Genomic DNA, 56225 nt, shown 5'->3' on the forward strand with positions numbered 1-56225 from the left:
TCGAAGGGGGCGCCGTGTGACGGCTCGGCGGGACGACAAGTGGGACACCGAGTATCTCGACAATCCCGATGAGGCGGTCGAGGCGTGGGAAGACGAAGAAACTGCTGAGGCTGTTTCGTGACCCCTGGGAAGCTAGCGTCACTTGCGACGTACGCCGGTGATTGGCTTGGCAGCGGTGGGCCTTCCGGGCCCATCCCATTCGACCCGAAGGCCGCTGTCACAGCAGGTAAGGCTGTTTACGTTGTCTGCGGTTGGTCGGGCCGAGTTCTCTACGTCGGCTCCACCACTATTGGCATCGCCACGCGGTTTGCCCGGCATGCCAAGGATGTGAGGAAGACGCTCGACTGGACCACCGCGTACGTCATTCCGCTCAAGGACGACACTCCGCTCCGGGACGTCCGTCGAATCGAGGGCCGCGTCGGTCTGGCTACAGGGCCGGAACGCAACAAGGCGCTGCCTCGCATCACCGTAGCTCGCTGAGGCTTGCTGTCTTCTCCCCGGTGCATCACAGGGGAGAAGACAGCAAAACTGCTTAGGCACGTCGGCGGTCTCAGCGCGCCGGCCGACCTGTATGTCTTGGGCTCAGCGGGCTCGGGATATCCCCAGGCAGGTTCGCGGCGCGTTTGGTTCGGGTTGTCGGCAACCGAAAAAATGGTTCAGCTGTGCTGGCTTTTCCCGGTTCCTCCGAGCTTCTTGGTGATCTCTGCGAGCGTAGAACGGCTTCCTCTGGCGGCCGAAGTCGATCCGCAGGGCGGCCGGGCAGAGCTCGCCGAGGTGTACGGAGACCTGCGCAAAGTCCGGCGCGGGCTCGAAGCCGAGGGAGTGGGTGTAGGCCACACCACCGTGCACGATGCTCTGCGCCTGCTCCAGGCCGATCCGCAGCAGCGGGTGGCCGAACGCCCGGCAGTAGTCGCGTACGTAGGCGTCCAGTGATCCTTCGCCCATCACCTGTGGGCCGACGGGGTCCTTGACGCCGAGGCAGTAGACGTCGAGCAGGAACCCGCAGAGGGTGACCGGGCTGGCACGCTCCTGTCGGGCGATCAGGACCTGGGTGAAACCGGCAACCTCGCCGCCCTCGGCGTCGGCACGCGCCAGGGTCTGGCCGCAGGCGGCTGCGGTGAGTAAAGGGCTATGCAAGCGGCACGTCACTTAGTACGTCGAAGCGAAGGGCCTCCTGCGGAACCGCCTGGCCGGTAACCAGCAGGTCGCGTACCTGATCGCGAACAGACACAGGGAGCCATTCGACCAGCTCCCGGGCCTTGGTCTCTGAGGTGGGACGAGCTGGGCGCGGGGGTTGGCTGACGAGCAGGGTCCAGAGCCGTTCGGCCGGCCCTGCCGGAATACCTGCACGCTCCGCCGTGGCGCAGGCCGTAGCGGCGATCTGGAGACCTGCGGCGTCCAGGTCGCCGAGGTAATCCAGACGTATGACAGGGAAGGGCAACGTCGCAAGAGACTCCAGGGGCGCGGTGTTGTGGCCCTGAACCCAGGCAACGGCGGCCCAGGGTGGGACAGCGCAGGCACGCAGGACGCGGAGGAGCGTGCGGAAGGTGGCGTGGTTCTCGACGCAGACGACGGCGCCGGGTTGGCCGATCTCCGAGGTGACCGGTTCCCAGACGAGAGGGGTCGGCAGCCGTTCGCAGCGCAGCAGCTCGAACGTCAGCCGGCCGGGCGCCCATAGGGTGCTTCCCCCACGAGGAGGGTTGGCGTCGAATGCCTTCTCGGCACGGAGGAGTTCGTAGGCGCGTTCGGCGACGGAGACGACCGGAACCTGCCCGCCGTCGGTACGCCGGAGCCAGTCGTTGACGGCCAGGAGGAGCTGTCGCTGTGTCGTGGAGAGAGGGAGCGTGGCTGCCCAGCCAGCAAGTTCGCTGCGGAGGGGTACGCCGACGGGCTGCAGCTTGTCGGCGGGTCGGGCTGTCCCCAGCAGGGTTATGGCTTTGGGTAGGACCGTTCGTCCCCGGCGTACGGTCGTGGTCCGGCTCGCTGACCACAGCCCTTCCTGCTCCCCGCGTTTGATCGTGTCGTGGACGACTTCCGGCAGCGCGGACGCCTCGATCCCAGGGTTCTGCGCGCCGATCACGGCGGCGATGTCGTCGGCGTGGCGGCGGCCACCGCGCCCGTCAGGGTCAAGGGCGGCGACCAACACGGACAAGTCAACAGAGCTCATTCTCCGAGCACCGCCCTGACGTCGTGCTGGACGAGGAGCAGGTCGATCAATTCGCGGGAGCCGTCGTCCACAACCACGACCTTCTCGCCCGAGGACGGGCGTGAGCGCCGGCCGAGCATGATGGTGCGGTCGAACATCGACAGTGCCCCTTTGTCTTTGGGCGCGGCGGTGAACAGCAGTTGCAGGCCGAGCTGGTCGGCGGCGCGTCGCATCGTCCGGACGAACTGGTCCGCAGATGCCTGGCCGAACGGGTTGTCCAGCCACAGCCAGCCGACCGAGGTGGTGTCTGAGAGGGCGCGGACTCTCGTCATCGTTGCGTACAGGAGGACTCCTGCGGTCACCCGCTGCCCACCGGAGAAGTTCTTGAGTTCGGCGACGTCGACACGGTCGAGGGATAGGTCGATGTGCGGTTTGAGCAGGCGCATCCTGAAAGGCGCGTCAACCAGAGCCCGGGCGGCGGCGAACAGCAGGGACTGCGCGTCCGACCGGCCGGCGCCGGGTGTCAGGAGGGAGTGGACGACGCGGGCGACCCGGTCGATGGCTACGGATTCGTCGGCCGGTACCTTTTCGTGCTCGATGACGACGAAACGCCGCTGGGACCACTCGCCCAAGCCGTCCGGCAGTCGAGATTGGTTCTGGTAGGCGCGGAGCCGGTTGAGCGCCCGCGATGCCTGTACGTGCAGCATGATGGCGCTGGTGTGGACGTCGCTGTCGTGGCGGTCGAGGTCGTCCCGCAGTGAAACAGCTCGTTGTTCCAGTTCTCCCGCGATGCGTTCGGCCTCCGCGGGTAGCTGCTCGTCGCCGCGCAGCCGTGAGATCAAGTCGGTGACGCGGGAATCCTCCGCAGCTTCGACCTTGCGTGCCTGCGGGCTGTTGGCGTGCGCGCGGACTGTGCCGGCCTCCCTCTGCCGGGTCTGCTCGCTGTCCGCGAGGTGCTTCCGTGACTCGCGGACGCGTTCGGAAACGCCTGCGATCCGGGTGGTGAGTGCGGCGATGTCATCTGCACGGCGGCCGGTCAGCGCCGGGTCGGCGAGGTAGCGCAGCGCGCTCACGCTTGCCTCGACCAGCTGTGCTGACTGTCGGGCGGCCGTCGCGGTGGTCTCCACATTCCGGGCGAGCTGTTCCTCGGAGCGCTGAGTGAGCAGCGACTGGGCCGCCAGTTCGTCGAGTTGGTCGGCGAACCCATTGGCTTCGTCGGCCTCGGCGACCAGGTCGGCCGACGGGAACCCCTCGATGTCCGGGGAAGACCGGTCTGCCCGGTCCTCGGCCTGACGCAGGTGTTCCCGCTTGGCCGTTTCTGCGGCCTGCCATGCCTTCGCGTACTCCTCGCGTGCTTCCGCCTCGCGATCCTCGGCCTGGCGGGTCGCCGTGCCGAGCGCAACAGGATGCCGCGCGCCATCGGTGCCAGCGAGCCGCTTGGCCAGACGCCGCAATTCGATGTCGGCGTCCAGTTTCGCGTCCAGGTCCGCGAGGTGTTGCCTGGTGTCGGTGATCCGCTGGCGCAGTTCCGGGTCGACCGCTGTGTCTTCCAGGGCTGACGTGACGCTCTTCAGGCGCGCTCGGATGGTGGGCGCGTCATCCGTGGGGACAAGGCCGTCGGTGGTGGCAGACAGTCCTGCTCTGCGTAGTTCGTCGGCCGCGTCGTCGCGGCGGCGTGCGTGGGCGCGTACAAGGTCACGTGCCCGTTCGACGTCGATGGCCAGGTCCGGTATCTCCTCGCCGAGTTGGCCGACGCGGCGGCGGTGCTCGCCTTCGGCCGTGCGCAGGCCCGGCAGCTTCCCACGGGCACTGGAGAGGGCGTCGGCAGCACTGATCACCGGGATGAGGAGTCGCCGCATCTCGGTCGCGCGGTCGATGTGTTCTTGCGCGGCACCTCGTGCGGCCTGGTGCTCCTGCTTGAACTGGGCAAGGTCCTGGAGGACGTCCGCCGTGGCCTGTTCATCGCTTCGGGCTGCTTCCATCCGTTCCTGAGCTGACCTGATCTGCTCCTGGACAGCGGTACGTGGGTCCTCGGGGAGGTCCTTCCAGAACTGAGTCAGGGCCGCGAGGGCGCTGCGGGCGTCGGTGGCACGCTGACCGGCTTCCTGAAGGCGCAGAGTCGCTGTGGTCAGCGCGTTCTCGGCGGCGGCGAGCATGTCACGCGCCGCCGCCCGGTCGTAGGTACCCGGGTGCGGGAGCAGGACTCGCGCGAGTGTTCCGTCATCGTGGTCGGCCGTACTCGGTGATACGGCCGCCTCGGGGTCAAGGACGGCACCGACCCAGACTGCCGTGTCGGTGTCGAGATCACCGATGGCGTCGAGGGCGCGATCGAAGTGGTCAGGGTGGGAGACCACCACGCCGGACGCGATGTCGGGACGCGCCGTCGCGAAGGACACGGAGGCTTGAGAGGTCATCGTGTCCGCCAGCCAGCGCCATCCCGGCCAGGCCGGCACGTCGGCGTCCTGGCAGCGCCGGACGGCCTCCTCGACCAGGGCAGAGGCCGGAAGCAGACCGTCGGCACCGACCGCGTCGAGGGTGCGCCGAGCCTCATCGGCCGCAACTCGTGCCTCGGCGGCGTCTCTGTCGGCTGCCTCGGCGCGTTGGCTCAGCGCGTCCGTGAGTCCGGCGCGGGCGGTCCACAGCTCGATGCTGTCACCGACGGCGTCCCGGACGCGTTCGTCACCCTCCAGAGCGCGGACCCTGTCGTTCACCTGCCGTAGGTGACGCTCTCCGCTCTCCACGTCGTGCCGAGCGGCAACGACCGCGTTCTGGGCCTTCGACTTGGCCTTCCGCTGGGTATCAGCCTGCCTGTCGACGGCTTTGAGCGCTTCGTCAGCCGCCTCGCGGCTCCTCAGTGCTGAAGCGGCTTTCTCCGCCCACTCGGCTTCCACCAATGCCGGATCGGTACCTTCGCGGATCAGATCGGTGGTGACTGCCTCGGAGAGGATTCGTTCGGAATCGGTGATCTGTTCACCGACGTGCCGGACCTGCTCGGCGGCTGTCGCCTGTGCCGCCACGGCCTTGCGCTGTTCGTCCTGGGCCGTCGCAAGGGCAGAGGTGGCCCGTCCCCGTTGTTCCTCGGCAGCACGGAGGTCAGCGGCGGCGCAGTCGCGGTGGTCGGTGAGGAGGCGGGCGAGGGCGTGCTGATGCTGCTGTTCCTCCTTCCGTAGATCCGCGTTGTGCTTCTCGGCAGCCTCAAGGCGGGCCGTAAACCCGACCAGCTGAGTTCTGGCCGTGTTGGCGTCGAGTACGTCCTGGACGAGCCGCCAGGCAGCCAGTTCGTGGACTGCCTGGTCACGGTCCGCGCGCCGCTCGTCGGCGAGGGTTGCGGCGGCGTTGGCCCTGAGTTCGGCTGCCCTCAGCCGCATGCGCAACCGGTGTGCCTGTGCCCTGCGCGCTGTTGCGCCCGCCTCCCGGCGCAGGCGTTCGTGCTCCTCGTGCTTCTCGTCGGCGCTGGCCTCCTCGGAGGCCAGCGCCGCCAGGGTCGCCTCGGAGTCGGCCACCACAGCTGCGGCGTTCGCCTCGGCGGTAGCAGCCGCTCGCCGGTGCGCGGCAACCTGATCATGGACGATCGCGAGGCGCAGCAACGGTTCGGTGAGGCTTTCCCACAGGGCAAGTTCGTCGGACCATTGGGGACGGGAGGCGGCATTCGACCGCAGGACTTCGATACTTTTCCCGATCTGCTCGACGGTCGTGGTCGGCGTGGTCGCGCCGATGAGCCACCGTACGCAGGCGTCTGAGTCAGGAAACCGCATCACGTGGTCGACGCCACCTTCGGAGGCGTTCATCTCGGCCTGGAACCGCAACTGCTCCACATCGATTCCGGCGGCGGCCAGCCAATCGCCCCAGGCCCGTTGGTGGTCCGACGGGCGATGCGGCGGGAGCGCACCGCCCTTGGGCAGCAACTCACGCACCGCCTCCACGAACTGCGCGTGAGTTGCACGTCGGCCGACGTTGGTACGGAACGGCAGGTCCTCGATGGTTGGACCCGAGCCGTACGTCACCCATCCGTAGAAATCTCGCTGAAGTCTGCGTGGGTTGTCGAGGTCCTGAGTACCGCCGTCTGTCCAGTCGGCGACCATCCCCATGACAATGCGCTGGAGTTCGCCGTCCACTACTCGGGTGGCCTGCTCGACCACGTGACAGACATCGCCCGAGCGCACCAGCTTCGCCAGGGACCGGTCGGAGTCACCGCGGATGAAGTCCCGCGTGTGCGGCAGGTAGAGCCCGAATCGCAGGGCCGTGATGGTCGTCTTTCCCGTGCCGTTGTCGGCCCACAGCGCGGCATGCCCGGTCGGCTCGAAGGGATCGGACCAGTTGATGCTGAGCCCCTCCAGCCGTGATTCGGGGAAGCCCGCGCCGGCCAGGTAGGTGCGCTCCAGGCGCCAGCCCGTCTGCATCACTCGCCACTCTCCTCGGAGGACTCGCCGTCTCTGGTGTGGGCAGACTGACTACGGCCGTCCTGCCGGTGTCCTTCCGACACCGCGGAACCGATGATCGTCTGCCACACGAGGGGGCCTCCCGCGGTCGCGACGTGGGCGCGGAAGCGGTCCGTGGAGCGCCACACCCTCAGCTCAGCACGCGGAGGAGGAACCGTCCTGTCGACCCCGACCAGCCCGAAAGAAGCGAGCATCAGCAGCACGTCCTCGCACATCCGGACTGTGCAGTCCCGCTTGAGACGGCCGCTTGACGTCAGGGCGACCTGCTTGCGGTTGGTGGCGTACTCGCGCCATGCGTCTCCGAGCCCGCCATCGAGCGTGATCTCTTCCGCCTCGATAGCCGCAGCGTGTTCGCGTACTAGGCGGTCCACATCCAGAGCGGTGACCCGTCGCGTTCCTGGCTCCCGCACCGCACGAGCGGTCGGATAACACCAGGCCGTCGCACCACTGAGGGCCAGCCCGTACACCAGCCGATCAGCCGTACCCCGGATACGTAGCCACTGGCTGGTATCCGTTACCGCCAGCGGCGAGGTGGGTTCAGCGATCAGTACGAGCCCGGCTGAGCGATCGGCGGTCAGCACGCGCAGACCAAGGCCGTCGGCCGTCGCGTCGAATGCGGTGCGCAGATCCGGGTCGGTATGGAAGCGGTCCAGTAGTCGGCTGTACACGTCATGGCGGGCCGGGGACATGGTGGGGTCGAGGCCGTACCTGAGAAGAAGGCCGACATCCCGTGCGTCGTCACGAGCCGTCATCTTCGTCCCCTTTCCGGCATACGAGCAGATCGGGAACGTCCAGGTCGGCGAGGGCTCCACGTACGCCGTCGTCCACCGCCCACCAGTCGTCGGTGGCATCGGGGCGACCGTCGGGGCGCCAGAGCATCATTGCGTCGAGGGCGAGCAGGAGTCGTAGCCTGCGGCGGGCGGTGTCACGTGAACCTCCTACGACGGCGACGAGCCCGTCGACGACAGCGGACGCCCCATCAGCGGCGAACAGCCTGTCGGCATCGGCCAGCAAGTCGGTCAGCCGCGCCTTGGCGCCAGGCATGATCCGATAGGTCCGCAGCACGTGGGCCACGTCGTGGAACTGCTCCGGGAACTGCTCGTACACTCCCCCAGCGTCTTCGAGTGGCTCCTCCGCGATGGGCGCCGCCTCCGGTTCCGGCACCTGCTTCGGCGGCATAGCAAGCCTGTCCGCGAGCGTCGCGACGTCCAACAGCACCCCTGGAGCAGGTGGAGACAACTCGGCGCCGCGAGGTAATGGCACGCCGCTCAGCAGTGCCGTCAGCACGTCGGTTGTCGGGTGGATCTCACTCGCCGGCACAGCGCTGAACGCCTGCGCGGCCTGGGCCTCACGCCAGCGCGGAGCGGCCCCGATCACGTCGGTCTGCAGCACGGCCAGGGTTTCCACTGCGTCACCGAGCCGCGACGCAGCCACGGACAACTGCCGGACCGCCACCGAGTCCTGCTCGTCGGACGCGTCCGCCCGCAGATTCTCCAGGTGCCGCAGCAATGTGCCGTCGACGTTGATACGCCGCTCCAGATGCGCGGCAGCCGCCACGATCTCGGGCCGCAGGACCCGTAGATAGTCCACGCGGGTCACGTCACGCTCGGCCTCGGCGATCATGCGCCGGACGTTCGCCGCGTAGGTTCGCGACAGCGTCAGGGCGTCCTCCGCCGAGTCGATCGCGGCGTCCAGACGCCCGCTCTCGGCCTGTGCCCTCATGACCGCGATCACCGCCTCGTGCTCGTCCTCCAACGACCGGTTGGTCGCGATGAGAAGCAGGGTTACGGCGGTGTTGTCGGCGTTGACATGCAGCGTGTGACCGTCGGCGGCCAGGGTCTCGTACAGGACGCGTACCTGCAGGGGCACCGGCTGCCAGCCGGAGTCGGGATCCGCGTACTCGACGGTGAAGTACGGGGTCGGCTCGTCGTGGCGCAGGAGATGGTCGAGGAGATGCCGGGCGACGTATGCGTGTTCCTCAGCCGGGCGGTGCGGAGCCATGCTCCCGGCGACGCGGGACATGTCGGCGAGCACCTCGTCACGAGGGGCGCCGAGATTTCCCTCCAGTCCGGAGGACAGTGCGATTGTGTCCACGCACGACTGGATCAAGGCGACGAAATCGTACGCCTCCCATTGCACGCTCGACGAGTTCCTCGCCCGGTTCAGATGCACGTCGAATATCGGCGACAGGTGCGCAAGCGTTCGACGGCGACGGGCGGCAGTGCTCGTCAGCGGAGAACTGGTGCTCTTCACGCGCACCTCCTCAGCCGGTTGGGCTGCAGCCGTCGGCTCCTGATGCAAAAGAGTATGTCCAGTCGACGAAGCCACGACCCTCCCGACGCTGGGGGACTCAGCCTGGCAGGTGCAGATCACACGAGAAGAGCTTTTCCAACTATATGCGGCACTGTGCGCCTTACCCCCAAAGACTGGCTTTGTTCAATTTCCCGGCGAAAGGAAGCACCGTGGCACTCAAATCAGATCGCACGGTCACGAACAGCGCCCGAGTCTGCGAGAACCAGTCCGGTACCAGTGCGCCGCACCCGTTGGCCCCGACGTCAGCGCAGGCAGTGTTCCCGCTGCGGGCGCATGACGCATGGGCTCTGCCGGTCGAGGTCCTGAAGGACGCCCTGGGCGCGACATTCTCCGAGAAGGAGCTGATCGACGACCACCAGGCGTGGCTCGTCGCCCTTCGCGGCAGGATCATGGTCATCACGGTCCCCGGACTGTCCGAGGAGGCGAAGAAGCACCGCATCCGGCGGCTCTTTTCCGAGCACATCAGTCACGGCTGGGCCGCCATCACAGTGAACTCGGAGGAAGGGGTGACCTTCGCCGAGACCTTCCTGGAGGAAGTCGACCCGGCCGACGGCCCGACAGACGGTCCACCCGACGTGCGCACGAAACAGAGTAAGGACGTACGCGACCTCTACGAAGGCTCCACCTACGCGCCGCTGCATGGCTGGCGCAGCGACGAGGAGGTGATCGCGGCACTGCGCACGCTGATCACCGATGCGCTCTCCGGCACAGCCGAGGACATACCGGAGGAGGTCTACCCGCTTCCCGACGGCGTGGGGGCCGCAGTCACGATCGGCTACGACGACCAGGGAGCACCGCACCCCATGGTCTGGGTCCGCACGGACATCCCCAGCGGGCTGCGAGCGGACCTGTGGGGGTACTGCGTTGCTCTGTCCGTCAGCTTCGACCGCGCGGACATCGAACCCGACGAGGAAGGGATCTTCTACGTGGGGATGGAGCGCTCGCCGGTGAGCGGCCCGGGTGTGGCACTGCTCGCGGCAGTGACTGTGCAACGCATGGGTCGGCGCCCTGAAGACTGCGCCTTCTCCCTCCTCGCGCCCCCCGCTCAGACAGAGGAGGCACTGCCGCTGGCTGCGTGACAGGGGAGAACGTCGCCCGTCAACCAGAGAGACGGCCCGCCTGAGTCCAGGCCGCGCTGTCCCTGCCTCGTCTGCCAAAGCCCCCTGGATCCCGTCCCGTCACCGGGTACAGGGGGTGCACGTGTGGGTCTGCGGCCCGGCACTGTGACGGTTCATCTCAGGCCCGACCTTTGTGAACGGAGGGGTTACCGAAGCGTGGTGCCCTCCTACAGGCGGCCTCTGCGGCTTGCGTGACGTGGATGGAGGACGTGTCCAGAGGGGGGAGCCAACCAGTTCGTGCGTCGCAGGTGGCTCTTTCCTGCCTCAGCGGTTGGGCGTAGCGCCGGCGGCGGGCGAGGTCCACGCCGATGACGGAGGTCGTACGCGAGCGCCATGCCGACCAAAGGGGTCCCGCCCAGCGACTCGCCCATCCGCACGGTCGACTTCCACGGTGCCGGCGCCCGGACGCCATACAGGCGCTGGCGCGGAGGGCCAGTCGGGAGGGTCTGGACGTAGAGCCTGGAGAGCCTCCACCCCCATCCCGTGGTTCACGCCGCCACAGACGCAGTCGCACGGCGTTTCAGGGGTGGCCAAGGCGCAGCTTGGCGAGCCGCAGAAGGGCGTATCGCCGTCGTCTGGGTGCTGCTGACAGAGAGCCGACCAGCACGGAATCCGCAGGTACCAGTCGAGGCACCCGACCGCACCGGTCAGCTCGCGATCGAGAACCGCCAACATGACGGGAATGGCGTCTTCCAGCATGCTGACGGTGCACCAGTAGGACACCGGCGGTGCGTTGCCGACGACCGATTCTCGGTAGCCGGAGGCGAAGGTACGCGCCATGGCGTGGTCACTGACGGCGCAGAGATCCGTACTCAGTCCGAAGGGGCGGACGTCGCCGATCGCCCATGAGTCGTCGGTGAGATGAGCCCACCGACTGCCGGTGGGGTGGCACTCGAAAATGCCGCCGCGGATCTCCTCCCACTCGCGGACCATGCCGATCAGGACGGTCTTCGTCTCACGTCCGTCCGCAAGCCGTCTCTGCTCAGTGGGTGCCTTGGCCAGGGTGCGGTTGATTGCGTCTTCGGCCTGCTGGGCGTTCTGCGAGCTGGAGCCTGCCTTGCGGCGCGACGAAACCAAGCAACACCTCTCACAACGGTGTACACGATGGTGGGCAACAGATGTCATTCTCTCCCCGCCCGCTGCTGGGAAACCAGGTGCTGACGCAGAAGGCTCGGATGGTGTCCCGCAGTGCCTCGGAGCGTGAGGGCCCAATTAGGGTGCGCGATATGCAGCGTCTCCTCGTTCTCTTCGACCTCGACAACACCCTCGTGGACCGATGGGGAACGATCGCCGACTGGGCCGCCGAGTTTGTCGCTCGGCACGGTCTGGAGGACGAGGAGCAGGCGCACATCCTGGACACAACGGCTCACCAGCTGGTCTCGGCCGCAAAATACTTCGCGGCCCTCCGCAGGATTTCCCGCTCGAGCTCGAGTTCCTTCACCCGCGCCCGCAGCTGCCGGTTCTCCTTCTCCATTGCGGTGGCCTCGCCCGCCCTGGGCCGGGCCGCCTGCTCGGCGTCCCGCACCCACGTGCGGAGCGTCTCGTGGTTGACACCCAGGTCCTTGGCCACCGACGCATACGTCCCACCCGGACTGGCGTGGTACAGCGCGACGGCGTCCGCCCGGAACTCAAGCGAGTACTTCGACGTCCCCAAGGGGAACTCCTGTTCTTCGGATCCTCACGATCCAATGATCAGGGTGTCCACGATCAGGGGGAACGCCCAGAGGTGCGCAGGCCAGTCGCCTTGACCGTCCCCGGTCTCCGCACGCTTGGAAGTGACTGATCAGGAGAGACAACTGACCGGATTTGCTCAAGTTGTCGCGGCGCGTAGCGGCTGATCGCAGACCGAAAGAGCTGCTTCGCCGTCGCGCTGAACCGTCTAACCTGCGGAGCATGATTCGTGCGGTGGTGTTCGATGTCGGTGAGTGTCTTATTGACGAAACCCGGGAGTACGGGACGTGGGCGGACTGGCTGGGGGTGCCAAGGCACACTTTCGCGGCAATGTTCGGCGCGGTCATCGCGCAGGGGCGCGACTACCGCGAGACGTTCCAGGAGTTCCGGCCCGGGTTTGACCTGGCCGAGGAGCGGGAGAAGCGCGCGGCGGCCGGGAAACCTGAGTGGTTCGGCGAGGACGACCTCTACCCGGATGTGCGGCCGACATTGGCGACGCTGCGAGAGTCTGGCCTCTGGGTGGGCATCGCGGGGAATCAGACGGTACGGGCCGGCGGTCTGCTGCGTGGGCTGGACCTGCCCTCCGATCTGATCGCAACCAGCGATGACTGGGGGGCGTCGAAGCCGGACGTCGCGTTCTTCCAGCGAGTCATCGAGGCAACACCGGCCGAGCCGAACGAGATCCTTTACGTCGGTGACCGGCTCGACAATGACATTCGCCCAGCCGTGCATGCAGGGCTTCTGACTGCCCTGATCCGACGCGGCCCCTGGGGCACGATCCAGCAGCGCGACCCGGACGCCGATGCGATCACGACGATGCGCATCGACTCGCTGGCAGAGCTGCCGGAGAAGATCGCCAAGTTCAACGCTGAAGGGCGCTGACCGTCGCACCCCAGTCGTAGAGACGGTCATCGAGGTCTCGCACGCACTGCTCGTTCTGCCAGGGGGCGAGCGTGCGGCGGACCTCGCGGACGCGGTCCATCCCTGTGGCGTACCAAGTGATCGCCAGCTGGTCGAGAGCTTGGATGGCGTAGTGGCACGCCCCCTGCGGCCTTCCGTCGGCGGCTTCGACCGCAGCGAGGTCGCCAAGGACGACGGTGCGCTGCTTGTCCGACTCGGGCGGCAGGCCGTCGAGTACATCATGGAGTGTCTGCCGGGCTTGAGGCAGGTGGCCGGCCTTCAGCTGCGTGTTGCCTTTGAACGCGGCCAGGCGGATGGGGCTGAACCAGTCCAGCCACTCAGGAGTGGCGTGCTCGGAGCCTGTGGAGAGCGTGTCCTCGGCGCGACGGATCAAGCGCAGCGCTGCGTGAGGATCTCCGCAGCGGGTCTCGCATTCCGCCTCGACCGCATCCAGCCACGCCCAGAACTCGGCTGACGCCTCTCCTCGGCGGGCGTAGGTACGGGCGGCCATCATGCGCTCGACCGCTGCCTCTCGGTCGTCTGCCCAGCCCGGGATGAAGGCCATGTGCGCGAGGATGGCCGCTCCGAACAGTGGATCGTCCGCTTCGCTTGCCGCTTGCAGAGCCCGCAGGAGGGTCTCCGATGCCTGCTCCGGCCGTCGCAGGTCGAAGAACTCGATCCGGCCAGCCAGCAGATAGGACTCGGCCAGTGCGGCCGCGAGGGTCTGACGGGCTGGGTTCGCCGTCTCGGGGAGGAGGGCGCAGCCGAGACGAGCGTGCTCCAGGACCGCTGGGTGCAGCACGGCAGGGGCGACAGACCAGTACAAGCGCCGATGCGAGCGTGTGATAGCCCCGAAGTCCCTGCCGATAGTCGCCGGTTGGGTTATGGCTTCCCCTTGGGCGGGGACGGGCGCCAGCCGTGCTCCGGACAGAGAGACACGTGGGGTGTTGAGGCTCGGTGTACTGGGCTGCGCCCGTGCGTTCCCCCATGGCGGTGTGAATCCGAGGTCTTCCATGCTCTGCCCCAAGAGGTGGGTCAGGACGCGGTGAACATCGGGTTGCGGCCAAGGAGGTGTAGCGGACTCCCAGCGTCGGACCTGCCGGACGCCGACGGCCAGACTTCTGATTCCCAGTTTTGGTGCTGCCTTTGTGATGGCGTCGGCCAGGGCTTGCTGGGAGTTGTATCCAGCTGCCAGCCGGGCGGCTTTGAGTCTGGTGTTGCCTGCGGGACGGGACATGGATCTCCTCCGGAGCGGGCTCTCTTCAGAGAGTGCCATGCGATGTCCTCGTAGCGGCGAGAAATCATCCACTGGGCATCAAGTAGGCCCTGTCTAAGTCCTCTTGATGACCTGTCAGAGTCCTCGAATAGGACCTGCGGGGTCAGCATGATGTCACCACGTCACTACGGAGAGATGTCCCGGTCGCAGTGCTTGGCCATCGAACCGCGAAGCGCCGCCCCGCCCCAACTCCACGGGTGGGGCAGCATCCGGCGAACTCCGGTGGACGTGAAGGGTTGTCCCAGCACATCCAGCATGCAGAGAGGATCAGCCATGCCTCAAGCCAGGCGAGAGAAGAAGGACCACTTGATCTACGCGGACGTCGTGGACTCCAAGTCCAAGGCCGGCGTGTGGATGGGCGAGCGCGCCTCCTTCCAGGAGAAGCAGGGCCGCATCATCGAGGCGCTCAAGGAGCAGACCGATTGGGTCGAGCTGAAGGGAGCGATGATGGTCATCAGCACCGATCCGGCCGGCGTCACGGTCATCGCGCCGAACCCGACGCTGCCCGGTGTGATCGTCCTCGCTGACGGTGGTTCGCCGGCCACTTCCGCGAAGCTCCAGGCCGCCACTGAGGAGAAGGTCCGCGCGGTCATGGGCGAGCTCGGGATCGCCGAAGAAGAAGCGACGGCCTGACGACCGTGGCCGTCCCCCGGATGCTGTGGGGGAAATACTTCCAGTACGAACGGGATGGGGAAGCGGTTCTCCTCGATCCAGTCGCGCTGGGCAGTGTGTTCATCGACTCCGGCGAGGTCCACGACCTCGCCGGGGTCCCCCCGACCGCGACTCATGAAGCCCTCTCTGGGCTCGGCTTCACCCCCGGCGGCCCCATGACCGACCGGCGCGAAGCGCTCCATGACCGTCTTCAATTTCTTGGCCTGGACGCCGCGCCCGGCCGCATCAGCGGTCTGCGTGTGGTCCTTACAGACCGCTGCAACATGGCCTGCACGTACTGCTTCGTCGATACGAACTCCGGCAAGCCGGACATGACAAAGGAGGAACTCTCGGAGGGGCTGGAGTTCCTGTTCGAGCAGAACGCCGGGCAGGAAGAGGTGTCCATCCAGTGGTTCGGTGGCGAGCCCACCATCCGCTTCGACCTCATGCGATACGGCGATCAGCTCGCCGACACCCTCGCCGACCGCTACGACGTGGCCAGGGTAAGGCGCACGGTTGTCACCAATGGTGCTCGCCTGACCGACGAGGCTCTCGATCACTTCGTCGCGTACGAGTACGGAGTCGGCATCTCCATCGACGGTCCTCCGGGCGTCAACTCGGCGAACCGGCTACTGCTCGGCGGACAGCCCGCGGACGACCGGATTCGCCGTAACGTCGCCAGGCTCGTCGAGTCGGATGGGCTGCATGTGGGCTGCAACCTCACCCCGACGGCGGCGAATATCGGCCGTCTCGCCGAGGCCGTTCGGTGGATCATCGACGACCTCGGGCTGAAGTTCATCTACGTCAACACGCCCATCCCGACCGCGGGCCGGTGGCAGGTCAACGGCGCCGACCTGGCCTGCGAGCTGTATGAGGCCCGCGTGGCCGCACTGGGGCGGGGCGGGATGCTGTTCTCCGTCCTGGATCGCGCCTTCCAAGCCCTCGACACCCGCCGGCCGATGCTGTTCGACCACATGCAGGGCGACCGCAGTCTGAACGCCGCTCTGCTGCCCGGCGGCCGGGTCAGCCTGTGCGACATCAACTTCACCGAGCCATCGTTCCTGCACACCCTCGACGAGCTGCGCGCCGATCCGGGCCTTCTGGCCGGGGTGGCGAAGAAGGTCGCCCCGATCCCCGAGTGCGGGAACTGCCCTGCGCTCGCCATCTGCGGTGGGCCGTCCCGCAACGAGCAGGCCCTCATCGGCGGCAACACTCCAGATCCCGAGATGTGCGCGTTCTACACGAGCACCGTGGAGATCGCGGTGTGGGACAACACGGGGGTGCAATGAACGCCCATGTCCGTACCGCGCTGGTGTCCACGGCCGGGCACTGCAAGGTGGCCTGCGGATTCTGCTTCCGGGCCGACCGCGCTCACGGCTTCCTGGACACCGCGACCTACGCCCGCCTCCTGTCGCGGCTGAAGGAGGCGGGGGTGGAGGGGGTGTGCCTGACTGGCGGCGAACCGACCCACCACCCGCGGCTCCGGCAACTCATACGGCTGGCCCACCAGTTCGGCATTTCGGTGTCGATGGTGACCTCGGCCCGCACCGTCGGAGAGGTCGTCACCCTCTCCGAGGTGGCGCATCTGCTGGCCAACGTGACCGTCTCTGCCGACTCGCAAGGCGCGATGCTGCTGGGCCGCACCACCCGCACCGCCACCTCGGGCCTCGACACGCTGCGCGCCATCAGCGCAGAGACGGAGATCCTTCACGTCACCTGCTGGGACCTGCGCGACGGCGAGTGTCAGGAACTGGCCGGCCTCGTGTCCGAGGCCGGGGTGGAAGTTCAGTTCAGCCCCGTCGTCCTCGACGAGCGCGCCCTGCGTCGCGAGGGCAAGTCGGTCCAGGACTACCTGGTGCAGCACCACCTCGACGCCGATCGGCTGGACCGGTACTTCAACCTGTCCGACCGATACCGCGCCTACCTCGGCGAGGTTAAGGACCTGCAGTTCCCCCCAGATGGGGGAGAGCGGTGGCCATGCCGTTCGGCGACCGCGTACGTATCCGCAGACGGCTCCATACGGCGCTGTCCCTACGGCCAGGCGTCGGTCAGCGTCCACGCTCCCCGGGCCGCGATCAGACATTTCCTGACCGCCCCGGCACAGGACCGGGTAACCCCGGACTGCGCTGCCATTTGCCGCCCCGCCACCGGGTCCGACGACCGCAGTGCTTCGTGCGCCGCGCCGGCATGAAGCGGCCCAACGCACACGACTCCATGGACAGATCTATGACGATCACGACGCCCGACGACTTTATCCATCGGTGGCGGCAGACGCCGAACTTCCCGCTGGAGGTCCCCTTCGACTACACGTTCCTGCCCGCCATCGACGTCCTCGATCACCTGCGTAGGGATGAGGAGGTCCGGTTCACGCTCCTCGGGGACGACAACTGGCAGGTGCGCATGGATCGCACCGCTGCCTTCCGCACCGCGCCGATCGAGGAGATCGTCGCCTGGCCGTTCCGGCTGGTGCACTTCAACCTCAGCCGCTTCTACGACGACGTGCTGCAAGGCTTCCAGGAGGAGGTCGTGATCCCCTGGCGCACTCAGCTCGCTGCCCAAGGTTTCACCTGGCAGCGCCTGGCGCCCATCCTGTTCCTGTCCACGGGGGGCGCCGCCTCGACATACCACAACGACAACTCGCACGGCATGGTCTGGCAGGTTCACGGCGTCAAAACCTTCCACAGCTACCTGGATCCCGACAAGCACCTGCCGGCTGACGCGGCGGTCATCGGCGAGACCACAGGCGAGGACCCACCCGCGCATGATGCGGCCGACCGCCAGTCCGTCACCATGCGACCGGGAGACCAGCTCTGGAGCCACGCGCTGACACCCCACTGGGTCACCACCGAGTCGCCGCTCGCCATGAGTGTCACGCTCTCCCACGGCGGCCTCTGCCATCAGGGCCGGTTCTCCGAGCGGGAGCTGGCGCTGCGGGCCTACTGGGACAAGAACCCTGGCGAGGCATGGACGCATGATCTGCGCAATGTCCGCTACTGAGACTGCGTCCCACGACACGAGGCACTCGCCCGTGTCGTGGGACGCAACCCACGGCCAGTTACGGGGTGAGCCGGTTCGGTCCGCGGAAGAGGAAGGTCGCCTCGCGAATCGAGTCCAGACCGAGCATCACCATCAGCACACGCCCCAGTCCCATGCCGAGTCCCCCGTGCGGCGGGCACCCGTACCGGAAAGCGTTCAGGTAGTCCTGCAGCGGCTCGGGACTCATGCCCTTCTCGGCGGCCTGCTTCAGCAGCACGTCGTACCGGTGCTCACGCTGGGCGCCTGTGGTGACCTCCAGCCCCTTCCACAGCAGGTCAAAGCTCAAGGTCACGCTCGGGTCGTCGGCCGGCCGCATGTGGTAGAAGGGCCGGATACTCACCGGGTAGTGCGTGATGAACACGAACTCGTGCCCGGTGGCCTCCTTGATGTGAGCCGAGATGCTCCGCTCGCCCTCCGGGTCCAGGTCCTCCTTGACTCCCTCCGGGTCCCAGCCGCCCTTGCGCAGGATCTCGTGCGCCTCGGCCATGGTGACGCGGGGGAAGGGCATGGTGGGAACGGTGACCTCGACGCCGAAGTGCTCGGCGATCGCCTCACCGTGCGCGTCAGCAACCTTGGCGATCGCGTGGACGAGCATCTGCTCCTCGAACGCCATCACGTCCTCGACCCCGTCGATCCAGGCAAGCTCCACGTCGACGCCGGTGAACTCGGTGGCGTGCCGGGAGGTGAACGACGGCTCGGCACGGAAGACCGGCCCGATCTCGAAGACCTTGTCGATGCCGGCCGAGATCGCCATCTGCTTGTAGAACTGCGGCGACTGCGCCAGATAGGCGCTGCGGTCGAAGTATCCGAGCTTGAAGACCTCCGCGCCGGACTCCGAGGCGGTGCCCATGAGCTTGGGGGTGTGCATCTCGGTGGCGCCCTGCGCGTAGGCGTACTCGCGCATCCCCTGCTCCAGGGTGGTCTGCACAGCGAACATCAGCTGGGTGGCGGGACGGCGGCGTACGTCCAGGAATCGCCAGTCCAGTCGCTGTTCCAGGCCGGTGTGCTCGTCGATCGGCAGCGGTGTGGCGGCCACGTTCAAGACCTCGACCCTCTCGGGGACGATCTCCAGGCCACCGAGCTTCACCTGGGCGGCGTCGACGACCCGGCCGGTGACGCGGACGGCGGACTCAGTGGTGAGGGCTTCGAGCTGGGCTTCCAGGGGCCCATCGTCGCGCTTATGGGTGACCTGCACCATGCCGGTCCTGTCGCGCACGATGACGAACTGCATCTTGCTCTGCAGGCGGAGGGTGTTCACCCATCCGCAGACGGAGACGGTACGGCCGACGTGCTCTCGCAGGTCGGAGACGTGTACGCGGCTGTGGATCATTTCGGTCCTCCGTAGGACGTCGTCATGATCCCTTGGGAGTGCGGGCGAGAAGGGCAACTCGCGGTACCACCGCACTTTCGCCGCCACCAGGTGACGGCCTCATTCGGGCCCGATGACGGGGGCCGACCGGCGGGGCATTGGACCACCAGGCGGGGTCGTTCCTCCCCGCGCTCAGGAGGGTCTTCGCCTCGGGGCGCGAGACCGCCTTTCCAGCTACCGGCGGCTCTCTCAACTCACGTGATCCCTGGCTACTCGTCTCCATCGACGCGTTGCCCGAAGGATACGGACACCGCGGACGCCCCCGCAATCAAGAAACGCCACACGGTGGCCCTGATCGAGAGCTTAGGAGTCGGGAATCAGCCTGGCCGCCAGCGTGTGGGGTGCCGGGGCTGTGGGGCGCAAGCGCAAGGCCCGGCGGGTCGACAGCCATGGCTATCGGGCATGGCCAGGGGCGAGGGGTGATGAGAACCAGACAACCCCTCGACACGCATCCGGCGCGGGATGACAGGGCGCTGCGGCAGGTCCTGGAGGACGCCTCCATGGGGCGGTGGGAAGGCCCACGCGACCTGCTGACCTCTACCGGCCCGGACTGGGACCGCCGGATCTTTCGGCTTCAGGTCCTCGCCGAAGCCGGAGCACGGCTCAGGTTCGCCGATACCTGGGCTGAGGCTGAGCCACGCTCACCGCACGCCCTCGCCCTCCTCGCGAACGTCCAGGCGCTGCGCGCCATGATCGCCGGACGCGACCCAGGCCGGGCACTGATGGAGGACGCCTGGGCCACCTGCCGCACCACGCTGGACGTGTGGCCGCAGGACGTTGCCCCTCTCGTCGTCATGCTCGCGCTGCTGCGCACCCACGCTCCCAACCGAAACACCCTTGGCCGCGTGTGGGAGGAGATCAAGCAACGCGACCCCTGGAACCGCGAGGCGCACCACGAGGTCGCCACGTACTTGCTGCCCCGCTGCCACGGCGCGCAAGGCGAGGCTGCCTGGTGGGCCGAGGAGCAGGCATCCATCGCCCCCAGAGGTTTGCCCATCGCGGTCCTGCCTCTTGTCGTCCTTGCCGAGGCGCACCGGTCCCGCCAAGAGCAGGACCGGCATGCATACGGACTGACAATCCACCCCTGGGTCGAATGTCCGCAGATCGGCCAGGTGCTGGAGCGCTGGTGGCGCTACCGCGCACCGAGCCCCCACGCCTGCTTCGCCGACGACGCCAACTACCTGGCCCATGCCCTGTCGTTCGCGAACCGCCACAGCAAGGCCCTGGAGGTCTTCGACGCGATCGGCCCCTACGCCACGCATGTCCCCTGGTCCTACTGCGGACAGCACCACGAACTGTTTCTCCGGCACCGCGCCTGGGCCTACAGCCCGCCACGGCACCGACGCCATTGAAATCCCGCACCACCCCTCTCACCTGTGAAGGACGGAAATCCTGTGCCTCTCGATGTCTCCCGTGTCTCCGATGAGGAGCGCCTGAAACAACTCGGCTACCAGCAGACGCTCTCCCGCTCAATGTCCGGCCGAGCGAACTTCGGCGTCAGCTTCACGATCATCTCCATCCTGTCCGGCTGCATGACGCTCTACGGCTACGGCATGAACACCGGTGGGCCTGCGGTGATCATGTGGGGCTGGCTGCTCGTCGGCGTCATGACGCTCTTCGTCGGGCTGTCGATGGCCGAGGTCTGCTCCTCCTACCCCACCAGCGCGGGCCTGTACTTCTGGGCGCACCGCATGGCTCCCAAGCGCACGGCAGCGGCGTGGGCGTGGTTCACCGGCTGGTTCAACACCCTCGGCCAGATAGCGGTCACCGCGGGCATCGACTTCGGTGCCGCCACCTTCCTCAACGCCCTTCTCGATCTCCAATTCCGCTACGCCGCCACGCCCGGCCACACCATCACGCTGTTCGGGATCATCCTGGTCCTGCACGGCGTCCTGAACACCTTCGGCGTGCGCATCGTCGCCCTGCTCAACGAGGTGTCCATCTGGTGGCACATCCTCGGCGTCATCGTCATCTGCGGCGCCCTGGTGCTCGTCCCCGGCCACCATCAGTCGACCCACTTCGTGTTCGGCGAGTTCGTCAACAACACCGGCTTCTCGTCGAGCATCTACGTGGTGCTCCTGGGCCTCCTGATGGCGCAGTACACCTTCACCGGCTACGACGCCTCGGCCCACATGACCGAGGAGATCATCGACGCCTCCACGGCCGGCCCCAAGGGAATCGTCCGCTCGATCCTCGTCTCCCTCGCGGCCGGATTCGTCCTCCTCTTCGGCTTCACCTACGCCATCCAGTCCTACGCGGGCGCCCTCGACACCGACACTGGGGTACCGCCGGCGCAGATCCTCATGGACGCGCTCGGCGCGGCTGCCGGCAAGTGGCTCCTCCTCGTTGTCATCGTTGCCCAGCTCTTCTGCGGGATGGCGTCTGTGACTGCCAACTCCCGCATGATCTATGCCTTTTCCCGCGACGGCGCACTGCCCTTCTCGACCACGTGGCACAAGCTCAACTCCGCCACCCGCACCCCCACCAACGCCGTCTGGCTCGCCACTGGCGGGGCCTTCGTCCTCGGCCTGCCCTACCTGTGGAACAGCACTGCCTACGCGGCTGTCACCTCAATTGCGACTATTGGCCTCTACATCGCCTACGCGATCCCCACGTTCCTCCGGCTGCGCCAGGGGGACCAGTTCGAGCGCGGACCTTGGCACCTCGGCTCATGGTCCACCGTCGTCGGCACAATCGCCGTCGCGTGGGTCATGGTGATCACGGTGCTGTTCATGTTGCCGCAGACCTCGCCGATCACCGCAAAGACCTTCAACTACGCACCGGTCGCGGTTGGCGTCGTCGTCGCGTTCTGCGGCACTTGGTGGTTCGCCTCGGCCCGGAGGTGGTTCCTCAATCCTGCCCATCCGCGCAACTCGAGTCTGGAGCGCGAACGCACGCACGGAAGGGAGGCCGCTCGGCCGTAGATCGCGGCACCGTCCCCAGGGGGTGGAAACGGCTGAAAGCTGGTCGGTCGAGCCACTAAACGTGCAGGCCGCTTGCCCACGGGCGCCTCGGTGTGAGGGGCCACTGACCGAAAACCCATCGCCTTCAGTGATCGTTCGGTGACGTTATGTCAGTGGCGCGTGCTCTCATACGACCTGTGCAGGGATAGGCGAATGGACTTGGACTGAGGGGGCGTTCTTTCATGGTGATACAGGTGCCGACGCACATACGGGGAGCCTCGAAGGACGACAGCGCGTTCGGCGGTGAAGCAAAGGCCCCGCCACTGTGCCGGCCCGCTCCCACCGCCAGGGATCAGTCGGATGTGGCCCTGTGAGCCGCCGTCACCCGGCGCGGCGACGGCCCGTCCGGCGCCGTCCGGTCCGCCGTCCGGTCCGCCGTTCCAAGAAGCAGGACGAGCAGGTTGCCCTGCTGGTTGGCGGATTCGTCGCTGTTGGACTGGTGGCCGCCGCCGTGCAGTGGCTGCTCGTCCACTGGTGGCTCCTCGCCCTCGCGGCCGTGATCGCATCGGTCGCGGGTGGCTTCTGGATCCAGCAGGTCCGACAGCGGGTCGAGTGGCAGCGCGTCCGTGCCCAGGCCCTGCGGCTGAGAATCGCCGAGATAGACGCCCTGGACCACCGCGCATTCGAGTTCGCCATACGGGACTTGATGCGCCGGGACGGCTGTACTGCTGAGCGGATCGGCGGTGCCGGCGACGACGCCTGCGACGTACGGGCCACCGATCCGGCCGGCCGGGTCTGGGCGATCCAGTGCAAGCACCGCCGCGACGGGGACCGCGGCTCGGCCGTCGGCGTCGGCGTGCTGCAGCAGGTCAACGGCACTGCCCGGCAGGTCCATGGAGCGGACGTCGCGGTTGTCCTCACCAACGGCCGTTTCTCCTCCAAGGCCATCCCCTGGGGCAGAGAACAGCGCATCCACCTCGTCGACCGCCGCGTACTCGGCGAGTGGGCCGCAGGATCACGACCTCTGTGGGACCTGCTGGACCGCATCCCTCCTCCACGTCGACCGAAGGCCCTGTCCTGACCCGTGCGCCACACGAGTGGGCAGGACGGGGCCCTGGTTGGGCCACCAGTCTCGCGCGCTCGACAGAGCCAGCCTCGCAGGAACGCTCTGTCGCCAACTACCGGTAACGCCGTGGAGTTTTGTCTGCTGGGAGGAGTAGCCGGGTGATTCTGACAATCAATGTGGCAGTTCTGCTGGCCCTCATCATCATCGTGCGACTGCGTCGACGTACGCAGGCCCGAAGTCGGGTGGACGAGAGGTTGACTGTGCTCATTGTGCTGGTGTTCGGCGTGCTGATCGCCCCAACCAGCTTTGGCCAGGGAGTCGTCAACGTCGTGGGCCAGCTCGCGGACAGCGTCTCGCAGTCCGACAGCCCGTGAGCAGCTCCCAGGTCCCCGCCCCCGGCGAATGCCCCGCCATCCTTCGGCCGGAGTCCCACCCGGGTACCTGGCCGTGCTCCCGGACCACCCTGCCCCCGAGGACTTCATCCCGAAGTTCACCGCGATGAGCGGCAAGGCCATGGGCGTCGAGCACGCCGTCCTGTTCCGCGCCCACGACCTGCAGGCACCGAAACTAGCCCGTGCCCCAGTTCGCCGGGGGCAGACAGGAAAGAGTCGCGAAAGACTGGCCAGCGGGTGCAGAGGGATGCCAACGTAGACGACCTTCCGGAACCCCAGGTCAGAGAGGTGATCGCCGTGACCGTGGCATCCATGAGCCCCGGTTTCTCCACCACCGTCAAGGCCCTGAAAGTGCGCGACTGGCAGCTTGGCCCAGGCCAGCCCACGCTCGTGATGGATCAGTTCTCCGCCGAGGATTTCCACATGGTTGTGGACGACCGCGCCGACGTGCACGTCAATTCGAAGGACGGCCGCTTCTACTTGGGCTGGTCTCCGCTCGGCCGTCCGGGGACCGACAGCGAAGGGTGGAAGATCGCCGTCACCGGTACCGCGACGGTGCCTGGGTACAGCATTTCCTTCGGCACCGAGACGCCGGCCGATATCGTCGCCGCCGCTGTGGCGCGCGTGCTGGAAGCCACCCGTCCTCGATGAGTACGCCAGCCGGTGTCGTCTGACTCGGTGCTGACAACCCCCTCGCTCACCGAACTGGGCGGTACTTTGCGTCCGTCAGCCGCTGCCCGGAGCAATGACGATTCCCCAGAGTCCTCGGGAATGACCGTCGGTGACATCGTTGACTGCCTAGCCGTATGCGACCGTGCTGCACCCCTGCGGCTGTTGATGAACCTGTTTCACATGGCCCACCTCGCGACACAGGTCGTCGGCCGGGTCCCTGCCGCCCGAGGCGGCCGTCGCATTGAACCGGCAGGCTCCCATCCAAGCGCCGCCGCGCCGCCCTCGCCGCGTTGCCGGCGGCAAGTAGATCCGCACCCAGCCCTTGGAGGCGCTCCTGTATCCCGACCCTCTGCTCGACCCGTCGACCCCGAACCGGGGTGCCCTGCCTGCGTACTGGGTCGGTCCGCGGCACTTGGCCGGTGATGACGGACGTCTCTACGATGCCGTCGCTGACACGCTCGCCGGCCTCGGCTGGACGAGCCTCGTGATCGTCCGCGGACGGCAGGAGCCCAACGAGGCACTGGAGGACCGGCAGGTCGTGCGCAGCACCGTCCTCCACATCAGCCCCGACACCCTCCGGTGGGCCCAATGGGTCCTGCCGGATGAGCCGTTCCACCTGGGCGATCTGCCGATCGCCTGGCAGATTTCCGCCCGCGAGCACCCAGACAGCCCGCTTGCGCGGTGGTCGGCCTACTTCACCCCCGGCATCCCGGGTGAGGTCCTCTGCGACTTTCTCCTCGCGCTCGACGCCCGCGACCAACCCTCCACGGCGCTCATGGCTCCCGAGCTCGTTATGGACGTTGTCGCGGAGCATGGCTGGATCCGCGACGTCGACCAGCCCGACTCGGTGGCGATGCACCCCACCTTCACCTCCCATCTCAGCTTCGGTGAGGTCCCACCCCTCATTCAGGACTCCGATCCCCGCGCTCTGACTGCCAGGGCGGAAGAGCCAGGTGCGACGGGCTGGCAGGCGTGGGCTGAACTCGGCATGGGTTCCTCGTACTTGTGGGCCGCGTCGTTCAGTGCCAGCGTGCCGCACGGCCTTGTTGCCGCGTTCGCTTCCTCGCTCAGCTCCACCGCACCGGTTCTACGCCGGGTGCTGCCGGAGAGCACTCGGGACCGGCTCCTGGGCGCCCCTGCCAGCTGAGCAGTACTCCCGCGCTATGAAGCCGGGCCTCCCGTTCGGGAGGCCCGGCTTCGCGCTGCTCAGACAGCTTCTGTGTGTGGCGGGCGGTTACCGGGGCGGGGGCCCGTGTCAGTGCTGGATGCTGTGTCCAGCTCGGGGGCACCGCTGAGAGATGGTGCTCATTTGATCTTTTTTGGCACCGATCGCCGCGGCCGGGAAGCACTCCGGTCAGGCCATCTCTTCGCCTTGGTCAATAAGTGACGCGGCCCTTCGTCAGAAGGTGTTGGCGGTGAAGGGACGCACCCGTTCGTCAGCGAGGGCGAACGGGCGATCGAACTCGGCCTGTTCGTCCTTGCTCGTGAGCCCCTGCGTGTAATTCCGATACCGCGTGAACTGCGCACTCAGCTCCTCGAATTCGGCGAGGGTTGCCCTGAAAGCGAGAGCCTGTTCCTCCTTACTGAACGGGCGTCCGTCGAGGTGGGACCACGTGCCGGTATCGTCTCGGCGTTTGAAGTCCGAGTCGTAGAGAAGGGCGAAAACGTAGGGGTTGATGTCGGGATTGGCCATATGGGCGTGGTGCTCCTCGCGGAATCGGTTGGGGTACATCAATGGTCTGGAGAATCGCCGGTTGGGCTAACCGGCGATCGTCGGCTATGTTGCGCCCGCTTTCCTGGTCAGGGCCGACGGCTGGAGTGGTTCGCTGCCCTGGCTGCCGGTGGTGTGGCGGGGGATGGGGTCGGGGTGCGCCGACCGTCTCGGGCGGATGTGACCTGGGGGTTTTCGGGTGCGGCCGGCAGGTGGGCGCTGCGGCGCAGGCGCCAGACGAGGACGTCGCTGATGGAGGCGGCGGTGTCGAGCTCGCGACGTCGGGTGGCTTCGGCGATCAGTGCGGCCGGGTCGTGGCCTGCCTGCTGGGCGTCGGCGAGGGTGGCGGCCAGGGCGGGCCAGCCGGGCTCCGCCTGGATTCGTTCGGCGAGCTCCGGCAGCGCCTGGTGCAGGAGATCGGCTTGCCGCTGCCGGATCCGCGGTGCCAGACGCTGGCATCGCTGGCGGAGGACCGCGAGGGGGTGGGCTGCGGCGGCCTGGTAGGCGGCGCGCAGATGCTCGGCGGCTTGCTCGGCTGCGACTGCCTGCTGGCTGTGGTGCCTTTTGGCGTGCCAGTTCGCCGCGGTGATGGCAAGGAAGATGGCCATGTCGATGACCATCGCCGTGGTGGCCCCGTCTTCGCCGCGGCCGAGGGCGGGTCCGCTGTGGACGAGATCGTGGGCAGCCTGCCGCAGGGCGCGGTCATGCCCGCGTACGGCACGCACGTGGGAGCGGCTGGCCCGCTCGAACACGAAGGCCGCCTGCCGGAGTTCAGCGCGGGTGTGGGCAGCAGAGGTCTTGGCGAGCGCGTCCAGGACCTCCCCTGCTGCGGCGATCTGGGCTGCTGCCATGCCGTCGTCGCCGTGATCAATGATCAACAGAGCCTGCCAGGTAGCGGCGGCAGCCCGGCGCCGAGCGAACGCGGGATGGGTGACCGGCGGCAGGGTGGGCTGGGCCGTCTCGGAGCCGCCCTCGGTGGCCGCCGTTGCCTGGAGGGACCAGCGTTTGCGGATGCGGGGCAGGGACAGGTCGGGGGCGAGTGTGGAGCCGGCATAGAAGACCGGCTCGTCGTCCTTGTTGCGGTCGCCAGGCAGCGCGACCTTGTAGCCGAGCAGGTCACCTGAGGGTGCGATCCGCTTGCGGATCAGCAGACCGTCGGCGGCCAGACGGTCGAAGAACTCATCCGTGGAGGCAGCGCCGGCCGACGCGCCGCGCACAGTCTCGCGCAGCGTCTCCCGCGCCGTACGCTCCCGCCCTTGCCGTTCGGCTTTGTGGCGCTCGGCGCTGGTGGGGCGTTTGGCCGCGGTGCCGTCGCCAGGGGTGACGCGGTGCAGGTCGTAGTCGGCTTCGATGAGGCGGGCTGCGGCCTGTGCGCGTTGGCCGGAGCGGTGGTGGTCGGGGCGGCGGCCGTCCTCGCGTACGAGGGTGGCGATGATGTGGATGTGGTCGTCGGCGTGGCGGACGGCGGCCCACCGGCACCCGGCGCTGTCTGCACCGCCGGGGTCTATGCCGGTGGCGGCCACGATGCGACGGGCGATGTCGCCCCACTCCTCGTCGCTCAGGATGCGGTCGCTGCCCGCGGCGCGTACGGAGCAGTGCCACACGTGCTGGTCGGGCCGCTGGTCTTCGTCGAGGAGGTGCAGTGGCTGATCGAGAAGCCGCTGAAGATCTTCCTTCGTCGCGGAGGGGTCGCGGCCGGGGTCGGGTGCCATGTAGTCGAAGGAGGCGACCAGGTGCGGGTCGACGTGCTCCTCGCGGGTGCCCTTGCCGTAGAGGTAGTTGAGCAGCCCGCGGGTGCTGCTGCCTTGCTTGTGGATACGGGGGATCAAGCGGTCTCGTTCTTTCTAGCGGTTGTTGATCCGCTCGACGGCCGCCCTGGTGGCGGCGGCCGCGCGGCGGACGTCGGTGAGGGCTTCCTCGATGCGGGCGATATCGCCACCGGAGTTGAGGGTCTTGGTCATCTGGTTGAGGTTGCTGCCGGCCCAGCCGAGTTTTCGGCCGGTGGCAAACAGCTCGGTGAGGACGTCGTGGTCGGCGGCGATGGTTGCGGCGGTGCGGGTCTGGTCGCGGGCGGCAGCCATGGCGGAGTGGGCGAGGAACCCGGCGACGCTCATGCCGACGGCGTCGGCGCCGGCCTGGATGACGGTGTGTTCGCGTTCGCTGAGGCGGACGCTCTGGGCGGGGCGCTGCTTCTTGTCACGCGGACGCGATTTCCCCTTGGACCGTCGCTTGCGGACGGCCGTACTTGGCTGCGATCCGCCCTCGGTCGCAGCCCTTCCGCCCGGCGCCCCCTGGCGCTGGTCGGCCCCCGCCACCCCTGGGGCGGGGTCGGGTTCGGACGCTCCCCCTGGGGAGTGTCCGAACCTCCAACTTGCTCCGCTGTTGGCTGGGGTGGGGCGTTCCTGCTGCCGGTCGGTGGGCGCGGAGGTGAGGTGCTCGTGCATCAGGACCTTTCTCGAAGTGCGGAGGCGTAAACAGCCGCCACGGTCTCTGTCAGTTGGGATGCTCGGCGCGAGCGGTCTTCAGCTCCGCCTTGACAGCGCGGGTGACCTCGGCGGCGCGGTCGCTGGCGATGCTGTGGCCGTCAGCACGTACCGCGTCCTCCAGGCGGTCGCGTGACAGGCGCCCGGTCTCCTGCTGGACGCGATGGGCGTATGTGACGAGGACGTCCCACGGCAATTCGGGCTTTCGTCCTGGCTGCTTCGGCTTCGTGGCTTCGCCCGGATCAGCTCCGGCTCCACCGCCCGCTACCGATTCCGGGCTGACGGATGTGGGGCTGGGTCGTTGCGGGCGCTCCGTACTCGGGCGGGGACGGTTGCCGAGTTCAGGGTGGGCGGGTTCCGGGCGAGCTGCCCGGTGAACGTCGTCGTCGCCCGAAGCCACGGCGGACAGGGCGCCCGGCGCCTTTGCCCGCTTCCCAGAGCTGGATCGCGCACGTGTCTGCCCGGAACTGCCGGAGCCGTTCGAGGCCGGGGCGTGCCAGCGCGGGGGGAGCGTGATGGCGGCGAGGTCGAGAGCTTGCTTGCGGGTGGCGAGCTTGCGCAGCAGCAGCTCGTCCTGGAGCGGGTCCCCGTCGACATCGGCCCGCTCCAGCGCCTCGTGCAGGCGATGGGACATGCGTCGGCCTCGCAGCTTGCCGCGCTGCCGGTCGGTCATCGCTTCGGCACGGATGATCAGGGTGACGGCTTCACTCAGGGCGCGCTCACGGATGAGCCGAGCGGCGTCCGCGTCCTGGTCGGCTATGCCCAGCCGGGCCAGCAGCCGTTCGCGCGCCTGCCGGACGAGGACGGCGGCCAGACCATGCGAGGCGGCCTGAGGCGTGCGGTGGCGCAGTTCGATGCCCATGGCCAGGTGCCACAACATCGCTGCCATGACCGGGCCGATGAAGGCACGCACGGTGCCGCCGACAAGACCGAACTCGGCGTAGGCGGGGATGATCTGCACCCCGGTGATCACCCACACCAGGGCACCAGGCACGCCCGGCGCGCGTGCGGGCCCGTTGAGGTTCTGGCGTGCCATCAGCGCAGTGGCGAACAGGGCCAGCTCGGCGGTGGCGAACATGAAGGCGCGCTCGACGATGCTGCCCATGTCCAGGTAGTCGGCGGCGAAGCGCCAGCTCGTGTCCGCGCTGTAGGCGGTGCAGCCGACTGCGGCCAGGGCCGCGACCTTGACCGCGGGAGTGCCCTGCCGCCTGCCACCGGTACGTGCGCGGCTTCGCCAAATGAGCCCTCCGGCCAGCATCGTGGTGACGGCGAGCAAGACCGTGGCGATCGCGAGCAGGGGCGAAGGTTCGAGGGAGGAAGCGGAGAGCGGCAGGAAGTCGGGGAAGGTCATGCGGCTCCCTGTCGGGTGAGTTCCGCGGCGGCGAGGTCAAGGCGCGACGGGTGGGGCGTGGCGCGGGGCGTGCTGCCCCGGGCACGGCTGTCGGGGCCCACGCGTCGGCTGCGGCAGGGTTCGCCCCTGTCGGCGTGACACCACTGGCACGGGACGCTGAGGGCGTCAGGGCGTCCTTCCGCGATGGAAGCTTCGCGGGCGGCGCGGGCCGGCCGGTAGCCGACCAAGTCGGCGCGCACTGCCGGTGGGATACACGACCCGATGGCGCGCAGGCGGGCCTCCACATCGGAGTGCGGTTCACTGCTGGTGATCTGTCGGTGCGTCGAGGGCGCGACCATTCCCGTGGCCACGGCCTGCCGGGTACCGAGCAACTCGGCTCGCCACGCGACCAGGTCGTCCGGGTCCGCGGTTGGCGTGGGGTCGGTGTGCCGATCGAGGCGATCCCGGCGGCACCTGCGCCACGCGCGCGCGACGTCCACGGGGAGGATCGGGTAGGGCGAGTCGAGGACGTGTGCCCGTATCGCCTCGCGGACGTCCCAGCCGTGGTCCGTGACGAAGGGTACGTCGTGGAGCAGTTCGTGCCATTGGGCGAGCTGGTCGCGGGCCTCACCTGGGGCGGTACGGATCGTGCGGGGGTCCAGGCGGCCGGTGTAGGCGAGGACGGCGGCGACTTCGCGGCGTTCCAAGGGGGTGGGTTACTCCATTCCTGTCGGTTCGTCGAGGGCTGCGAGGAGGGCGGCGGTGTGTGCCTCGGCGCGGGTCATGCCTCCTGCGAGTGGGCCGGCACCGCCGGGCAGGGCGTACAGGTTCGGCCGCTCCGGGGCGGTAGTGCGTTCCCGGGCGATCCATGTGCGCCAGTCGGCGCCCCACGCGGTGGCGGGGCGAGGCGCCCACGTCGCCCGGTAGGTGCGCCACTTCTCGTCAGCCGCCCGCAGGCCGTGCTCACCGAGTCGGGCGAGGTGCCCGTGGTGCCCCAGCCAGGTTCGGGTGGCGTCGTCGATCTCCCACTCGACTGCGGTGATGGGGAAGGCAGAGCTGCTGCTCTTACCGTTCACCTTCGGTTCTCTATGGTTCTGGGGGTCGGAATCCGTGCCCTCGGAAGGCCGCAATCCGGTCCCCTCAGGGGTCGGAATCCGCCCCCCGGGGTCGTTATCCGGCCTCCCTTCGAAGGTGTCGGCAGGGTCGGATTCCGGCCCGCCGAGGGTCGGAATCCGATCCCCCTTGGCGGCTTGGTCGGCGAGGAAGGAGACGGCGATCGGGAGGTGGTAGTACGTCTCTCCGCGCGGTCCCTTGCGACCCACGAGCTGTACCAGCTCCCCGCTGGCGATCAGCTTCGTGAGGGCGTCGCGCACGGCCGTACGGGAGGCGTTCGCGCGCTTCATGAGGGCGGGCACGGAGGCGTACGCGATGCAGTTGCGATCACGGCACCGGTCGGCGATCAGGGCGAGGACCATGCGGGCGGTGCCCTTGCTACTGCTGTGGTCCCACACCCACTCGCGGGCGTCGTAGCTCATCGGGTGGCGGCTCCTTGATCAGGGCAGGCGGGGGCGGGCACGCCCTCGTCGGGCAGTGCACTGGATGGAAGTGGGGCGCGCGGTCCCCGGTGCCGGACGTGTCGTTCAGGGTCGCGAGGGCGCGGGTTCGACGGGGCCCGGTCGCAGGGGACTCCTCAGTCCTGGCGTGCGGTTCTGTCCCCCGGGCCGGTACTCCGGGCGCAGCACCAACACAGCCACACCCACGCGCGAAGATCCAGTGTTCGGCCGTCGAAACCACACAGCTCACGGCGAACGCGTCCTGGGTGCCGTTTCGAAGCCGTAGGCCGGCGCGCTGATGCCGGCTGAGGGCGACTGCCAGGCTGCCCCGCGAGCTGATGTCGGCCATGTGCCGGACGCCCTCAAACCCGCTGGCGGGACGGGGCGGTTACTCCGGTTCTGGTCAGGCTGCCTGGGCATAGGTCGCGGTGGAGAGCAGGTCCGCGAGCCGCGCGGCGCTCTGTGGGCTGATCGTCGTCGTGAACCCCGCGCACACGCGCTGGAGAGCGGCGTCCCGCGCCGAGTCCACCCTCCGGCGAACGGCGCGGGCTCCCTCGGGGGCGATGACGGGCTGAATGACGGCGGGTTCTGTCTGGCATTGGAGCATGGACGTCCTCGGGGCGGCTTCCGGTCGGCGGCCCGCCTGCGTATGGCGAGGGCCGACGGGTCGGCTGGGAACGTCAATGGTCCGGAGAATCGCCGGTTTGGGTAACCGGCGATCGTCGGCTATGTTGCGCCGCGCATCGCCTCGGCCGGCAGATCGGATTCCAGTGGCCCCGACCCGCTACAGCGGGTTCTGCTCGACGCTGATCCTGTCCCAGTCCATGTACCGGCCGTACTTCTTCGGCTCGTCGATGACGATCCCGGAGAAGAGGAACCGCAGCACCGCGTTGCGCCGCTCATCCGTCATGTCCTCGGCCTCCCAGGCGGCCCGCGCGCCCGCGCCCGTAAGGCCGTCGAGAAGCACCATCGGCCGGACGACGACCTTGCGCTGTGCCTTGGCGATCCGGTCGGTGATCTCCTTGCGCATCTTGCGGTACTCCGCCGTGGAGATCTCCTTCGCGGTCCACATCTGATTCAGTTCGCCGAGCTGCCGCTGGTCGTCCTCCAGCTCCTCGCTCACGCTCTCGGAGAGGTTGCTGCTGGAGAGTCGGCCATCCACCCGCAGCTTGCCGAGCAGTTCGACCGCGGCGTCGCCGACGAAGCCCTCCAGCGTCTGAGCCATGATCGACCGGGTGCACTTCTTCTCGTCGTTCCGGCCCCGGCGATTGCACTGGTAGACCGGCCCGGTGCCCTTGGCCGTACCGGACATCAGCGTCCCGCACCGCCCGCACATCACCAGGCCGCGCAGCAGGTAGTAGCGCTGCGCGGGCGTGCTGAGCGCCTCCCGGTGCACCGCCGACCGGTACTCGCGCCGCGTCCGCACCTCCGCCCACACGCCTGCGTCGATGATCGCGGGCCAGGTGCCGGGGCCGACCTCCTCGCCCTGATGCATGCGGATTCCGGCGACGTGCCGGGAGTCGAGCAGCGCACGGACGGTGCCGCTGTTCCATGCCTTGCCGCCGGCCGTGCGGATGCCCCGGCTGTGCAGGTCCTTCGCGATGGGTGCCGCCCCCGCGCCTTTGAGGTAGCGGTCGAAGACCTCCCGGACGATTTCGGCCTCCTCCTCGACGATCGTCATCCCGTCCTTGGTGTAGCCGAACCGCCTCACGCCGCCCTGCGGCTTGCCTTCCCGCGCCCGGTCCTGCATCGCGGACTTCAGCCGCCGTGAGGTGTCGTCCGAGGAGCGGCAGGCGTGCGCGACCTCGATGCGGAGGATGAAGCGGTCGTCGGGGTCGGAGAGGTCTCGCCGGTTCGCCTCGCCGTGGAGCGTGATGGCGTGGTCGTCGGAGACCTGGAGCAGTTCCTCCAAATCCCGGGGCTGCCGCATGAGCCGGTCAGGGTGGTAGGCGAGGATGTGCCGGAATCCACAGTTCCGGGCGTCCTCAAGCAGGCGGTCCCACCCCGGCCGCTTCCGCTTGCGGCTCCAGGCCGAGCGGCTGTTGTCCACGAAGACATGGGCGGGATCGATGACGAGGCCACGCCGGTCGGCGATCTCGCGGCAGATGCGCTCCTGGCGGTCGACGCCGGTCTGGTCGTCGTCGTCCGCCTGGGATATGCGGCAGTAGATGGCGGCCGGCTCACCGGCGGTGCTGGAGATACCCGTGGTGGGCTTGTTACGCGACACGCGAATGAGTGTACGAACAAGGCGTGGCCTGGGTGACGGCGAACCCGGAGCTGGTCGCGGCGGTCCGTACGGCCAAGCAGTTCCTGACGTTCGTGTCGGCGGGACCGTTCCAGTACGCGATCGCCGAGGCGCTGCGGCTGCCGGACGCGTACTACGACGGGGTGCGCGACGATCTGCGGGCCAAGCGGGATCTGCTGTGCGGGGGGCTGGCGGACGCGGGGTTCGAGGTCTACCGGCCGGCGGGCACGTACTTCGTCACGACCGACATCCGTTCCGTCGGGGAGAACGACGGCTTCGCGTTCTGCCGGGCGCTGCCCGAGCGGTGCGGGGTCGTGGCCATCCCGAACGCGGTCTTCTACGACCGGCGCGAGGAGGGGGCGCCGTTCGTGCGGTTCGCGTTCTGCAAGCGCGAGTCCGTGTTGCTGGAGGCGGTGGCCCGGCTCAAGGAGCTCAAGGGACTCAAGAGGCTCGTGGGCTGAGGGGAGCCCATCGCCTCGCTTCGGCCGACCGGGGCAAATATCGACCTGATCGGCCGTACAACGCTCGCGCGGGCGGCCCGGGCCGCTCATGGTCGGATGGACCGACCCCCTGCGCGCCCGGAGGTGCACCCTGACCGCCGAGACTTGTCCCAGCGCAACGGCGGCGGATTCCCGGCCCGTGCCCCGCTGGCGCGCCATGCTGCTGAGGGCCGCCCCCGCACTGGGCCTGTTCGCGGTGGCGCGGCTGACCGGGCTGCTGATGATGGCGGGCTGGGCCTGGCACATCGGACGCTCGCCGCGGATGCTCCTGGCCCGCGCCTGGGACTCCGACTGGTACATGCTGATCGCCGCGCACGGCTACGGCCGCGTGCTGCGCTGGCCCGACGGCATCGTCCAGAACGATCTGGCGTTCTTCCCGCTCTACCCGGGGCTGGTGCGGGCGGCGACGGCCGCGGTGCCGGTGACCGCCGGCACGGCGGGGCTGCTGCTGTCGTGGGCGGCGGCGGGCATGGCCGCGTGGGGGATCTACGCGGTCGTGGAACGGCTGCACGGGCGGCGTACCGCGACCCTGGTGGTCCTGCTGTGGGGCCTGCTGCCGCACTCGATCGTGCTGTCGATGGCGTACACCGAGCCGCTGCTCACGGCCTTCGCGGCCTGGTCGCTGTACGCGGTACTCACCCGGCGCTGGGTGTGGGCGGGCGCGCTGGCCGCGCTGGCCGGGCTCTCCCGGCCGAACGGGATCGCGGTGGCGGCGGCGGTGCTGGCGGTGACGGCGTACGAGGTCGTCGCGGCGTACCGGCGGTCCGCGCGCCCGGGGTGGCGACTGTGGACGGGCGCGGCGCTGGCCCCGCTGGGCTGGTCGGGCTACGTCCTGTACGTCGGCTTCCGCATGGGCGATCCGCTGGGCGGGTACTTCGCGGTACAGCGCGGCTGGACCTCGCGGTTCGACTTCGGGGTGGGGGCGCTGCGGGCGGTGCGGGACATGCTGACGCGGCCGACGCTGTTCGTGCTGACGATGGCGCTGCTGATCGTGGCGGCGGGGGTGCTGCTGTTCGCGCTGTTCGCGCTGGGGAGGCCGCCGGTGGCGCTGCTCGTCTACACGGCGGTGCTGGTGCTGATCACGATCGGGGGCTCGGGCTTCTTCGAGTCCAAGCCGCGGTTTCTGCTGCCTGCGTTTCCGTTGCTGGTGCCGTTGGCCCGGGTGCTGACAAAAGCCCGGCCGGGGGCGGCGGTCGCGGTGACCGTCGCCCTGGCCGGGCTGTCGTTCGCCTACGGGACGTATCTGCTGACGGTGTCGCCGATGGCGTTGTAGTCGGTGGCGTTGCAGTCGGTGGCTCAGGCCTCGTCGTCGGCGGGCTTCTCGTCCGCCTCCGCGTCCGTTTCCGACGGCTCCAGGCCGAACTGCTCCACCAGCCACTTGTCGAACTCGATCGAGGCGCGGACCCAGCTGACCGTGGAGGACACGAAGTGCTCCAGGTTGACGCCCGTGCCGATGAGCATCTGCGCCTCGCCGATGAGGCGGACCGTGGTGGGGCCGTCCTCTTCGTCGTGCATGTGCGTGTAGACCTTGGGCCACAGGGTGCGGCGGTTCCAGTCGTCGATCGCGTCGAGGATCTTCTGCTTGTCTTCGACGGCGTGCGGACGGTCATAGAAGGTCCGTACCGAGAAGACGCGCTGGTCCTCTTCGCCGCGGAACATGAAGTACGTGCGGAATTCCTCCCACGGGGCGGCGAGGTCACCCTCGTCGTCAACGACGTACTTCAGCTCCATCTGGTCGAGGAGCTGCTTGACCAGGTCCTGGTCGGGAACGACGGGGCCCGCCGGTCCTGCGGCCTGAGGCTGTGGCTGGCCCCCGAAATTCGGAATCGAGGACGGATCGATGGTCACCGTGTATTTCCCTTCGTACGGGTTGCGGCCATCCTCTCCCATGGGCGGCGGGGGGTGGCAACCCGGGCGGGGCGGATCCGCGGGATCCGCTGCGAGCGGAAGGGGCGGGGGGCGGCGCGTCGGGTGGCGGGAGTTGGTTTTCCCCCACCCCGCCCTTTCCCGTAACTGGGGGCTGCGCCCCCAGACCCCCTGGCGGGAGGTTCGTAAGGGGGCAACCCGCGGCTCCCTCCGTGCGGCTTCACGCCGCGTCGCCGTGACGGTGCGGGGCGTTGCGGGGTGATCGGGGGTTGTTCCCCCACCCCGGCCCGGGCGGCCAGGACCCGCACAGCAGGACCCGCGCCCCCACCGCGCCCGAGGCGCAAGCGCGCCCTACGCGCGGCCCACCATCAGGCCCCCCGTGTCCAGCTTGTCCACCCTCACCGTGTCGCCGTCGTTGATCTCGCCCGCCAGGATTTCCTTGGCCAGGCGGTCGCCGATCGCCGTCTGCACCAGGCGCCGCAGCGGACGTGCCCCGTACGCCGGGTCGTTGCCCTCTTCCGCCAGCCAGTGCAGCGCCTCGGGCGTCACCTCGAGCGTCAGCCGGCGCTCCGCGAGCCGCTTCGCCAGGCGCTCGATCTGGAGCTTCGCGATGCGCGCCAGTTCGTCCTTGTCCAGCGGCGAGAAGACCACCACATCGTCCAGCCGGTTGAGGAACTCCGGCTTGAACGACTTCCGTACGAGCTCCAGGACCTGCTGCCTCTTGACCTCTTCCGAGGTGAGCGGCTCCACCAGATACTGGCTGCCCAGGTTCGAGGTCAGCACCAGAATCGTGTTGCGGAAGTCCACCGTCCGGCCCTGGCCGTCCGTCAGGCGCCCGTCGTCCAGGACCTGGAGCAGCACGTCGAAGACCTCGGGATGCGCCTTCTCCACCTCGTCCAGGAGGATCACGCTGTACGGCCGCCGCCGCACCGCCTCCGTCAGCTGGCCGCCCTCCTCGTACCCGACGTAACCGGGCGGCGCGCCGATCAGCCGCGCGACGGAGTACTTCTCGCCGTACTCGCTCATGTCGATGCGGACCATCGCCCGCTCGTCGTCGAACAGGAAGTCCGCGAGCGCCTTGGCCAGCTCCGTCTTGCCGACGCCCGTCGGGCCGAGGAAGAGGAACGAGCCGGTGGGCCGGTCCGGGTCCGAAATGCCCGCGCGGGAGCGCCGTACCGCGTCGGAGACCGCCCGTACCGCCTCACTCTGGCCGATCAGCCGCCGGCCGATCCCGTCCTCCATGCGCAGCAGCTTCTGCGTCTCCCCTTCGAGCAGCCGTCCCGTCGGGATGCCGGTCCAGGAGCCGACGACCTCCGCGATGTCGTCGGGGCCGACCTCCTCCTTGACCATGGTGTCCTTCGCGGCCTCCTGCTCGGCCTCCGCCGCCTCCTCCAGCTCCCGCTCAAGACCGGGGATCTCCCCGTACAGCAGCTTGGAGGCGGTGTCGAAGTCGCCGTCGCGCTGCGCCCGCTCCGCCTGGCCGCGCAGTTCGTCCAGCTTCTCCTTCAGCTCGCCCACGCGGTTGAGGCCCTGCTTCTCCTTCTCCCAGCGGGCGGTGAGGCCGCGCAGCTCCTCCTCCTTGTCGGCGAGGTCGCGGCGCAGCTTCTCCAGGCGCTGCTTGGACGCGGGGTCGGACTCGTTCTTGAGAGCGAGCTCCTCCATCCGCAGCCGGTCGACGGCGCGCTGCAGCTCGTCGATCTCCAGCGGCGAGGAGTCGATCTCCATCCGGAGCCGGGACGCGGCCTCGTCCACCAGGTCGATCGCCTTGTCGGGCAGGAAGCGCGAGGTGATGTACCGGTCGGAGAGCGTCGCCGCGGCCACCAGCGCCGCGTCCGCGATCTGCACCTTGTGGTGCGCCTCGTAGCGGCCCTTGAGCCCGCGCAGGATCGCGATCGTGTCCTCGACATTGGGCTCGGCGACCAGCACCTGCTGGAAGCGCCGCTCCAGCGCCGCGTCCTTCTCGATCCGCTCCCGGTACTCGTCCAGCGTCGTCGCGCCGACCATGCGCAGCTCGCCGCGCGCCAGCATCGGCTTGAGCATGTTGCCCGCGTCCATGGACGAGTCGCCGCCCGCGCCCGCGCCCACGACGGTGTGCAGCTCGTCGATGAACGTGATGATCTGGCCGTCGCTGGACTTGATCTCGGACAGTACGGTCTTGAGCCGCTCCTCGAACTCACCGCGGTACTTCGCGCCCGCGACCATCGCCCCGAGGTCCAGTGACACCAGCCGCTTGTTCTTCAGCGACTCGGGCACGTCCCCCTTCACGATGCGCTGCGCGAGCCCTTCGACGACCGCGGTCTTGCCGACGCCCGGCTCCCCGATGAGCACGGGGTTGTTCTTCGTACGACGGGACAGGACCTGCACCACCCGCCGGATCTCCTGGTCCCGGCCGATGACCGGGTCGAGCCTGCCCTCGCGGGCCGCGGCGGTGAAGTCCGTGCCGAACTTCTCCAGTGCTTTGTACTGCCCCTCAGGGTCGGGGGTGGTCACCCGGCGCCCTCCCCTTGTCTTCTCGAACGCGTCCAGCAGTTTCTTCGCCGTGGCCCCGTGCTCGGCCAGCACCTCACCGCTCCGCCCGCCCTTGGCGGCGATGCCGATGAGCAGATGCTCGGTGGAGAGATAGTCGTCCCCGAGCTCCTTGGCCCGCTGCCCGGCGTCGGCGATGACGGCGAGCAGCTCCCGGTTGGGCTGCGGCGGCGCGACCGTGGACCCGGTCACGCTGGGCTGCGCGGCGAGCAGCCGCTCCGCCCCGGACCGTACGGTGGCCTGGTCCGCGTCCACGGCGGCCAGCAAGTCGGTGATGTTCTCGTTCTCCGCGCCGGCGAGCAGCGCGAGCAGCAGGTGTGCGGGGGTCAGATCGGGATGCCCCTGGGACACCGCCCGGCTGGTGGCGGCGTTGAGCGCATCCCGGCTCTTGTTCGTCAGCTCGGCGTCCACGGTGCGGTCTCTCCTCCTTGCTGCACTGAATTCACTGGACTGATTCACTGCATTGACTGCACAAAGTTGAGTCTACTCCACTCAAGGGCCACGCTACCCTACGGAACATGGCCATCGATGTACGCAATCCCAGCCCCGAATACCTCGCGTTCTGGCGTGAATACCATCTGTGCACGCTCACTACACAGCGCCCGGACGGCAGTCCGCACGTCGTACCGGTAGGTGTGACGTACGACCCTGAGGCCGGGCTCGCCCGCATCATCACCAACAAGGGCAGCAGGAAGGTCGCCAACATCCTGGCGGCGGACCCGCGAGGCGAGTCGGGCGGGGCGCGCGTGGCCGTGTGTCAGGTCCACAGGGGGCGCTGGGCGACCCTGGAGGGCCGCGCGACCGTACGGACGGAACCTGGCCTCATCGCGGACGCGGTACGGCGTTACGCGGAGCGCTACGAGCGCACGCCGGGGCCCAACCCGGACCGGGTGCTCATCGAGATCACCCTCGACCGGGCGCTCGGGCGCGGCTGACCGGCACGCGTACGGAATCGACACGCGTACGGGACACGCGTACGGGAAATGCACAGCGGCGCCATCGTGTTTCAGGTCCACGATGGCGCCGCTGTGTGGGGGAAGTGCTTGAGCGATCTGTAACGACGGGGGAACCGCTCAAGCACTGCGGGGGGTGGCGGTGGTGGTCTCGGGCTCGGCCAGCTGTTGATCCCGCTGGTCGAGATTGACGAAAATCATGCCGTACCGAATGGCACAGCCGACGGGCTGTGGAGCGCCACGGGGCCGGCGAAGGCACCGATACGCACGGACGTCCTCGTCCTCCTCGCGTGCCACGACAATCGGCTCGCCGAAGAGAGTGACCATCAACGAATCGCCACGGTGGGGGATCGCCGTGACGAGGTCGATGAAATGCCACCCCGATCGGTATGCCGTAGCCATCTCACGCCGGAAGACCCGGTCGTCCGGTGGAACGGTCATGCGCTTGTGCGGGTAGCAGCAGCGTCTCCGGAGAGCTCACCTGTCGGCGCCTCCACAAGGTCCACAGGACTGCCGGGACCCCACGAAGGCTCCAAGGGGCTCGCCATCGTCGCAACGACAGGAGAACCACCTCCAGAGGGCCCACCGGAAGCCACCGCACCAAGCGTGGCCGCCGCCGCTATGGCAAGAGCACAAAGAGCACGAAGCGTCCTAGACATGGGTGATCTCCACCTCTTTTGATCATTCCTCCTCCCCCGCGCATAAGACGATGTCTCACTCCGAACGCTTGCACCAGCGAGGGCAGGCATCATGTTCCTGTAATGCAGGAGCCTGAGGGGGTACAGATGCCATCAACAGGGGGCGAAACGGGACACCCTCATGCCGACAGCGAGCTGTGTGAAGCGGGGAAGCTGCTCTACATCACCGCTCTTCGGACCGGGCGAATAGCCCGGTCAGAAGCGGAACACACGCCTTGCCTCTTCGATCTTGCCTTGTTGCACCCGGACCCCGACGACGCCCAGTGGCTCCGACCGGTCCCACCCACCACTGCGCTGGCACAGCTGATACACCCCATTGAGCGCGAGATCCAGGAGCGGCGACGACGGACCGTCGCACTCACCGGCGCCCTTGAGCCATTCCTGGCGTTCACCGATCAGAACTCCACCGTGCCACAGGGGATCACCGTCCTGGAGGGCCTCAACCGAATCAACACAAGCCTCGACCAAGCCACCGCAGCATGCTCGGAGGAGCTTCTCACGGTGCAGCCCGGCAGCGGGCGACAACCACAGTTCCTGGAACAGGCGTTGCGCCGCGTGGAACCGCTGATCTCCCGGGGCGTACGGATGCGGACGCTCTACCAGCACACGGCCCGTCACCACCCGGCCACTCTCTCCTATATGGAGCAGGTCGGCCCGTCCGGCGTCGAGGTGCGCACGCTCGAAGAGATCATCGACCGGCTGATCATCGTGGACCGGAAGGTGGCCTTCATCCCGGCGAGCAGCGGCGACCGGCTGTCCGCCCTCGAACTGCGTCACAAGGGCATTGTCGAGTATCTCGTCGGCGTCTTCGAGCAGTTCTGGCTGCACGGCATCGCGTGGGAGGAGCAGATCTCCTACCGGCCCCAGCCGGACGGCATCACGGGCGTGCAGCGCTCGATCGCCAAGCTGCTGGTCGAGGGGCATGTGGACGAGGCGATCGCCCGCCGCCTCGGCATGAACGTCCGTACCTGTCGCGCGCACATCGCCAAGCTGGGCTCCGCGCTCGGCAGCGGCAGCCGGGCCCAGCTCGGCTATCTCATCGCGCAGTCGGGAATCCTGGAGCACGAGGACTGAGCGGTGTCCCGCCCCGGCGTCCGCCGCCGACACGCCGGGGCACAGGGAACCCTATGCACACCCCCGTACGTAGTGTCAGCATCGCTACCCCACCGGGCCCACAGGCCCCTGTTGCACGTGCGCAGTCCAGATCCGCCCGTACGGACGCCCACCGCCGCTGACCCCGCACGGTCACGCCGAAAAACACCCCCTGCGGCGAGAGCGAATCGTCACGCAGAGGAGACGCGATTGAGTACCGCGAATGCCGCCCTTTGGATCGACTCCCTTGTCCGGCTCATACCTGAACTCACCCTGCAGCTCGCCTCGTCGGGCGGCCGGGGCCCCGGGCAGCCGGTGCGCCGGTCGGCCGCCGGACCCGCCGCGCCACTGCGGATCTCGGTGGCGGACACCCTCGCGGGTGTCACCGCCGACATCGTGGAGCTGGAGGACGCCGTACGGGACAGGCTCGGCCTGCCGGCCGCGGCGCCGCTGCCCCCCGTACCCCGGCTCCGGCGGATCGCGGCACTGGCCGGGCCGATCGACCGGGATCCGCTGCTGCGCGTCCATGTCGCCGAAGAGACGCGGCGGCTGGCCCGGTTGTGCGCCCGCGAACTCGGCGAGCCGGAACGGATCGTCCGGGTCCACGGGCGCTGCCGCGACTGCGACTCCGTATCCCTGCGGGCGCTCCCGGACCGGGACGGCGACATGGTGCTGTGCATCAACCCGGCGTGCCGCTCACACCTCGGGGTGCCCGTATGAACGACCCGCTGCTGACCACGGAATCGGCCGCCCACGAGGCGGGGGTCGCCCCGGCCACCATCCGCAAGTGGGTCCAGCTCGGCCATCTGCGGCCGGCGGGGCGGCGGGGGCGTTCGCAGACGTTCCGGTTGAGCGAGGTCTTCGCGGCGGAGCGCGTCGCGCGGCGGCGATGAACGTACTTGGCTGAACTCGTCTGAGGTCCCGCTCCGTCGGCCGACGGAGCGGGTACCGGAACCTCACCTCTCGTTTCACGTACGGCACTTGTGAACCAGAAACCTCTCCATCACACTTGGACGCAGCGGCGGAGCTGTGCCCCCAGGGGCCTACAGCCCGCCGTTTCCCTTTGCCCGTACGGCGTTGATGGGAGCGCGTCCAGGTGAGCACCATCTCCTTCCCCGACGTGGAGCGGCTCGTCGTGGAGTTCCTGAAGAACCGCCCCGAACTGACCGGGATCACCGTCGACAACATCCCGCCGCCGGGCTTCGACGGCACACAGAAGGTCGTCCTGGTCTCGCGGTCCGGCGGTGCGTGGGTCGACGACCTGCATCTGGACCGGCCGCTGGTCGACCTGGAGGCGTACGGCCCCGACAAGACCGCCGCACACGCGGTCGCGCTGGCCGCCAGGACCGCCCTGCTCGACGTCGTGGAGACCGTCTTCGGCGGGGCGCGGGTCACCGACTTCGCGGAGGCGGACGGGCCGCGGTGGCTGCCGGACTGGAACCGGCAGGCGGCGAACCGCTACTTCTCGACCGTACGGCTCTCGATCCGACCCGCGACGACCCCGTAACCGAACGATCCACCTCAAGGAGCGCAGATGGCAGGCAACAAATCCTCCGAGATCCGCGTCGCCGGCACCGGCAAGGTGCTGGTCGCCCCGGTGGGCACGGCAGCGCCGGGCAACGCCACCGACCCGTGGAGCACCGAGTGGGTCGACCTCGGCTACACCACCACGGACGGCATCAAGTTCAACAAGAAGGACAAGATCGACCCGGTGGACACCTGGCAGTCGGTGAGCCCGGCGCGGTTCATCTACTCGGACCGGGATCTGACGGTGAAGTTCCAGCTGCTGCAGTTCAACGACGCGACGCTGCCGTTCTTCATGGGCGGCGGGGCGGTGACCGGGACGGGCGAGACGTTCACGTACGAGATCGCCAGCGCGCCGAAGGTGGACGAGCGGGCGCTGGGCATCGAGTTCTCGGACGGCGACCGGATCACGTACCGCTTCATCATGCCGCGCGGGCAGGTCACGGAGACCGAGGAACTGGGCCTGAGCAGGACGGCGGCGCTGAAGCTGGGGGTCACGTTCACGGCGCTGGCGGAGACGGACGCGGACCCGCTGGCGATCTGGATCATGAAGGACCCGGCATACGCGGCGGGCTGAGCCGCCTCACACCCCGATCGGAGACAACATGGCCACCTTCAACGTCAACGCCGCGCGTGCCCAGCGGCTGGAAGCCCTGGGCCGGGCGTGGTCCTTCGAGCTCGACGGCGAGCTGTTCGAGCTCCCGACGGAGCTGTCCCGCCAGACGGCGCGGGCGCTGCGCGCGCTGGACGACGACGATGTGGACGGGCTGCTCGAACTGCTCATGGGCGAGAAGCAGTTCGCCCGCTTCAACGAGCACGAGGTCACCATGCAGGACGTCCAGGCGATCCTGGAGGCGTACGGCAAGGAGACCGGGCTCGGCCTGGGGGAAGGCTGAGCCTCGACGGGTTCGTGGACGAACACGCCGAGGCGCTGGAGGCGGACCTGCTGCGCTTCTACGGGGTCGACCTGCTGGACTGGCACCGCGGCCGGCTCTCGGCGCGCCGGCTGACGGTGCTGGTCAAACACCTGCCGCGGGAGAGCGCGGTGCACCGGGCGCAGGTGGGTGAGGCGGCGGAGTGGGGCGTGACGGACCACTTGCTGGCGGCGGTGGTGGACCAACTGGCGGTGGCGAACTGGATGTTCGCGACGGTCCACCAGGACGAGGACGCGACACCGGAGCCATATCCCGAGCCGGTGACCAGGCCGGGGGCGGATGGCCCGCCGCCCGAGGAGCCGCTACCGGTGCCCGCCGAGGGGCCTACCCGGGCCGAACTGGCCCGCTTTTTCGGCTGACCTGTCCCTTTGTGAGTCGCTCTGCGAGGTGATGAACGATGGCCGGAGGCTACGGGTTCGACGTGGGTGCCTTCAAACAGCTCTTCGTTGAGAAGACCCAGCACGCAACCCTGGTGAAGAAGGTCAATGACCTGAACTTCACCGTGGACTACATAAAGATCGGGCTGGCTGGGGTCGCCCTCGGCATCACCGCGGTCAAGATTGACTTCACCTTGTTCAAGGTGGACGAGAAAGGCATAAGCCTGTTCGGGAAGACCTTCCGAACCTGGCCGTGGGCCGAAGAAGGCGGTGGGAAATTCTGGCGGAAGTTCGCCACGAAGAAGGAAGTCCAGAAGTTCGACACGAAAACGGCCAGGAACGAGGCCGTCGACGCCTTCCTCAAGAAGCTGAAGAACTACGACACGAAGACGGAGAGGACGAAAGCCGTCCATGAACTCCGCAGATCGCTCAGAGAATTCGACAAGAAGAAGGACCGTGTCGCGGCCATCCAGCAGCTGGAGAGGAAGACCGCCAGAAGGATCAGCCAGCTGAAGACCCAGACCGGCGGCAAGGCCGGCCAACCCGACGTGGACAAGCTCAAGACGGATCTCGTCCAGGTGGAGAAGCAGATCAGTTCGGTGAACAACGGCCTGCGGAAACTGCGCGAGGAACTGGGCGGATAGGGGGTTACTGACATGTCACTGGTGAGGTCTCTCCAGAAGGCCACCGGCTCCGTCCGGAGTTTCAAGTCCACCCTCGACACCACCGGCCGCGCCGCCACCTCCCTCGGCCGCAGCGCCACCTCCGCCGGGACCGGCCTCGGCAAGGTCAAAGGCGGGGCCAAAGACGCCACCCGCGAAGTCCGCAGCCTCAAGACCGGCGCCGACAGCGCCGCCAAGTCCGTCGCCAAGGTCGGCAAGGAAGCCGGGAAATCCGGCACCGCAGCCGGGCGGATGAAAGGCGGTCTCTCCGGCGCCACCAGCGGATTCAAGAACCTCAACGGGGCCATGAAGGGCAACGTCATCGGCCTGCTCCTCGGCCTGCTCGCGCCCCTTATCGCCAAAGTCGTCGACATGGCCATGCAGTCCAAGACCATGCAGAAGATCATGAAGATCGCCTTCGACGTCATCGGCAAGGTCATCGGGACCGTCATGAAGGCCATCGGCCCGATCATGAAGGCCACCGGAAAGCTCATCTCCTCCATCTTCAACGGGATCAAGAATGCGATCTCGCCCGTCGTGAAATGGATCGGCAGCGCGATCCCCAAGGTCTTCAACTCCGTGAAGGACGCGCTCAAAAAGGCCTGGGACGGCCTCTCCGGAATCGCCGGAAAAGCCTTCGACGGCATAAAGAACGCCGTCAAGACACCCATCAACGCCGTCATCGGCCTCATCAACTCGGCGATCGGAAAGCTGAACGGGATAAAAATCAGCATTCCGGGCTGGGTGCCGATGGTCGGCGGGAAGACCTTCGGGATCAGTCTGCCCACCATCCCGAAACTCGCCGAGGGCGGTGTCCTCATGCCCCGCACCGGCGGCGTCCCCGCCATCCTCGCCGAAGCCGGGGAGCCGGAAGTCGTCATCCCGCTGTCCAAACTGGACCGCCTCTTCGGCGAGCGGGGACGCATGGCCACCGCGTACGGCGGCGGCGCCCGCCCCGGCGGGTTCCACATCGAGAACTACCACGCCGTCGAGCGCAGCAACCCGCGCGATACGGCCGCCGCCCTGATGCTGCTCGACAAGGCGCGGGGGTGACCGCATGGCCACCCTCAACCTGACCGGAGTGACGGGCGGGTTACGTAACTTCTCCGCCGGGCTCGGGCAGAGCACGACCGCCGTACGCTCCACGGCCACCGCCGTGGACCGCGCCGCCAAGGGCGTCACCGCCGCCGGTCGCGACACCGACCAGAGCGCCCGGGAGGTCGGGCGGCTCAAGGCCGGGCTCAGCGGCGGCGGACAGGGCGTCGCCGCCCTGCGCCGTGGCGCGTCCGGTGCGGCGGGTCCCATCGGGCGGCTGCGGACCGGGGCCAAGGACGGGACCCGCGAGCTGCGCGCCATCAAGCGCGAGGCGGACTCGGCCGCGCGCTCGGCGTCCACGAACGCCAAGGGGTCGACCCTCATCGGCCGGTTCAGCGGGCTGCTCGGCGGCGGGGCCAAGTCCGGGGCCACCGTGATGAAGGTGATCAATGTCGCCATGAAGGCGAGCCCCATCGGACTCATCGTCGGACTGCTCGCGCCCATCGCCGCGCAGATCATCGAGATGGCCATGAACTCCAAGGCGGGCCAGAAGGTCATCAACGTCGTCTTCGGCCTGGTCAGCATGTATTTCGAACTCGCCGCAAAGATCGTCCTGCCGATCGTCACGGCGTATCTGACCGTTGTCGTCACCGTCTTCACCACGCTCGGGAACATCCTCAAGGACCCGGTCGGCTGGGTGCGTACGGCCCTCCCCAAGGCCTTCGACAAGGTGCGGGACGCCATGCGGGGAACGCTCACCGGCATCGGGGATCTGCTCCGCAGCGCCTTCCAGACCGTGCTGGGCGTCATCCAGGGGCCCGTCAACGCCGTGATCGCCTTCGCCAACTGGGTCATCGACGGTCTCAACAGCCTCAGCTTCAACATCCTCGGCAAGAAGTTCGGGGTCGACCTGGACAAGATCCCGACGCTCGCCGACGGCGGGATCGTCGTTCCGGGCCGCGAACACCCTGCGGTCATTCCACTGGAACGCCTCGACCGGATGCTCGGCCGATCCCGGTACCGGTCCCCACCCCGATCCCTCGCCCACTTCCATGAGCGCCCCGGCCGCGGAGCGCACGGCACCGCCGAAGACCTGCGCTTCCTCTCGGCCACGCACACGTGAACCAGTCTCGAAGGTGAGGGTCGACCTGCTCATGCCCGTACAAGAGAGCGACACGCTGATCACCCGCGACGGGCAGATCCAGTGGGGCGGCCTGCTCCTCGGCCCCGGCACCCCGTACGGCATCGCCGCCGAAGGACTCGCCGGCTGGGGAGACCTCCCCGCCCTGGACACCGCCGACGTACTGCAGCCCGCCGCCCACGGAGCCTGGCCCGGCGCGCAGTGGGCGCAGCCACGCACCATCACCGGCACCGTCTGGCTGCTGCCCGCGGACCGCGACCGGACGATCGACGTCATGCGGCAGTTCAGGGCCGCCACCGGGATCGTGGACGAGGAGCGGTGGCTCGCGGTGCGCCTGCACGGCGAGACCCTCCTCGCCCGCGCACGCGTCAGCCAGCGCGTCGTCCCCACCGACCGTACGTACGCGACCCAGGGCGTCGCCAAGGCCACCGTCCAGTGGATCTGCACCGACCCGCGCCGCTACGGAGCGCTTCAGGAGTCGGCGCAGGCGGGGCTCCCCGCCGGTGAGGAAGGACTGCTCTGGACCGACCCGGCCGCGCCCGAGGCCCGAGCGGGCCTGGACTGGGCGCCGGGCCTCGACTGGGGCACGGCGGGTTCGACCGGCGACATCACCGCGTACAACGAGGGCGACGCGCCGACCGGACTGATCGTCGAGTTCCGCGGGCCCGTGCGGAACCCGTCCCTCACCCGGCTGTCCGACGGGATCCGCATCGAGTACGGGATCACCCTCGCCGAGTCCGACGTCCTCACCGTCGACACGGAAGCGGGCACCGTGCTCCTGAACGGCGCCAGCTCGCGGCTGCACACCGCGACCCCCGGCTCCGTCCCCGAGCAGCTCTTCCAGCTGCCGCCCGGCACCACCTCGCTGGCGTTCCGCGCGGCACCCGACTCCAGTGATCCGCTCGCCTCGGCGACCGTCGTCTGGCGCAGCGCCCATTGGTAGCCACGGCAGCCGCGCCCCCACTCGTCTCGTAGATCCATCCACGCACGGAGGACGTCATGCCTGTACGCAGCGCCTGGCTGCTCAACCGCACCGACCCGGACGGGGGCCAGTCCCGCGTCGACACCCGGCTCGCCCCGACCGGCACCATGACCCCCACGGGCCCGCTGGCCACCCGCGACGGCATCATCCCCGGCTCCGCCGACGGCAAGACCGTCATCGCCGGACTCGCGCTCATCGCGGACGGGCCGATGGCCGCGAAGGTCGCGCCCGGCCGGGCCGTCGTCCAGGGCACCGAGCCCGCCGGGGCGTACCCGGTGGTGCTGCCCGCCCACGAGACCGTGACCTTCACCGACGGCAATCCGGCCAACCCGCGCATCGACCTGGTCGCCCTGCGCGTCTACGACCAGCTCTTCGACTCCTCGGGCCGTACGCTCGCCACCCTGGAGGTCATCGCGGGTGAGCCCCAGGCGACCCCCGTCGCGCCCGCGACCCCGACCGGCGCGATAGCGCTCCACCACGTACGGGTCCAGGCCGGAGCCTCAGCGGGGACCGGCGGCATCAGCTGGGCGACGGCGGTCAGCGACCGCCGCCGGGCGACGGTGGCGGCGGGCGGCATCCTGCCGTACACGGGGAGCCTGGCCTTCAACGGCGCGTACCCCGGCCAGTACCGCGACAACGGCAAGGGTCTCGAACGGTGGGACGGCACCACCTGGACGGCCTATCCGCCCGTCCCCACCTGGCAGTCGTGGACGCCTGCCTGGTCCACATCGACCAACGTCGGCGTCCCCACGTACGGCAACGCGGTCATCGCCTGCCGCTATCTGCACACCGGCCGGATCGTGAACTTCCGCTTCTCCGTCACCTTCGGCACCACCACGAAGTTCGGCACTGGCGACACCGGCAACAACTGGACGTTCTCCCTCCCCGTCACCTACGGGGGCTCGGGCCCCACGCTCGGCTTCTTCGAACTGGCCGCCTCCACCAGCAACCGGGTCGTCGCGCGGGTCCGCGGCACTGGCTCCACCCGCTTCTCCCTGGACATCAGCTCGGGCAAGGTGAATGGAGAACCCGCCGACGCCGGCTCCGTGGACCGCCTCTCCCCGTGGACCTGGGGGGTCGGCGACACGATCCTGGGCCTGGGCACCTACGAAGCGGCACAGGCCGCACCGTGACCGCTGCGTACCGCGCGCTCTTCTGCGATCTGCTCACCGACCAGGTGATCGACGTACTGCCGCTGCTGGAGACGCAGTTCGACGACTTCATCGGCAAGCCCGGCTCGCTCTCGGCGACCGTGCCCCTGCCGAACGCCGCCGTCGCCGCCCGCGCCCGCACCGCCCTCACACCGGGTCGCACCGCCGTCTGGCTGGAGCGGGACGCCGAGATCTGGTGGGGCGGCGTCCTGTGGACGTGCACACCCGCCGGGGACGAGCGCGGCAGGCTCCAGGTGCAAATCCAGGCCGGCGGCTTCGACTCGTATCTCGACCACCGCTATCTGTCCCAGACGCTGACCTTCACAGGCGAGGACCAGCTCGACATCGCGCGCGCCCTGATCGACCATCTGCAGGCACAGCCGGGTGGCGACATCGGCATCGAGTACGGGCGGGAGGCCTCGGGCGTCGTACGCAGTCATACGTATCTGCTCACGGATCTCGCGCGCGTACGGGAGATCCTCGAAGCCCTCGCCGCCACCGAGAACGGCTTCGAGTGGCGTATCGCCGCCTACCGGGACACCGGGAGCGGGCGGCGCGTCAAGCGCCTCCAGGTCGGCCACCCGGTGATCCAGACGGGCGCGGCGGACATCGTGCTCGACCGGCCGGGGCCTGTCACCGCCTACAGCCTGCCGGGTGACTCGACCGTGCAGGCCAATGTGTGGGTGGCGCGCGGCGAGGCGGACAACACCAACCAGGCCGCCGAGTCGGTGCCGCGCACCGCGGGTCCGGTCGTCTCCGAGGAGGACCTGACGGCGGGGTGGCCGCGGCTCGAAGGCTCGTCGGACCACTCGTCGGTCACGGACACGGCCGTACTGGAGCGGGAGGCGCGGGCCGCGCTGGCCAGGGCGCGCCGTCCGCAGGTCATCCCGGAGATCACCGTGCTGATGGACGACGGCCGGATCCGCCCGGCACTGCTCGGCAGCTCGATCCGGCTGCGCATCCGCGATCTGTGGCATCCGGACGGCCTGGACGCCCGGTACCGGGTGGTCGGTCTCGCGGTCACACCGCCGGCCCGTGGCCAGGCGGAGAGCGCCAAGCTCTACCTCGAAGAGGCGTAGCAACCAGAAGGCGGGAACGAGAATGGCAGCGATTCCGACGGATCTGCTGGACCGTATACGGGCGTTGGAGCGGCAGGTACGCGCCCTGATGGCGAGCGCCAACACCCGGCCCGCGCTGAACCAGATCTCCGACGGCCAGGTCACCATCAGCGACACCGGCACCATGTCGGTGCGCTCCCCCGACGGCACGGGCCTCGCCCACATCGGAGCCCTGCCGCCGGGCCACGCGGACGGAAGCCCGCAGCAGGCCTTCGTACTGCGGCGCGAGGACGGTACGACGGCGCTGGCGCTGTGGACCGATCAGAGCGACGAGCCCCAGGCGGTACGGGTCTGGGACGCGCGCGACCAGCTGTTCTTCGCGGAGGACCTGAAGGGCGGCGGGCTGGCGCTGCCGTATCTGCCGGTGCCCATGGGGCCCGCGTACCAGGGCGGGTGGGAGAGCTGGCCGCGCAGTGAGTCGAACGAGTACGAGGAGCTGTGGACCGGCAGGATCTACCGGCAGCAGCCGAAGATCACCTTGCTGGTGCGGGCGGCCATGGACACCGAGGGCGCGACGGGTGAGGTGCGGCTGCGGCTGGACGACCGGCTGATGGGCGAGGCGCAGGAGGTGGGCCACCGGGTGGGCTGGTTCACGCTCGGGCCGTTCGAGTTGCCGCCCGAGCAGCTGGCGGAGGTCGATGTGGTGGTGGTCGGCCGCCGCACGGAGGGCCAGGGCTCGATCCGGGCGACGGTCCAGGGCGCATGGACGCACCAGTCTTCAGCCTCGCCGGAACTTCCAGCCTCGCCGGCGTTTGAGGCGCGGGGTTCGGGGCGGAGCCCCGACAAGGGCCCCGCACATTCAGCCTCGCCGACAACTTCAGCCTCGCCGGCGATTGAGGCGCGGGGGCTCGGGGGCAGCGCCCCCGACGAGGACCCGACAATTCCAGCCTCGCCGGCGATTGAGGCGCGGGGTTCGGGGCGGAGCCCCGACAAGGGCCCCGCAGCCGGGAAGCCGCCGACCGGGCGACCGCCCGAAGACGCACTCCCCGAGGGCCCGTTGCTCTTCGTACCGGCCCCGGACCCGGCCCGCCCGCCGGACGTTCCGGCGTAGGGGGCTCAGGTGGGGGCGGCCCGCGGTCGGTCTACTCGGACGACCGCTTCGGCCGCCACACCACCAGCGCGCTCGCCTGCTGCACATCCTGGTACGGCACCAGATCGCGCCGGTACGAGGCATGCACCTGGGCCTCGCGCTGCCGCATCGCCGCCGCCGCGCCGTCCACGGCCGCCGACAGCTCGGCGATCCGCTGCTGGAGCGCCGCGACCTGGTTCTCCAGCTCGATGATGCGCTTGATCCCGGCGAGGTTGATGCCCTCGTCCTGCGACAACTGCTGGACGGTGCGCAGCAGTTCGATGTCGCGCGCCGAGTATCGCCGGCCCCGCCCGGCCGTACGGTCGGGGGAGACAAGCCCCAGCCGGTCGTACTGCCGGAGGGTCTGCGGATGCAGACCGGAGAGCTGGGCCGCCACCGAGATCACATATACAGGCGACTCTTCAGTGAGTTCGTATGCCCTGCTGACTGCTGAGTACTGTCGGCGACGTCCGTCCATCTCATGCTCCCTTCGCGGCCTGGAACAGCTCGGCCCGCGGGTCCTCCTCCGCCGTGGCCGTGCGATAGGCCACCAGCGCTTCCCTCGCCTTGTCGCTCAACTCGCCGGGCACCGCGACCTCGACGGTGACCAGCAGGTCTCCGCGGGTGCCGTCCTTGCGGACCGCTCCCTTGCCGCGCGCCCGCATCGTACGGCCGTTGGGGGTCCCGGCGGGCAGTTTCAGCGTGACCGGAGGACCGCCCAGCGTCGGCACCTTCACCTCGCCGCCGAGCACCGCCTCCACGTAGGTGATGGGCACGGTGATGGTGAGGTTGTCGCCCTTGCGGCCGAAGACCGGGTGCGAGCCGACGTGCACGACGACATACAGATCGCCCGCCGGGCCGCCCCGCTCGCCGGGAGCTCCCTTGCCGCGCAGCCGGATCCGCTGGCCGTCGGAGACGCCCGCGGGGATACGGACCTGCATGGTGCGCGAGGAGCGGGCGCGCCCGCTGCCTTTGCAGACCTCGCAGGGGTCCTGCGCGATCAGCCCGCGGCCCTTGCAGTCCAGGCACGGGTCGGTGAGCGAGAAGGAGCCGCTGCCGCCGCGCGAGACCTGGCCGGTGCCGACGCAGGTGGGGCACACGCGGGGCGTGCCGTTCTTGTCGCCGGTGCCCGAACAGGCCTTGCAGGGCGCCTGGCTGGACATCCGCAGCGGGACCGTGGCCCCGTCGACCGCCTCGGTGAAGCTCAGCGTCACCTCGGACTCGATGTCCTGGCCGCGGCGCGGGTGCGTACGGGTGCCGGTCCCGGCGCCGCGGTTGAACAGGCCGCCGAACACATCGCCGAGCCCGCCGCCGCCACCGAAGCCTCCGGCGCCGCCCGGCTGACCGCCGCCGCCCGGGGTGCCTCCGAAGAGGTCGCCCAGGTCGAAGTTGAAGGAGCCACCGGGCCCGCCCGCTCCGGCAGGGCGGAAGCCGCCGTTGCCGAAGAGCGAGCGCGCCTCGTCGTACTCCTTGCGCCGCTTGGTGTCGCCGAGGATGTCGTTGGCCTCGGAGATCTCCTTGAAGCGCTCCTCCGCCTTGGCGTCACCCTTGTTGGCGTCCGGGTGGTACTCGCGGGCGAGCTTCCGGTACGCCTTCTTGATCTCGGCCTCGGTGGCGTCCTTGGGGACGCCGAGAACCTTGTAGTAGTCCTTCTCGACAAAGTCCTTCGTACTCATCGACGTCCCTCCTCTCGGACGATCATTGCGTCAGCCCTCTTCCGGGCCACCGCTCTCCTCGTCGTTCGCCACCGTCTCGTCCTGCGCACCGGCGGGGGCGGCCGCGCCCGGCTGGGGCTCGGCCACCGCGACCCGCGCCGGGCGGATGGTCCGCTCGCCGATGCGATACCCCGGCTGGAGCACCGCGACGCATGTGGTCTCTGTGACATCCGGTGCGTACGAATGCATCAGAGCCTCGTGGATCGTCGGGTCGAAGGGCTCGCCCTCCTTGCCGAACTGCTGCAGGCCCATCTTCGCGGCGGCCGTCTCCAGAGATTCGGCAACCGACTTGAACCCGCCCACCAGCTCCCCGTGTTCCCGGGCGCGCCCGATGTCGTCGAGCATCGGCAGGAGCTCGGTCAGCAGACTCGCCGTGGCGATCTCCTTGACCGTGATCCTGTCGCGCTCCACACGGCGACGGTAGTTCTGGTACTCGGCCTGAAGCCGCTGGAGGTCTGCCGTGCGCTCGTTGAGCGCCGTACGGACCTGGTCCAGCTGCGCCGTCAGACCGGCGATCTTCGCTGCGTCCCCTGCCGGGGCCGCCGGGGCCTCCTTCTCGGAGGACTCGGCGGACTCAGCGGCGGCGTCAGGCTTGGCGCCAGAAGGGACGTCGGGCTTCTCTTCGAAGCCCGGGGTCTCCTCCGTCACGCGGCACCACCCTTTGCGTCCTTCTCGTCGTCCACGATCTCGGCGTCGACGACATCGTCATCAGCCTTGGCGTGCTCGCCGCCGGGGGCCGCGCCCTCTGCGCCGGGCGCAGCGCCCTCTGCCGAGGCGTTGGCGTACATCGCCTGACCGAGCTTCTGGCTGACTGCGGCGACCTTCTCGGTCGCGGTGCGGATCTCGGCCGTGTCCTCGCCCTTGAGCTTTTCCTTCAGCTCGACGAGCGCGGTCTCGACCTCGGTCTTCACATCGCCGGGGACCTTGTCGTCGTTGTCCTTGAGGAACTTCTCCGTCTGGTAGAGAAGCTGCTCGCCCTGGTTGCGGGACTCGGCCGCCTCCTTGCGGCGGTGGTCCTCGTCCGCGTACTGCTCGGCCTCCTGGCGCATGCGGTCGACCTCGTCCCGCGGCAGCGAGGAGCCGCCGGTGACGGTCATCTTCTGCTCCTTGCCGGTGCCGAGGTCCTTCGCGGTCACGTGCATGATGCCGTTGGCGTCGATGTCGAAGGCGACCTCGATCTGCGGCACGCCGCGCGGGGCGGGCGGCAGACCGGTCAGCTCGAACATGCCGAGCTTCTTGTTGTACGCCGCGATCTCGCGCTCGCCCTGGTAGACCTGGATCTGCACGGACGGCTGGTTGTCCTCGGCCGTCGTGAAGATCTCGGACCGCTTGGTCGGGATCGTGGTGTTGCGCTCGATGAGCTTGGTCATGATGCCGCCCTTGGTCTCAATACCGAGGGACAGCGGGGTCACGTCGAGGAGCAGTACGTCCTTGACCTCACCCTTGAGAACACCGGCCTGGAGCGCGGCACCGATGGCGACGACCTCGTCCGGGTTCACACCCTTGTTGGCGTCCTGGCCGCCGGTGAGCTCCTTGACGAGCTCGGCGACGGCGGGCATACGGGTGGAGCCACCGACCAGAACCACGTGGTCGATCTCGGACAGCTGGATGCCGGCGTCCTTGATGACGTTGTGGAACGGGGTCTTGCAGCGGTCCAGCAGGTCCGAGGTGAGCTGCTGGAACTGGGCGCGCGTGAGCTTCTCGTCCAGGTGCAGCGGGCCCTCGGCCGACGCCGTGATGTACGGGAGGTTGATGCCGGTCTCGGTCGAGGACGAGAGCTCGATCTTCGCCTTCTCCGCGGCCTCGCGGAGACGCTGGAGAGCCATCTTGTCCTTGGACAGGTCCACGCCGTGGCCGTTGGCGAACTGCTTCACCAGGTAGTCGACGACGCGCTGGTCCCAGTCGTCACCACCGAGGTGGTTGTCGCCGTTGGTGGCCTTCACCTCGACCACGCCGTCGCCGATCTCCAGCAGCGACACGTCGAAGGTGCCGCCACCGAGGTCGAAGACCAGGATGGTCTGGTCGTCCTTGTCGAGGCCGTAGGCGAGCGCGGCGGCGGTCGGCTCGTTGACGATACGCAGGACGTTCAGGCCCGCGATCTCACCGGCTTCCTTGGTCGCCTGGCGCTCGGAGTCGTTGAAGTACGCCGGGACGGTGATCACCGCGTCGGTGACCTTCTCGCCCAGGTAGGACTCCGCGTCGCGCTTCAGCTTCTGCAGGATGAAGGCGCTCATCTGCTGCGGGTTGAAGTGCTTCCCGTCGAGCTCGATCTTCCAGTCGGTGCCCATGTGGCGCTTGACCGACCGGATGGTCCTGTCGACGTTGGTAACTGCCTGACGCTTCGCTACCTCGCCGACCAGCACTTCACCGTTTTTAGCGAAGGCGACGACGGACGGCGTGGTCCTGGCACCCTCGGCGTTGGTGATGACGGTGGGCTCGCCGCCCTCCAGAACGCTGACGACGGAGTTAGTCGTGCCCAGGTCGATGCCGACCGCACGTGCCATTTCGGTTCCTCCAGTGAAGCTGACTTGAGTGGATCTCGCTCAAGGATGCATGACCGAGCGTATCGAGTCAACAGACCTGAGTCGAGCCCACTCAACTTTTATCCCGCACTTACCTGCACTCTTGCCCGTCGCTGCGCCACGCGCGACTACGGGCACGCGCGCGGGGCGCAGCGACGGGCAAGGCATCCGTCTGGAAGAGTCATAGCCGCCAAAAGCAGCGTAATAGCCGCCAATCATGATGACGTAACGAGAGCCGCACATACATCTCCATGCACCTGCACATGCCCGCAAAGCGGGCCGTCGATCTGGCGGGCAGCCTGACCCTCCTCCTGCTCCTGAGCCCTCTGCTGCTCGCCGCGGCGACCGCGGTCGCGCTGACCTCGCCGGGCCCGGTACTGATCCGCCGGGACCGCACCGGCCTCGGCGGCAAGACCTTCGCGCTGCTGACCTTCCGTACGCTCATGCTCAGCACCTGGCCGGACGAACAGCCGTGCCGCACCCCCGTGGGACAGCTGCTGCGCCGCCATTTCATCGACGACCTGCCGCAGCTGTTCAATGTGGTGCGCGGCGAGATGTCGCTGGTGGGCCCGCGCGCGCTGCCGCCGCGGGAGACCGCCGGCGCCGCCGACGCCGCCGGACCGCTGGGCGGGGCGGATCGCGCCCGGCTCTTCGTACGCCCCGGAATCACGGGGCTCTGGCAAGTCAGCGGCCGCTCCGAGCTCCCCTGGGAGGAGATGGCCGTTCTCGATCTGCACTATGTCGAGCAACACTGGCTGGGACTGGACCTGCTGATTCTCGCGCGCACGCTGCGCGCCGTCATCGCCGGGCGCCCTCCGGTGAGGCTGACCTGAGCGACATACATCACCACGTACGCGGCTACAGTGCGTCGACATAAATCGGTACTCTCTCCACGGACTGATTAAGTTACCGCTTAGTAGAATTACTGATTCCCACCTCGCAGGCCCGAGGAGCCCCGAAATGCAACTCGCCGCGATCGTCGTGTCGCTGGTCCTGACCGTGGTCGGCGTCGCGCTCTTCTCACGAGCCGTCGCGCAGATCTACCGGTTCGTCCAGCTGGGCCAGCCAGTGCCCGCGGGAAGCCG

The 56225-nt window shown here is 68.6% G+C and carries 55 protein-coding genes and 2 pseudogenes (2 of these 57 running past the window's edge); 33 read left to right on the top strand and 24 right to left on the bottom strand.

The genetic code is table 11. The features are described 5' to 3' along the window. Positions 1 to 121, top strand: the end of a protein-coding gene (locus tag ACIHCQ_RS00760) for a hypothetical protein (RefSeq protein ID WP_399656400.1). The gene continues 1904 nt to the left of window position 1, outside the view; 121 of the gene's 2025 nt are visible here — the last part of the coding sequence; its start codon lies beyond the left edge, outside the window; the stop codon is at positions 119 to 121. 206 nt (positions 122 to 327) lie between these two features. Beyond that, entirely contained in the window at positions 328 to 480 is a 153-nt protein-coding gene (locus ACIHCQ_RS00765; protein WP_399656402.1) for a hypothetical protein, read from the top strand. A 102-nt stretch (positions 481 to 582) separates the two neighbouring features. Here the strand turns inward: ACIHCQ_RS00765 and ACIHCQ_RS00770 are convergent, their stop codons facing one another. Genes ACIHCQ_RS00770 through ACIHCQ_RS00790 form a run of 5 tightly spaced genes read right to left on the bottom strand, consistent with a single transcriptional unit; the run spans position 583 to position 8679 of the window. Beyond that, complete coding sequence (locus tag ACIHCQ_RS00770) at positions 583 to 1137, bottom strand: hypothetical protein (RefSeq protein WP_399656404.1); 555 nt, start codon at positions 1135 to 1137, stop codon at positions 583 to 585. After that, the gene (locus ACIHCQ_RS00775) at positions 1130 to 2167 is read right to left on the bottom strand and encodes a hypothetical protein (RefSeq protein ID WP_399656406.1); all 1038 of its coding nucleotides are present in this window, start codon (positions 2165 to 2167) and stop codon (positions 1130 to 1132) included. The genes ACIHCQ_RS00770 and ACIHCQ_RS00775 overlap by 8 nt, the downstream gene beginning before the upstream one ends. After that, positions 2164 to 6546 carry a hypothetical protein gene (locus tag ACIHCQ_RS00780; RefSeq protein ID WP_399656408.1) on the bottom strand — a complete coding sequence of 1461 codons (4383 nt, stop codon included), beginning with the start codon at positions 6544 to 6546 and terminating at the stop codon, positions 2164 to 2166. The genes ACIHCQ_RS00775 and ACIHCQ_RS00780 overlap by 4 nt, the downstream gene beginning before the upstream one ends. Then, the gene (locus ACIHCQ_RS00785; RefSeq protein WP_399656410.1) at positions 6546 to 7337 is read right to left on the bottom strand and encodes a hypothetical protein; all 792 of its coding nucleotides are present in this window, start codon (positions 7335 to 7337) and stop codon (positions 6546 to 6548) included. Before ACIHCQ_RS00785 ends, ACIHCQ_RS00780 begins: the two co-directional genes overlap by 1 nt. Then, the gene (locus ACIHCQ_RS00790; RefSeq protein WP_399656412.1) at positions 7324 to 8679 is read right to left on the bottom strand and encodes a hypothetical protein; all 1356 of its coding nucleotides are present in this window, start codon (positions 8677 to 8679) and stop codon (positions 7324 to 7326) included. The genes ACIHCQ_RS00785 and ACIHCQ_RS00790 overlap by 14 nt, the downstream gene beginning before the upstream one ends. A gap of 368 nt (positions 8680 to 9047) precedes the next feature. On the opposite strand from ACIHCQ_RS00790, the gene ACIHCQ_RS00795 reads away from it, so the two are divergent. Beyond that, positions 9048 to 9977 (top strand): hypothetical protein, encoded by a 930-nt coding sequence (locus tag ACIHCQ_RS00795; RefSeq protein ID WP_399656414.1) that lies wholly within the window; start codon positions 9048 to 9050, stop codon positions 9975 to 9977. 303 nt (positions 9978 to 10280) lie between these two features. On the opposite strand, the gene ACIHCQ_RS00800 is transcribed toward ACIHCQ_RS00795, so the two are convergent. Beyond that, positions 10281 to 11093 carry a hypothetical protein gene (locus ACIHCQ_RS00800; RefSeq protein ID WP_399656416.1) on the bottom strand — a complete coding sequence of 271 codons (813 nt, stop codon included), beginning with the start codon at positions 11091 to 11093 and terminating at the stop codon, positions 10281 to 10283. A 284-nt stretch (positions 11094 to 11377) separates the two neighbouring features. After that, a pseudogene (locus tag ACIHCQ_RS00805) lies at positions 11378 to 11670 on the bottom strand (transposase); the annotation flags it as partial. A 239-nt stretch (positions 11671 to 11909) separates the two neighbouring features. Here ACIHCQ_RS00805 and ACIHCQ_RS00810 point away from each other — a divergent pair. Continuing rightward, complete coding sequence (locus ACIHCQ_RS00810) at positions 11910 to 12569, top strand: HAD family hydrolase (protein WP_399656418.1); 660 nt, start codon at positions 11910 to 11912, stop codon at positions 12567 to 12569. On the opposite strand, the gene ACIHCQ_RS00815 is transcribed toward ACIHCQ_RS00810, so the two are convergent. Continuing rightward, positions 12550 to 13824, bottom strand: coding sequence for a transcriptional regulator (locus tag ACIHCQ_RS00815; protein WP_399656420.1), 1275 nt, complete (start codon positions 13822 to 13824; stop codon positions 12550 to 12552). The genes ACIHCQ_RS00810 and ACIHCQ_RS00815 overlap by 20 nt on opposite strands. Before the next feature lie 312 nt (positions 13825 to 14136). Here ACIHCQ_RS00815 and ACIHCQ_RS00820 point away from each other — a divergent pair, with 312 nt between their 5' ends. Genes ACIHCQ_RS00820 through ACIHCQ_RS00835 form a run of 4 tightly spaced genes read left to right on the top strand, consistent with a single transcriptional unit; the run spans position 14137 to position 17511 of the window. Further along, complete coding sequence (locus ACIHCQ_RS00820) at positions 14137 to 14496, top strand: hypothetical protein (RefSeq protein WP_399656422.1); 360 nt, start codon at positions 14137 to 14139, stop codon at positions 14494 to 14496. Positions 14497 to 14501: 5 nt separating this feature from the next. Then, positions 14502 to 15803 (top strand): radical SAM protein, encoded by a 1302-nt coding sequence (locus tag ACIHCQ_RS00825; RefSeq protein ID WP_399656424.1) that lies wholly within the window; start codon positions 14502 to 14504, stop codon positions 15801 to 15803. Continuing rightward, positions 15800 to 16705 carry a radical SAM protein gene (locus ACIHCQ_RS00830; RefSeq protein WP_399656427.1) on the top strand — a complete coding sequence of 302 codons (906 nt, stop codon included), beginning with the start codon at positions 15800 to 15802 and terminating at the stop codon, positions 16703 to 16705. The genes ACIHCQ_RS00825 and ACIHCQ_RS00830 overlap by 4 nt, the downstream gene beginning before the upstream one ends. 35 nt (positions 16706 to 16740) lie before the next feature. Further along, a complete protein-coding gene (locus tag ACIHCQ_RS00835) occupies positions 16741 to 17511 on the top strand; it encodes a hypothetical protein (RefSeq protein ID WP_399656429.1) in 771 nt (256 codons plus the stop codon). A gap of 58 nt (positions 17512 to 17569) precedes the next feature. Here ACIHCQ_RS00835 and aspS read toward each other — a convergent pair whose 3' ends face one another. Then, positions 17570 to 18880 (bottom strand): aspartate--tRNA(Asn) ligase, encoded by a 1311-nt coding sequence (aspS, locus tag ACIHCQ_RS00840; RefSeq protein WP_399656431.1) that lies wholly within the window; start codon positions 18878 to 18880, stop codon positions 17570 to 17572. Positions 18881 to 19341: 461 nt separating this feature from the next. Between aspS and ACIHCQ_RS00845 the strand changes: the two genes are divergently transcribed. The 6 genes from ACIHCQ_RS00845 (at position 19342) to ACIHCQ_RS00870 (ending at position 25099) form a co-directional block, all read left to right on the top strand. Further along, complete coding sequence (locus tag ACIHCQ_RS00845) at positions 19342 to 20271, top strand: hypothetical protein (RefSeq protein ID WP_399656433.1); 930 nt, start codon at positions 19342 to 19344, stop codon at positions 20269 to 20271. Between the two features lie 42 nt (positions 20272 to 20313). Further along, on the top strand, positions 20314 to 21843 hold the full coding sequence (locus ACIHCQ_RS00850) for an amino acid permease (RefSeq protein WP_399656435.1): 1530 nt from the start codon (positions 20314 to 20316) through the stop codon (positions 21841 to 21843). 349 nt (positions 21844 to 22192) lie between these two features. Then, complete coding sequence (locus ACIHCQ_RS00855) at positions 22193 to 22903, top strand: restriction endonuclease (RefSeq protein WP_399656437.1); 711 nt, start codon at positions 22193 to 22195, stop codon at positions 22901 to 22903. Positions 22904 to 23049: 146 nt separating this feature from the next. Beyond that, positions 23050 to 23262, top strand: a complete 213-nt coding sequence (locus ACIHCQ_RS00860) for a hypothetical protein (RefSeq protein ID WP_399657533.1) — start codon at positions 23050 to 23052, stop codon at positions 23260 to 23262. 330 nt (positions 23263 to 23592) lie between these two features. Continuing rightward, positions 23593 to 23931, top strand: a complete 339-nt coding sequence (locus ACIHCQ_RS00865) for a DUF317 domain-containing protein (RefSeq protein ID WP_399657536.1) — start codon at positions 23593 to 23595, stop codon at positions 23929 to 23931. Between the two features lie 343 nt (positions 23932 to 24274). Then, on the top strand, positions 24275 to 25099 hold the full coding sequence (locus tag ACIHCQ_RS00870; RefSeq protein WP_399656439.1) for a DUF317 domain-containing protein: 825 nt from the start codon (positions 24275 to 24277) through the stop codon (positions 25097 to 25099). Positions 25100 to 25351: 252 nt separating this feature from the next. On the opposite strand, the gene ACIHCQ_RS00875 is transcribed toward ACIHCQ_RS00870, so the two are convergent. From ACIHCQ_RS00875 to ACIHCQ_RS00910, 8 genes are all read right to left on the bottom strand, one after another. Then, complete coding sequence (locus tag ACIHCQ_RS00875; RefSeq protein WP_399656441.1) at positions 25352 to 25645, bottom strand: hypothetical protein; 294 nt, start codon at positions 25643 to 25645, stop codon at positions 25352 to 25354. 107 nt (positions 25646 to 25752) lie between these two features. Beyond that, complete coding sequence (locus ACIHCQ_RS00880) at positions 25753 to 27492, bottom strand: relaxase/mobilization nuclease domain-containing protein (protein WP_399656443.1); 1740 nt, start codon at positions 27490 to 27492, stop codon at positions 25753 to 25755. 15 nt (positions 27493 to 27507) lie between these two features. Next, entirely contained in the window at positions 27508 to 28107 is a 600-nt protein-coding gene (locus ACIHCQ_RS00885) for a mobilization protein (protein WP_399656445.1), read from the bottom strand. 49 nt (positions 28108 to 28156) lie between these two features. Continuing rightward, positions 28157 to 29497 (bottom strand): hypothetical protein, encoded by a 1341-nt coding sequence (locus tag ACIHCQ_RS00890; protein WP_399656446.1) that lies wholly within the window; start codon positions 29495 to 29497, stop codon positions 28157 to 28159. Beyond that, positions 29494 to 30183 carry a hypothetical protein gene (locus ACIHCQ_RS00895; protein ID WP_399656448.1) on the bottom strand — a complete coding sequence of 230 codons (690 nt, stop codon included), beginning with the start codon at positions 30181 to 30183 and terminating at the stop codon, positions 29494 to 29496. The genes ACIHCQ_RS00890 and ACIHCQ_RS00895 overlap by 4 nt, the downstream gene beginning before the upstream one ends. Positions 30184 to 30192: 9 nt before the next feature. After that, a complete protein-coding gene (locus ACIHCQ_RS00900) occupies positions 30193 to 31011 on the bottom strand; it encodes a helix-turn-helix domain-containing protein (RefSeq protein WP_399656450.1) in 819 nt (272 codons plus the stop codon). A 421-nt stretch (positions 31012 to 31432) separates the two neighbouring features. Further along, positions 31433 to 31636, bottom strand: coding sequence for a hypothetical protein (locus ACIHCQ_RS00905; protein ID WP_399656452.1), 204 nt, complete (start codon positions 31634 to 31636; stop codon positions 31433 to 31435). Between the two features lie 177 nt (positions 31637 to 31813). Continuing rightward, a complete protein-coding gene (locus tag ACIHCQ_RS00910) occupies positions 31814 to 33256 on the bottom strand; it encodes a recombinase family protein (RefSeq protein ID WP_399656454.1) in 1443 nt (480 codons plus the stop codon). Between the two features lie 23 nt (positions 33257 to 33279). On the opposite strand from ACIHCQ_RS00910, the pseudogene ACIHCQ_RS00915 reads away from it, so the two are divergent. After that, positions 33280 to 33735, top strand: a pseudogene (locus ACIHCQ_RS00915) (aminotransferase class I/II-fold pyridoxal phosphate-dependent enzyme); the annotation flags it as partial. A 178-nt stretch (positions 33736 to 33913) separates the two neighbouring features. Continuing rightward, on the top strand, positions 33914 to 35047 hold the full coding sequence (locus tag ACIHCQ_RS00920; protein WP_399656456.1) for a hypothetical protein: 1134 nt from the start codon (positions 33914 to 33916) through the stop codon (positions 35045 to 35047). A 23-nt stretch (positions 35048 to 35070) separates the two neighbouring features. Here the strand turns inward: ACIHCQ_RS00920 and ACIHCQ_RS00925 are convergent, their stop codons facing one another. Then, positions 35071 to 35622, bottom strand: a complete 552-nt coding sequence (locus ACIHCQ_RS00925) for a YbjN domain-containing protein (protein WP_399656458.1) — start codon at positions 35620 to 35622, stop codon at positions 35071 to 35073. A gap of 369 nt (positions 35623 to 35991) precedes the next feature. Continuing rightward, positions 35992 to 38577 (bottom strand): ATP-dependent chaperone ClpB, encoded by a 2586-nt coding sequence (clpB, locus tag ACIHCQ_RS00930; protein WP_399656460.1) that lies wholly within the window; start codon positions 38575 to 38577, stop codon positions 35992 to 35994. 107 nt (positions 38578 to 38684) lie between these two features. On the opposite strand from clpB, the gene ACIHCQ_RS00935 reads away from it, so the two are divergent. Continuing rightward, positions 38685 to 39101, top strand: coding sequence for a pyridoxamine 5'-phosphate oxidase family protein (locus ACIHCQ_RS00935; RefSeq protein ID WP_399656462.1), 417 nt, complete (start codon positions 38685 to 38687; stop codon positions 39099 to 39101). A gap of 138 nt (positions 39102 to 39239) precedes the next feature. On the opposite strand, the gene ACIHCQ_RS00940 is transcribed toward ACIHCQ_RS00935, so the two are convergent. Continuing rightward, positions 39240 to 39560, bottom strand: a complete 321-nt coding sequence (locus ACIHCQ_RS00940) for a (2Fe-2S)-binding protein (protein WP_399656464.1) — start codon at positions 39558 to 39560, stop codon at positions 39240 to 39242. 344 nt (positions 39561 to 39904) lie between these two features. On the opposite strand from ACIHCQ_RS00940, the gene ACIHCQ_RS00945 reads away from it, so the two are divergent. From ACIHCQ_RS00945 to ACIHCQ_RS01010, 14 genes are all read left to right on the top strand, one after another. Next, positions 39905 to 40891 carry a helix-turn-helix transcriptional regulator gene (locus ACIHCQ_RS00945; RefSeq protein ID WP_399656466.1) on the top strand — a complete coding sequence of 329 codons (987 nt, stop codon included), beginning with the start codon at positions 39905 to 39907 and terminating at the stop codon, positions 40889 to 40891. Between the two features lie 228 nt (positions 40892 to 41119). Beyond that, on the top strand, positions 41120 to 41629 hold the full coding sequence (locus tag ACIHCQ_RS00950; protein WP_399656468.1) for a hypothetical protein: 510 nt from the start codon (positions 41120 to 41122) through the stop codon (positions 41627 to 41629). After that, positions 41626 to 41802: a helix-turn-helix domain-containing protein gene (locus ACIHCQ_RS00955; RefSeq protein WP_399656470.1), complete on the top strand. Its 177-nt coding sequence runs from the start codon at positions 41626 to 41628 to the stop codon at positions 41800 to 41802. The genes ACIHCQ_RS00950 and ACIHCQ_RS00955 overlap by 4 nt, the downstream gene beginning before the upstream one ends. A gap of 203 nt (positions 41803 to 42005) precedes the next feature. Continuing rightward, entirely contained in the window at positions 42006 to 42416 is a 411-nt protein-coding gene (locus tag ACIHCQ_RS00960; RefSeq protein ID WP_399656472.1) for a hypothetical protein, read from the top strand. Between the two features lie 27 nt (positions 42417 to 42443). Beyond that, on the top strand, positions 42444 to 43010 hold the full coding sequence (locus ACIHCQ_RS00965) for a phage tail protein (RefSeq protein ID WP_399656474.1): 567 nt from the start codon (positions 42444 to 42446) through the stop codon (positions 43008 to 43010). Positions 43011 to 43038: 28 nt separating this feature from the next. Next, complete coding sequence (locus tag ACIHCQ_RS00970) at positions 43039 to 43329, top strand: hypothetical protein (protein ID WP_399656476.1); 291 nt, start codon at positions 43039 to 43041, stop codon at positions 43327 to 43329. Between the two features lie 14 nt (positions 43330 to 43343). Next, positions 43344 to 43727, top strand: a complete 384-nt coding sequence (locus ACIHCQ_RS00975) for a hypothetical protein (protein ID WP_399656477.1) — start codon at positions 43344 to 43346, stop codon at positions 43725 to 43727. 38 nt (positions 43728 to 43765) lie between these two features. After that, on the top strand, positions 43766 to 44389 hold the full coding sequence (locus ACIHCQ_RS00980) for a hypothetical protein (RefSeq protein WP_399656479.1): 624 nt from the start codon (positions 43766 to 43768) through the stop codon (positions 44387 to 44389). 12 nt (positions 44390 to 44401) lie between these two features. Beyond that, the gene (locus ACIHCQ_RS00985) at positions 44402 to 45460 is read left to right on the top strand and encodes a phage tail protein (protein WP_399656481.1); all 1059 of its coding nucleotides are present in this window, start codon (positions 44402 to 44404) and stop codon (positions 45458 to 45460) included. Positions 45461 to 45464: 4 nt separating this feature from the next. Next, the gene (locus ACIHCQ_RS00990; RefSeq protein ID WP_399656483.1) at positions 45465 to 46565 is read left to right on the top strand and encodes a hypothetical protein; all 1101 of its coding nucleotides are present in this window, start codon (positions 45465 to 45467) and stop codon (positions 46563 to 46565) included. A 31-nt stretch (positions 46566 to 46596) separates the two neighbouring features. After that, positions 46597 to 47526 (top strand): phage distal tail protein, encoded by a 930-nt coding sequence (locus tag ACIHCQ_RS00995; protein WP_399656485.1) that lies wholly within the window; start codon positions 46597 to 46599, stop codon positions 47524 to 47526. Between the two features lie 56 nt (positions 47527 to 47582). Further along, the gene (locus ACIHCQ_RS01000; protein ID WP_399656487.1) at positions 47583 to 48698 is read left to right on the top strand and encodes a hypothetical protein; all 1116 of its coding nucleotides are present in this window, start codon (positions 47583 to 47585) and stop codon (positions 48696 to 48698) included. Beyond that, on the top strand, positions 48695 to 49795 hold the full coding sequence (locus tag ACIHCQ_RS01005) for a hypothetical protein (RefSeq protein WP_399656489.1): 1101 nt from the start codon (positions 48695 to 48697) through the stop codon (positions 49793 to 49795). Before ACIHCQ_RS01000 ends, ACIHCQ_RS01005 begins: the two co-directional genes overlap by 4 nt. Before the next feature lie 22 nt (positions 49796 to 49817). Further along, positions 49818 to 50885 carry a hypothetical protein gene (locus ACIHCQ_RS01010; protein ID WP_399656491.1) on the top strand — a complete coding sequence of 356 codons (1068 nt, stop codon included), beginning with the start codon at positions 49818 to 49820 and terminating at the stop codon, positions 50883 to 50885. Positions 50886 to 50916: 31 nt separating this feature from the next. Here ACIHCQ_RS01010 and ACIHCQ_RS01015 read toward each other — a convergent pair whose 3' ends face one another. From ACIHCQ_RS01015 to dnaK, 4 genes are read right to left on the bottom strand one after another with little or no spacing between them, the layout of a single operon-like run. Next, a complete protein-coding gene (locus ACIHCQ_RS01015) occupies positions 50917 to 51381 on the bottom strand; it encodes a heat shock protein transcriptional repressor HspR (protein WP_399656493.1) in 465 nt (154 codons plus the stop codon). 1 nt (position 51382) lies between these two features. After that, on the bottom strand, positions 51383 to 52579 hold the full coding sequence (gene dnaJ / locus ACIHCQ_RS01020; RefSeq protein ID WP_399656495.1) for a molecular chaperone DnaJ: 1197 nt from the start codon (positions 52577 to 52579) through the stop codon (positions 51383 to 51385). Between the two features lie 30 nt (positions 52580 to 52609). Then, positions 52610 to 53266 (bottom strand): nucleotide exchange factor GrpE, encoded by a 657-nt coding sequence (gene grpE / locus ACIHCQ_RS01025; protein ID WP_399656497.1) that lies wholly within the window; start codon positions 53264 to 53266, stop codon positions 52610 to 52612. Further along, positions 53263 to 55122 (bottom strand): molecular chaperone DnaK, encoded by a 1860-nt coding sequence (gene dnaK / locus ACIHCQ_RS01030; protein WP_399656499.1) that lies wholly within the window; start codon positions 55120 to 55122, stop codon positions 53263 to 53265. The genes grpE and dnaK overlap by 4 nt, the downstream gene beginning before the upstream one ends. Before the next feature lie 281 nt (positions 55123 to 55403). Here dnaK and ACIHCQ_RS01035 point away from each other — a divergent pair, with 281 nt between their 5' ends. Beyond that, positions 55404 to 55973 carry a sugar transferase gene (locus ACIHCQ_RS01035; RefSeq protein ID WP_399656501.1) on the top strand — a complete coding sequence of 190 codons (570 nt, stop codon included), beginning with the start codon at positions 55404 to 55406 and terminating at the stop codon, positions 55971 to 55973. Between the two features lie 127 nt (positions 55974 to 56100). Beyond that, positions 56101 to 56225, top strand: partial view of a (Fe-S)-binding protein gene (locus ACIHCQ_RS01040; protein WP_399656503.1) — the 5' end (the start) only. It continues 2146 nt past the right edge of the window; the window shows 125 of its 2271 coding nt (coding positions 1-125); its start codon is at positions 56101 to 56103; the stop codon falls past the right edge of the window.

This window comes from Streptomyces sp. NPDC052236 (assembly GCF_044548015.1).
Classification (GTDB): Bacteria; Actinomycetota; Actinomycetes; order Streptomycetales; family Streptomycetaceae; genus Streptomyces.

Coding starts and splice junctions, on each gene's coding strand:
- ACIHCQ_RS00775 (WP_399656406.1), bottom strand. CDS start 2,167: ATGAGCTCTGTTGACTTGTCCGTGTTGGTCGCCGCCCTTGACCCTGAC.
- ACIHCQ_RS00780 (WP_399656408.1), bottom strand. CDS start 6,546: ATGCAGACGGGCTGGCGCCTGGAGCGCACCTACCTGGCCGGCGCGGGC.
- ACIHCQ_RS00785 (WP_399656410.1), bottom strand. CDS start 7,337: ATGACGGCTCGTGACGACGCACGGGATGTCGGCCTTCTTCTCAGGTAC.
- ACIHCQ_RS00810 (WP_399656418.1), top strand. CDS start 11,910: ATGATTCGTGCGGTGGTGTTCGATGTCGGTGAGTGTCTTATTGACGAA.
- ACIHCQ_RS00815 (WP_399656420.1), bottom strand. CDS start 13,824: ATGTCCCGTCCCGCAGGCAACACCAGACTCAAAGCCGCCCGGCTGGCA.
- ACIHCQ_RS00820 (WP_399656422.1), top strand. CDS start 14,137: ATGCCTCAAGCCAGGCGAGAGAAGAAGGACCACTTGATCTACGCGGAC.
- ACIHCQ_RS00830 (WP_399656427.1), top strand. CDS start 15,800: ATGAACGCCCATGTCCGTACCGCGCTGGTGTCCACGGCCGGGCACTGC.
- ACIHCQ_RS00835 (WP_399656429.1), top strand. CDS start 16,741: ATGACGATCACGACGCCCGACGACTTTATCCATCGGTGGCGGCAGACG.
- aspS (WP_399656431.1), bottom strand. CDS start 18,880: ATGATCCACAGCCGCGTACACGTCTCCGACCTGCGAGAGCACGTCGGC.
- ACIHCQ_RS00845 (WP_399656433.1), top strand. CDS start 19,342: ATGAGAACCAGACAACCCCTCGACACGCATCCGGCGCGGGATGACAGG.
- ACIHCQ_RS00865 (WP_399657536.1), top strand. CDS start 23,593: ATGAGCCCCGGTTTCTCCACCACCGTCAAGGCCCTGAAAGTGCGCGAC.
- ACIHCQ_RS00875 (WP_399656441.1), bottom strand. CDS start 25,645: ATGGCCAATCCCGACATCAACCCCTACGTTTTCGCCCTTCTCTACGAC.
- ACIHCQ_RS00885 (WP_399656445.1), bottom strand. CDS start 28,107: ATGCACGAGCACCTCACCTCCGCGCCCACCGACCGGCAGCAGGAACGC.
- ACIHCQ_RS00890 (WP_399656446.1), bottom strand. CDS start 29,497: ATGACCTTCCCCGACTTCCTGCCGCTCTCCGCTTCCTCCCTCGAACCT.
- ACIHCQ_RS00900 (WP_399656450.1), bottom strand. CDS start 31,011: ATGAGCTACGACGCCCGCGAGTGGGTGTGGGACCACAGCAGTAGCAAG.
- ACIHCQ_RS00905 (WP_399656452.1), bottom strand. CDS start 31,636: ATGCTCCAATGCCAGACAGAACCCGCCGTCATTCAGCCCGTCATCGCC.
- ACIHCQ_RS00935 (WP_399656462.1), top strand. CDS start 38,685: ATGGCCATCGATGTACGCAATCCCAGCCCCGAATACCTCGCGTTCTGG.
- ACIHCQ_RS00940 (WP_399656464.1), bottom strand. CDS start 39,560: ATGACCGTTCCACCGGACGACCGGGTCTTCCGGCGTGAGATGGCTACG.
- ACIHCQ_RS00945 (WP_399656466.1), top strand. CDS start 39,905: ATGCCATCAACAGGGGGCGAAACGGGACACCCTCATGCCGACAGCGAG.
- ACIHCQ_RS00955 (WP_399656470.1), top strand. CDS start 41,626: ATGAACGACCCGCTGCTGACCACGGAATCGGCCGCCCACGAGGCGGGG.
- ACIHCQ_RS00965 (WP_399656474.1), top strand. CDS start 42,444: ATGGCAGGCAACAAATCCTCCGAGATCCGCGTCGCCGGCACCGGCAAG.
- ACIHCQ_RS00970 (WP_399656476.1), top strand. CDS start 43,039: ATGGCCACCTTCAACGTCAACGCCGCGCGTGCCCAGCGGCTGGAAGCC.
- ACIHCQ_RS00980 (WP_399656479.1), top strand. CDS start 43,766: ATGGCCGGAGGCTACGGGTTCGACGTGGGTGCCTTCAAACAGCTCTTC.
- ACIHCQ_RS00985 (WP_399656481.1), top strand. CDS start 44,402: ATGTCACTGGTGAGGTCTCTCCAGAAGGCCACCGGCTCCGTCCGGAGT.
- ACIHCQ_RS00990 (WP_399656483.1), top strand. CDS start 45,465: ATGGCCACCCTCAACCTGACCGGAGTGACGGGCGGGTTACGTAACTTC.
- ACIHCQ_RS00995 (WP_399656485.1), top strand. CDS start 46,597: ATGCCCGTACAAGAGAGCGACACGCTGATCACCCGCGACGGGCAGATC.
- ACIHCQ_RS01000 (WP_399656487.1), top strand. CDS start 47,583: ATGCCTGTACGCAGCGCCTGGCTGCTCAACCGCACCGACCCGGACGGG.
- ACIHCQ_RS01010 (WP_399656491.1), top strand. CDS start 49,818: ATGGCAGCGATTCCGACGGATCTGCTGGACCGTATACGGGCGTTGGAG.
- ACIHCQ_RS01015 (WP_399656493.1), bottom strand. CDS start 51,381: ATGGACGGACGTCGCCGACAGTACTCAGCAGTCAGCAGGGCATACGAA.
- dnaJ (WP_399656495.1), bottom strand. CDS start 52,579: ATGAGTACGAAGGACTTTGTCGAGAAGGACTACTACAAGGTTCTCGGC.
- dnaK (WP_399656499.1), bottom strand. CDS start 55,122: ATGGCACGTGCGGTCGGCATCGACCTGGGCACGACTAACTCCGTCGTC.
- ACIHCQ_RS01035 (WP_399656501.1), top strand. CDS start 55,404: ATGCCCGCAAAGCGGGCCGTCGATCTGGCGGGCAGCCTGACCCTCCTC.